Here is a 56,329-nt window from a genome sequence, read left to right as displayed (position 1 = left end):
ATAAGGGCAGCGTTTGAAGCGAAAGCGATAGTTGCATTGTTGTTCTTCACCTTGTTCGTTTTCGACTAGGCCGTGACAACGGCGCCCAAAATGCTCAAGAATATTGCCTTCAGCGTCTTTTCTTCCCCAAAAAGTATTAGCAAAATCGCAAGTTGGACAGTGAATCTGTACAGCGACAGAATCCTGTGTTGGGCGTTTTTCGCCAATTTCTGGCTGAAAGATATTGTAGCCGTTGTTGGTGTAATCCAAGACTAAGCAGTCTTTTTTGCCGGGGCTTAAACGCAAGCCACGACCGACGATTTGTTGAAATAAACTGATCGATTGGGTTGGACGTAAGATAGCGATTACGTCCACGTGGGGGGCGTCAAACCCTGTGGTTAATACGGAGACATTAACGAGGTATTTAATCTCTTTGGCTTTAAATGCTGCGATCAATGAATCCCGTTGTTTGAGTTTGGTTTTTCCAGTTATTAAGGCGGTTTTATCAACCGGCAGGTAGCTGGCAATTTCTTGTGCATGATCGATGGTTGCCGCAAAGATCATCACGCCTTGGCGATCTTGGCTAAGTTGCAATATTTGCTCGGTAACGGCTTTGGTTACCCGAGGGTGTTTATGGATTAGTTCGTTTAGTGCGATGTCGTCTGTATTTTGCTCGCCATCTAAACTTTCGGTTAGTAAGCTGAAATCATAGTGAGCAATGGCTGCATCGTAATGAATTGGCGGCGTTAAATAGCCTTTTTTGACCATGTGTTGTAGAGGTAGCTCAAAAATACATTTCTTGAATAACGAATTTGTACATGACCGCGTGTAGCCATGATAATGGTTTTGATAGATCCAACCGCTGCCTAAGCGATAGGGCGTGGCGGTTAAGCCGAGAATTTTGACTTTTGGATTTAGGGCTCGAAAATGCTCGATGGTTTTGTTGTACTGGCCGCTTTCTTCCATGCCAACGCGATGGCATTCATCGATGATGATTAAGCTTGCTGGTTCGTTAAAATCAGCAAGGCTTGCGGAAAGTGATTGAATGCTGGCAAAGGTGGTTTTCTCTGTACTGTTTTTTTGGCTTAAGCCAGCAGAAAAAATCCCTGCAGAGGATCCTGTGGCTAGAAATTTAGCATGGTTTTGCTCGACCAATTCTTTCACGTGCGCCAGACAAACAACTCTACCTTTGGCAAGTCGACTGAGCTCTGCAATCACCAAGCTCTTTCCTGCTCCAGTGGGAAGTACTATGACAGCAGGGTCATCGCTATTACGAAAGTGTCCCAAAGACGCCTCAACGGCTTGAATTTGATAGTCTCGTAATTGAAAGGTTTGGGTCATCTTATTAAATCTATCTGGTGAAATCTTGATGTGTTGTCTGTTGGGCTACAGTATCATAGCTGCTGTAGTTATTTTGCCTTTTTACAAGTGATCTTTTTTATAAGTGACGAACCTATCTATGTCTACTGAAGTCCAGCCAGCTAAACGCCTGTATGTTGAAAATTCTATTCCTGCTTTCAGCCGAGAAGAACCGTTCTCTAATCTGTTAACGGATCTACAGACAAAAGGCTGGAGTGTTCAGGATAACTTTTTTTCAACAGATTTCACTCAAGCCTTGATGGATGAAGCAGAAAGCATACAAAACGCTTTTATGTTGCAGGCTGGTATCGGTCGAAAACAAGATCATCAAATCGTGCTAGACGCTCGTCGTGATTACATTCAGTGGATAGATCCGGATAAGCCAATTCGCATAGATTTCTTAAAAATGATGGCTGATTTACGCGTTGCTTTGAATCGTCGTTTGTTCCTTGGATTATTTGATTATGAGGCGCACTTTGCTCGTTACGAAGAAGGCGCGTTTTATGAAAAGCACATTGATGCTTTTAAAGGTGAGAGCAATCGTATTTTGTCTACTGTCTTGTATTTGAACGAAGACTGGCAAGATGGTGATGGTGGCGAACTGGTTATTTACGATGAAAATGATCCTTCTGTTGAAGTCGGACGTTTTTTTCCGAAAAAAGGGCGGTTGGCCGTGTTTCTGAGTGAATGTTTTTATCATGAAGTTATGGTGGCAAAACGTACGCGGCACAGTATTGCTGGCTGGTTCCGTGTAAATAACACCACAGGCTCTACACTTGATCCAGACCAATAAACTTACTCCCTTTTGTTTGTGTGGTTTTTTTAGGGTTTGGCCTCGAAAAATGGAATATAAATCTTTATAATGCGCGCCTTATTTAATTGCTCTGGTTTTACGTTCCAGATCGCATAGGAGAATGTTATGTCTAAAGTCGTCGTGTGTGCCCTTTATAAATTTGTCGAACTGCCTCATTTTGAATCCCTTCGTGAACCGCTTCAGAAAACATTAGAAGATAACGGTATTCGTGGCACCTTGTTGCTAGCAAGCGAAGGCATTAATGGTACAGTAGCGGGTACTCGTGAAGGTATTGATGCCATGTTGGCTTGGTTAGATCAGCAACCAGGTTTGGATAAGATTGTATCCAAAGAGTCTTATGACGAAGAGATGCCTTTCTATCGCACTAAAGTGAAGCTTAAAAAAGAAATCGTAACCATGGGTGTTGAAGGTATCGATCCTAAGCGTGTGGTTGGCACTTATGTTAAACCAAGCGAATGGAATGCGCTGATCTCTGATCCTGATGTGGTTTTGGTTGATACCCGTAACGATTACGAAGTGCAAATTGGTACGTTCAAAAACGCAGTAAACCCAAAAACGGATACCTTCCGTGAGTTTCCTGCTTATGTAAAAGAAAACATGGATCCTGCGAAACACAAAAAAGTTGCCATGTTCTGCACGGGTGGTATTCGCTGTGAAAAATCTACAGCTTACATGCTAGAACAAGGTTTCGAAGAGGTTTATCACCTTGAAGGTGGCATCTTGAAATACTTGGAAGAAGTACCAAAAGAAGAAACCCTGTGGGAAGGTGAGTGTTTTGTTTTTGATAATCGTGTTTCTGTAAATCACGATCTACAAAAAGGTGAATACGACCAATGCCATGCGTGTCGTATGCCAATTACCGAAGAAGAGAAACAAAGCGAGCATTACATTCAAGGCGTGAGTTGCGTGCATTGCGTTGATAAATTCACTGATGAGCAGCGTCAACGTTTTATTGAGCGTGAGCGCCAAGTTCAGCTGGCTCGTTCTCGTGGTGAAGAGCACATAGGTGCAGAAGTATTAGATGCGGTTGAAAAGCATCGTTTGGAAAAAACGCTAGAAAAAGAGCGTCAGCGCAAGGTGCGTGAACAAGCCTGATAATGTTGTTTTGATTGAGTATTTTATAAGGCCAGCATTGATGCTGGCCTTTTTTGTTGGTGTTGAAATTAGAAGGTGATAGATCTAGTATTCTTACTCGTTCAGGCTAAATGCAGTATTTCGGGTCTGTGGTTTATTGGATTATTAATAGAAGGATTTTTTCGTGAAATACTCGAAACCTTTATTTGCCCTTTCGGGCGTTGCGCTATTTTTAAGTGGTTGTGCTAGTCAAGTTGTTGATAATACTCCTATTGTTGATACAAGTGTTTTGCAATATAACACACGCATTGGTGGCTATATGATGCCAGATGCGAATGTGAAGGAGGTTCGTTACACCGTTGCAGATAAAAGTACAACGGAAGTGCAAACTGAATATGACTCTTGGGTAGTCGATGCCATTGCCATTGAAAAACATGTCGCTGATATTGCTCGTTTTGACAAGAATTTACTCTGGAGCGTTAATTATGAGACGGAAGAGTTTGCGGAATGTGGCTTGTCTGGCTGCACTGGCTCATTGAGTCCTTTGGAGAAACTTCGAGAGGAGCAGAAGGAAGGTAAAGCGCAAGACGATGGAGGGGAAGAAGGTTACAACCCAAATGGCACCGAGAGCTGTGAGGTTAAGGTTAAAAAATACGATTTTCATGTAACGCCTGAGGCTCGTCAGCGAGAAATTAATGGCTTTGTTGCCGATCAATATGTAGCTAAATGGGAATTGGTGTCAGAAGATGATCAAGGCAATCTGGACCAGCATGTTGTGACGATGGATTTTTGGATGGCGAATGTGTCCTCAAATCAAGCTTTACAAGTGGCTCATAATTTTGATCGCAAATATTATAATGAAGTGATTGCTTCCGCTCCTTTGGATGCTTTCCTCGATCACAATGCAGCGACCGCGATGGAATTTCTGAGCGCTGGTAAGCCTGAAGAGATGAAAAAACTGACGTCAGTGGATGGCGAGCCAATTTCTGTGAAGATAGAATGGTATGTTGACGCAAATACTTGCCCAACGCCGAAGTCAGAAGAAGAAAGTACTAAATTTGATGTGAAAGATCCTGTGAATTCTTTGAAAAGCATGGCGGGAGATTTTTTATCCAATACAGCAGAAAAAGGTGCAAAAACTTGGATGGGAATGGAAGATGGCAAGCCTGCCCTTACTATTATCCGAGAAGTAAAAGCAGCCAAAATGACTGGTGAGCACACGAGTCGTTTTGAAGTGCCGAAAGGTTTCAAATTAATAGATCGTAAATAAATTCGATATCCCGTTGAGTGGATTTGCTCAGCGGGATCTTCGTGCCTTATAGAATTCCCGCCAGCTCATTTCTTTTTAAGCTGAAAAAGCTTAAAATTCAGCAAATTATATAGCCATATGCATTGATTGTAGTATGGTCACAAAATCAAACGCTGTGCTACGCAGCCTTAATAATCATTAGATTGGATTGCATGAGCTACCAAGTACTCGCACGAAAATGGCGCCCACAGACTTTCCTTGAAATGGCTGGGCAAGACCATGTACTTCAAGCGTTGGTGAATGCTTTACGCCAACAGCGTTTACATCACGCCTATTTATTTACTGGAACACGCGGTGTCGGTAAAACCACGATCGCGCGTATTTTTGCTAAATGCTTGAACTGTGAAACCAATGGCATTTCGCCTGAGCCTTGTGGAACTTGTGATAGTTGCCGAGAAATCGCTGAAGGTCGTTTTGTTGACTTGATCGAAGTGGATGCGGCATCTCGTACCAAAGTAGAAGATACCCGCGAATTACTAGAAAACGTGCAATATGCGCCAACTCGTGGACGTTTTAAAGTCTACCTCATAGACGAAGTGCACATGCTGTCGACTCATTCCTTCAATGCGTTATTAAAAACCCTTGAAGAGCCGCCAGCGCACGTCAAATTTTTGCTAGCAACGACAGATCCACAGAAACTTCCTGTGACCATTTTGTCTCGTTGTTTGCAGTTCAATCTCAAAAATATGTCGCCACAGCGCGTGGTGGACTATTTGCAAACCGTGCTTACCACCGAAGAAGTCAACTTTGATCAGCCAGCTCTGTGGCAAATAGGCCAAGCGGCTAATGGCAGTATGCGTGATGCATTGAGTTTGACGGATCAGGCTATTGCCTTTGGTAACGGTACAATTTCGGAATCCGGCGTGACCGCGATGCTGGGCTTGGTGAACCAAGCACAAGTATTGGATTTATTAGAAAGCGTTGCGTCTAAGAACGCAGCGCAAGTCTTGACTCGAATAGAGCAACTTGCTGATTATCAGCCAGATTTTTCCGCGATTTGTGGTAGCTTGTTGGATGTGTTGCACCGTGTGGCGATAGAGCAGCAAGTGCCGGGCGCATTAATGGATCAGCTGGGTGATTTGGCTCGGATTCAGGGTATTGCCACCAGTGTTAGCTCTGAAGAAATACAAATGATGTATCAGAGCTTATTAATTGGTCGCCGTGATTTGCATTTAGCACATTCTGCTCGTGCGGGTTTTGAAATGTTGATGTTAAGGTTGATTGCCTTCCGTCCAGCACCGCCAATGATGGTTAGTCATAATGCGCCGCCTGTGATGAATGCTCAAACAGAAACAGCGTCAGTAGCATTATCTGAAACACCACCTGAAGCAATGAATCAAACGGCAGAGTCTGACTATCCGTCGCCGCCGATGACAGAAAAAAAAACATCAGTCGTTGAACCAGAAGAGCCAGTAGTCATTAAGTCAGCTGAGCAAATAGTTGATCCAGAGCCTGATCAAGAGTCGGTTCAGTCAATGGTAACTGCCGAACATCCGCCTTGGGAAGATGCGCCGGAACCAGCTGCTATAGCAGATGTTCTTGTTCAAAATGATATTGTTGAAGATGTCGCTGTTGAAAGCAAAAGTGTTCAGAGTGAGGCTGCTCAGGATCATATTGAAGAAGATGTTGAATCCATCACGTTAGATGATGTTGAGATCGCAACAGTAGAAAGTAGTGAACCAGTAGAATCTGTTGATGTAGTGCAGCAAGTAAACAGCACTGAGTTAGAGCCTGCAGCTCAGCAAGAGTCAGACATACAGCAAGAGTCAGACATACAGCAAGAGTCAGACATACAGCAAGAGGCAGACATACAGCAAGAGGCAGGGGCTGCTAGCAAGCTGGATCATGAGCCTAAACCTTTTGTTGTTGCGGAAGATAGATTCACAGAAGTCTCGTTAGATGAAAGTGACGATGATGAAGACGAAGAAGAAGCGGAAGAGCGTGCCATTGCTGATATCGTCGATCCATTTAATCCTGCTGCAGATTTAGTTGATGCCTTAGCAGCGGAACCTATTGAATCGCCAATCGTCGAAGAAGAAAGTAAAGAGCCAGACACGCGTCTGTCCAAAGTGCCGAATACTATTGCTCAACCCGCATTAGGTATGCCATTGCCAGAGATGAGCCATTATAATGAGCTGACCATGAAGCTTTGGTGGCTGGTGGCGCCGCGTTTGCCTTTGACAGGCTTGGTGCAAAATATTTTAATGAATTCCAGCTTGGTGGATGCAAGTGATCAAGGTATTCGCCTCGAAGTGCCTTTAGAATACGGGCACATGCTAAACCAAGTACGTTACGAACAAATACAAGGTGCACTGAGCGATTTTTTTGCGATGGCGGTGCCTTTGATTATAGATACAGTGGAAGACACTACAGGTGTGACCGCAGAGGAATTTGCCGCAAGTAAGCGAGCAGAAGCCTTGCAAGTGGCAATCACACATTTGAATTCACACCCAGTTGTGCAAGCCTTGTCGGCAACGATGGGTGCGCAGCTGGTTTACGATACGGTTAAAGTTAAAGCCTAAATTGGAGAGCAAAAGTTATGTTTAAAGGTGGTATGGGTAACATGATGCGCCAAGCGCAGCAGATGCAAGAAAACATGCAGAAAGCGCAAGAAGAAATCGCCAACATGGAAGTAGAAGGTCAAGCGGGTGCAGGTCTTGTTAAAATCCTAATGACAGGTCGTCATGATGTGAAACGTGTTTTTATCGATGATTCTTTGTTTGGTGATGATAAAGAGATGCTAGAAGACCTGATTGCGGCTGCCGTGAATGATGCAGTGCGTAATATCGAAGTGACTCAAAAAGAAAAAATGGCCTCTGCAACAGCGGGTATGTCTTTGCCACCTGGCTTCAAGATGCCTTTCTAGGAGCGAGCTTTGTTTAGTCCCTTAATTAAAGAACTGATTGAATCATTACGTTGTTTGCCGGGTGTTGGGCCAAGATCGGCTCAAAAAATGGCCTTGTATTTATTGGAACGTGATCATCAAGGGGCAGATAGACTGGCAAATGCATTGCGTGAGGCGCTCGACAAAGTCGGGCGTTGTTCAAGTTGCCGTACTTTGACTGAAGAGTCAGAGTGCGGAATTTGTACAGACCCTGAGCGGGATGCAAAGCATTTGTGTATTGTAGAAACACCAGCGGATGTTATAGCAATCGAATCTGCAGGTAGTTTTTCTGGGCGTTATTTTGTTTTGCTGGGGCATTTGTCACCGATTGATGGCATTGGTCCTGAAGAATTAGGCTTGGATCGTTTAGAAGCTTTGGTTCAGCATAATGAAGTGGAAGAAGCGATTATTGCCACTAACTCAACAGTAGAAGGCGAGGCGACTTGTCACTATATTGCTGAAAAATTAAAAACATTGAACATCAATGTCAGTCGTATTGCCCATGGAGTGCCTATGGGTGGTGAACTGGAATACGTTGATGGAAACACTCTGGCTTTAGCGCTAGAGGGACGGAAGAAGCTCTAGTATGAATGATCAAGATGATGCTCTAAATATTGTGTGGGTTGCGGACAATGAATCTTTGGCAAGTTGGTGTGATTACTGGGCAGATTTACCGGTAATCGCGGTCGACACAGAATTCATTCGTCGCACAACTTATTTTCCAATTACGGGGCTCATTCAAATTAGTGAAGGCGAGAAAGCTGTACTGATTGATCCGTTGAGCATCGATGAATGGGAGCCTCTGCGTAACCTGATGGTAAACCCTTCAGTAATGAAAGTGTTCCATGCATGTTCTGAAGATTTGGATGTCTTTGATCGTTTGTTAGGTGTTTTACCTGCGCCTTTTTACGATACTCAAATTGGTGAAGCCTATGCTAGTGCGCAATGGTCACTTAGCTATGTGAAGTTGATTCATGAGTATTTGCAAATTGAAGTAGCGAAAGACGAAACTCGTTCAGACTGGGTTCAGCGTCCTTTAACGGATGCTCAAAAGCGTTATGCAGCACTTGATGTGGTGTATTTGGCAAAAGTCTATCCAATGCAAATTGCCCGTTTAGAAGCGAAAAATATGCTTGAATGGGTGATGGAGGATTGTGATTCCTTGAAATGGCAATACCAGATGAACTCTGATCCAGAGCAAAACTGGGATGGCATTAAAACTGCGTGGCGTTTGACGCCAGCGGGTTTAACACTATTGCGTTTGCTATTCATTTGGCGCGATGAACAAGCTCGTAAAGAAGACGTTCCAAAAGGGCAGATTCTAAAAGATCGTACTCTTTGGTCGTTGGCGAAAACCTTGCCGACACATCATAAAGCGGTTTCTGAGGCGGAAGAGTTAACCGGTCGTCAGCATCGTTTGTATGGTGAAGTTATTTTGCAAAACGTCGCCATGGTGAATGAATTGTCACCGGATGAATATCAGTTGCCATTGGAAATACCTTTACCATCTCAGGCGGGTGATTTAACGAAAGCAATCAAAGCGTTTATTCGTGAAAAAGCCGAGGCGTTAAACATTGCACCAGAAGCTATGATGAAGCGTAAGCTGCTAGATCCACTAGTGCGTCATTTGTTCGATGGTACTGAGATCGATTTGCAGAACCCTGCAATGACAGGTTGGCGTCGTGATGTGATTGTTGATCCCATATTGAATACGTTTAAAAAATAGAAAAATTTAAAAAAGTCTTAATACGGTGCAGCGCGCCAAGAGAAAATTATGAAACAGCATTTAATCGTAGAAGTATTTCGTTCCAGCAAGCATGATGGAATGTACTTGTATGTAGAAAAAAGCAAAGGGCTGAAGGAAATTCCTGAAGAGCTTATGGTTCGTTTTGGCAAAGGCATCAGTGCGATGACTATGCTACTGACTAATGAAAGTAAGCTAGCTCGAGCGACACCAGAAAACGTCACTAAAGGCATTCGTGAAAAAGGCTTTTATTTGCAATTACCGCCAGTGAAGGACGAGTATTTGTTGGATTTATACAAAACGCCGACGCAAGCGGTTTATTAATTACTTGGATTCATAGAATGATTGCAAAGCGTTACGAGCCTTTTTGGAAAACCACGCCACTGGAAAAAATGTCTCCAGTCGAATGGGAATCTATTTGTGATGGATGTGGCAAATGTTGCCTGCAAAAACTACAAGACGATGAAACCGAAGAAGTTTTTTATACCAATTTATCTTGTCATCAGCTCAATGTTGCTTCGTGCCAATGTAAAGTGTACGAAACTCGGCAAGATAAAGTATCTACTTGCATTACGCTAACACCGGATCAAATCGATGAATTTCATTGGCTGCCTGATACCTGTAGTTATCGTGTATTGTACGAAACCAAAGATTTGCCGAATTGGCATCCTTTGGTAGTTGGAAGCGATAAAGAAATGCTTCGTCAAGGGCTTACCGTTCGCCATTACGCGGTGAACGAGAATACGGTAGACGAAGACGAATGGGAAACCCATGTCATAAAATGGGTACATGGTATGCCGGAACCGTATGATGTAACTTGAGACCTCTGTTTGATTACGACAAATGGTCGCTAAATTCAGCAAAGTAAAGCAGTTCAAGGAGTTCGCAAACGTGAAGTGGTTGAAAATAAATACTGTGTTGTTAGTGGCTGTTTTATCCTTTTGGATGCCGTTGAGTAAAGCGGATACTCAGTTTCGAGTCATTGTTGATGCCTCTGGTAGTATGTTGATCAGTGATCCTGATAAGCTAACATCTGAGGCGTTGCGTCTGATTTCTAATCTCGCGCCTGAAGAGAAAGCCACATTAGGGATTTGGTTATTTGGCGAAGAGCCTAGAGTGCTCCTACCAGAAGCCATCGTTAACAAAGCCAACAAAACGAAACTTGCCAGCTATGTCGATAGCTATGTGACACAAGATGTCAAAACCGATTTAGAAGCTATTATAAAGCTGTTGCTAGAAACACCCGATTCGGGAAACCTAAAGTCGGGATTTAATCGTCACTGGATTTTAGTCACTGATGGCATGGTGGATATCAGTTTAGATGAGGCGGTAAACAAAGCTTCCCGTGATCGTATTCTCAATGAATTAACTGCTAAATTAGAAGAACGTGGTATTCATCTTCACACTATTTCTATGACGGGTTATACCGACAAAGCCTTACTTGAATCCTTGTCATTGCGCACTGACGCAACACACACCGAAGTTGCTATTCCTGAAGATTTACTTGATACCTTTGACCGTATTTTTACCCAAGCTTCGCCTTCGGACGAGTTACCATTTGATGGCAATCGTTTTTCTGTAGACGACGCCATTAAAGAGCTTACATTGGTTGTGTTCCATGAAACGGGTATACAGCCTCATATCATCAAGCCTGATGGTAAGTCGCTCTCGCTAGTGAGTAGTGCCGAGGTGTCTGTTTCTAGTTCGGATCATTACACCCTAATAACAGTTCGCGATCCTGCATCTGGTGCATGGCAGGTCAATAATGTGGATCTTGAACGAAGCAGCATTCGCGTCATCACAGATTTAAGTGCGCAAGCAACGCCTGTCGCGCCAGTGATATTTCAGAATGAGCCTATCTACTCAACCGTTGGCTTGTTTCAAAAAAATGAGCTAATTAAAGACGATAAAGTATTAGATTTATTGGACGTCAAACAAACATTAGTGCGTTTAAGTGGCGAACAAAAAGAGACGGTTTTTTCTCAGGATACGCTGAGAACGAATGAGCAATTTAAGCAACGTCTAGAAGGTATTACTGAACCAGGGAATTATGAACTTATCAGTTTAGTAGATGGTAAAACCTTCTCTCGTCAGATTAGTCAGTTTTTTGCTGTTCATCCTGCTATCGATTTTGAAGGAACTAGTCCTGGTGGTAATTTAGTCCAGTTCTCGGCTAAGCCAGTGAATTTGAGACTGAATATGTTGCGCTCTAATGTGAAGCTTGAATTTACCTACAATAGCGGTACAACTGAAACGGAAGATATGCCGCTGGCTGGGCAAGGTTATTGGGAAAAACTCATTCCAGTGTCTCCGGGCGATAATGTAAACGTCCGAGCTAAGTTGATTGGCATGACTCAAACTGGACAACGTTTCGATTATTGGACACCAATGTGGCACTTTGATCGACAAGGAAATAGTGCGCCAACCGTTACCTTGCTGGATGGCTATGTGAATAATTCGTCTAATATGTCAGAAGCTTCATCTAACAATGATGTGGCTCCTGTATTTGTTCCACCATCTGTGTCTGTTGTTGATGATGTTGCCGAAACTTCTGATCCGGTGCCAGAAGAGAATACCAAAACGGATGAATCGGTAACCGATCAGATGTTAGATAAAGCGAACAATCTATCAACATCAGAATGGATTTTATATGTCGCGTTGAACCTAGGCGGTATTATCGTAATCGCTGGCGGTGTATTTTTGTATCGTCGTATAAAGAAAAATCAATCCCTTAGAAGAGAAGATCTAGACGATGTGTGAGTTATTGGGCATGAGCGCTAATGTGCCAACCGATATATGTTTTAGTTTTTCTGGTTTACGTGCTCGTGGCGGGCGCACAGGTCCTCATAAAGATGGTTGGGGAATGGCTATGTATCGTGATGGCTATGTTTGGGCGATCCATGATCCAAGACCAAGTGCAGATTCGGACATGGCAGAAGTCATCAGCAATACATCTTTAAAGTGTGACATTGTCATCAGTCATATCCGCCAAGCCAATGTTGGCGCGGTAAGTCTATTAAACACCCATCCGTTTAACCGTCTACTTTGGGGGAAGACTTGGACTTACGCTCATAATGGTCAGTTGGAGTCATCTGAATCCTTACCAATAAAATATTACCACCCATTAGGCAGCACCGATTCTGAACGTGCTTTTTGTTGGATCGTTGAGCAACTACAAACACGTTTTGGTGATCTAGAACCCACGTTATCTGAGGTGTCTGAAGCACTATCAGCATTAGCTTTGCAGCTAAAAATGCGTGGCGTCTTCAATATGATGCTGTCCGATGGTGTGCGTTTATATTGCTTTTGCACTACTAAATTACACTGGATCACCCGCCGAGCGCCATTTAAAAAAGCTACCTTGTCGGACGAAGATGTCATTGTCGATTTCAAGGAAGTCACCACAGACAAAGACGTCGTCACCGTCATCGCCACACAACCATTAACCCACGACGAAACGTGGCAACAAATGGAAGAAGGCGAGTTATGCGTGTTTGAAGGCGGCGAAGTGGTTTGTCAAATCAAGGCGAACAATTTAGTAGAAGCTTTATAACTTATAGTGTAGGTCGGCATTTATGCCGACAAGGGTTTCTTGTATCTTCAAGGGATCAGCTTATCTCGAATGCCAAAACAACCCCCATGCTCGAACTATCGTTTGACCATCGCTGATAGAATTTGCTTTGGCTGTTGCTGGTGACGGCAATTTAAAAACGTCATTCTCAATACTTGTAGGTCACGATGAGCGAAGTGACTCTTATTTTTTAAAATATGCTTTAGGAGTGCTAGTGGCGATAACTCAAATGCAGATTATCCAATCTCTTGGCGAGGCAATGTCTTGGTTTGAGAGAGAGTTACAATGGGGGGTGCCACCTACCGAACTACGTCACCTTAGTGGCCGAATTGGCGAGCTTTACGCTGCTCTAATTACCAATGGGCAAATGGCGACTGAGGTAAATCAAGAGGGTTACGATGTTGTAAGTGCTCTAGGTGAGAGAGTTTCTGTTAAAACAACTGCTATAATGGGGTTGTCAGGACATATTTCATTTAATCCTAAAACCCTTGATAAGGTTGACCGTGTAATGATTCTGCGAATCAATACTGAAGAGATGCAAATTGAAACCCTGTTAAATGAGCCAAAAGAAAAGGCGATAGAACTAATGGGGATTCCTTCTTCAAATGGGAAAGTGTCAATTTCTTTGTCAAAACTTCTAAGTGCATCAAAAGAACGATGTGATATTCCAGTTATAAAAACAGCTTACTCTGAGCCATTTACGATCCATGAGCTAGAAAATGGAACTATCGAGATTCTGAGAGATGGGGAGGTGATTTCTCCAGCGAAACCTATTTTAAGGGAGTTGGCAGCTAAGTTCAGTATTGGTTTGCTTAATAGTAATGGCAATCCTTACAACACTAGACAGCTTGGTAGCTTGTTGATTAAAGTTATAAACGGTAATGGCGGCTCAATAGCTTAACAACAATCTTTTAATGTCTTTTTGGACGTTTTCGCTGTGGCTAAAAGTGAATGTTTTTGCAACTATATTTAGTTGCTTGCTGTCCATCTAAAAACTATACTTAAACTATCAGGACGATAGAAGAAGTAACAATGGGTAAGCAAGAGAAGCTAATGGATAAGCTTAGAATGGCCAGAAAAGTTTTTCCATGGGGCGAGTTGGTCACGTTGTTAACTCAACTTGGCTATGAAAAGAAAGAAATGGCTGGCTCGCGAGTTCGTTTTTACCATAAAGGCAAAGATGCCATGCTATTACTACATAAACCCCACCCTGAGAATGAGCTGAAAGGCGGCGCTTTAAAATCGGTGAAGCTGCATTTGATACAAGAAGGTTGGTTATGACTTATCTACGATATAAAGATTATTTAGGCACAATTGAACCTGAATTAGAAAGCAATACGCTTTTTGGCAAGCTTGCTTTTATTCGAGACACGGTTACTTATGAAGCGATGACGTTGAAACAGCTTGAAGTTGAGTTCCGTCGTTCGGTGAATGAATACCTTTTGTCTTGTGAAGAGCTTGGGCGGGAGGCTCAAAAGCCATGTAAGGGCTCATTTAATATTAGAACTGGTGAGGCGTTGCATCGAGAAGCAGTTGTTGCCGCTGAAGGTCAAAGTTTAAATGCTTTTGTCTGTGATGCTATCCGAGAAAAAATAGCAAAAATGAATCACCATGGTTTAGGTTAAGCGTTCCCCATTTTTCTCTCGCTGCGATAACTGTTATTCTAGCGCCATTATTGGTGTAACAGAGTAGAACGAATGATTAATGATAATGATGTAATTGAAACCTTGGATGAGCTTGAGACGTTTTTGCGATTGGTTGAGGTGGGTGGTTTAGGCTTAAACAATGTATCTGGCGTGGCGTTGGCGACGAACAATTCCAATGGTCGTCCATTTGTGGCAGTGCTGGATGATAATCAGCAGTTGGTGTTAGGGCGTTATGTGACCACCGAAGTATTTGAAAATGGTAAAGACATGGTTCGCTACGGTACGAAGAAAACGCATTAATTGGGTTCAGCCCTAAGAAGAGAATAACCCCACCCTAACCCTCCCCTTGAAAGATATAAGGGGAGGGAAGCGGTTTGCTCCTCCCCCTTACTAAGGGGGAGGTCGGGAGGGGGTTATCAATGTTAATGATTACTGAACCAATTCGTTGTCGGTAAATTCACCTTCAAACAAAGCTGTAGACAAGTAACGCTCGCCCGAATCTGGTAATACGACAACGATTTTCTTGTCTTTAAATTCATCTAGTTTGCTCAAGCGTTCTGCCGCAACAACAGCAGCACCACAAGAGATACCGCATAGAATACCTTCTTCACGCATTAGGCGTTTCGCCATAGCAATGGCGTCTTCGTTAGACACTTGTTCAACGCGGTCTACGATAGAGAGGTCTAGGTTTTTCGGAATGAAACCCGCACCAATGCCTTGAATTTTATGTGGTGATGGCGTTGGTTCTTCACCATTGATTGTTTGAGTGATAACTGGCGAGCTGGTTGGCTCAACCGCGACACTGATAATGGCCTTGCCTTGAGTGTTTTTAATGTAACGGCTGACGCCTGTGATGGTGCCGCCAGTACCAACGCCTGCAACGAAAACATCTATTTCACCATTGGTGTCTTGCCAGATTTCAGGGCCAGTAGTTTTTTCGTGAATTTCTGGGTTAGCTGGGTTTTCGAATTGTTGCAGCAAAACGAAATTTTCGTCTTGGGCAATTTCTTCGGCTTTGGCAATGGCGCCTTTCATGCCCTTTGCAGGTTCAGTTAGAACGATGGTCGCCCCAAGGGCTTTCATGACTTGGCGACGTTCCACACTCATGCTGGATGGCATAGTGATGGTAATCGGGTAACCACGAGACGCAGCAACGAAACACAAGGCGATACCTGTGTTACCGCTGGAAGCTTCAACAATGGATTTACCTTTACTCAGAATGCCTTTCTTTTCTGCATCCCACACCATGTTGGCGCCGATGCGGCATTTTACTGAGAAAGCAGGATTACGAGATTCGAGCTTGGCCCAAATATTTCCATTACCGATACGGTTTAAACGTACAAGAGGCGTATTGCCAATGGTAAGAGAGTTATCTTCAAAGATTTGATGAGACATACCATTTCCTTTTTGTGGTTGATCTGTAGTTAATTGATCTTTAGAGAGTAATAGCAACATCGTATTAGATGCACTGTGAATGTTGTTCACTATAACCCTTAGGTTGGGATTGATGTTAGAATTTACAACTATATAGATAGAGGTTTTCGTACAACCACTTAGCTTCACTTGAGGCTCTGTACCAAAGCATCTAATACAAACGGCGCGTTATTTATTGCCACTATTTTTCCAGCGCCAAGTAAAAAGGATACAAGTTTACCTATCATGCCGACAAATGCCGTAATGACGCGCGATCGTCATCTAATTGATCAAAAACAAGCGCAGCTTAGTAAGCGTCAAAAGGATGGTTTGCCTTTTGATCGTATGCAATCTGAAGTGAATGCGCTTATCGAAAAATCTGAGACTCTGTACCAAGCTCGTTTGTCACGTATGCCAAAGATTACCTACGATGAAAGCTTGCCGGTTGCAGCCCGTGCTGATGAAATCATCAAGGCGATCCAAGAAAACCAAGTGGTGATTATTGCGGGTGAAACAGGCTCTGGTAAAACCACGCAATTGCCTAAAATGTGCTTGCAAGCAGGTCGCGGAATCGCGGGTCTGATTGGTCATACACAACCAAGACGAATTGCTGCGCGCAGCGTGGCAGAGCGTATTAGTGATGAGTTGCAAGTTAACCTTGGCGAACAAGTGGGTTTTCAGGTTCGTTTCAGTGACGAAAGCAACGAAGAAACCCTCATTAAGTTAATGACCGACGGTATTTTATTGGCCGAAATTCAGCAAGATAAGCGCCTGCATAAATACGACACCATTATCATTGACGAAGCCCATGAGCGCAGTTTGAATATCGATTTCTTGCTTGGGTATTTAAAGCAAGTCTTGGCGGTTCGACCGGATCTAAAAGTCATTGTCACCTCGGCGACCATCGACGTTGAACGTTTTTCTGAACATTTTGAAAACGCACCGATTATCGAAGTATCTGGTCGAACGTATCCGGTTGAAATTCGTTATCAGCCTTTGCTAAGTAAATCTGACTCGGAAGAGTTGGATGAAGACCAAAGCATGGAACAAGGTGTTTTAGACGCCGTCGAACTTTTGATAGCGGAAGAGCGCCAATCTGGCTATCGCGGCGCGGGTGATATTTTGGTGTTTTTACCGGGTGAACGAGAAATTCGTGAAACTGCAGAAATCCTTCGTCGTGCCGAATTGCGTGGCACCGAAGTCTTGCCGCTTTATGCTCGGTTGAGTGCGAGCGAGCAGCAACGTATTTTTAAATCTCATTCTGGTCGTCGCATTGTGTTGTCGACCAACGTTGCAGAAACTTCGTTAACTGTACCAGGGATTCGTTATGTGATTGATCCGGGTTTAGCGAGAATCAGCCGCTACAGCGTGCGCTCCAAAGTCCAACAGTTGCCGATTGAAAAAATCAGCCAAGCCAGTGCCAACCAAAGGGCAGGGCGATGTGGTCGTGTGGCGGATGGTATTTGTATTCGTCTGTATGACGAGGAAGATTTTAACAATCGTGCAGAATTTACCGACCCAGAAATTTTCCGTACCAACTTGGCGTCGGTTATTTTGCAGATGGCCAACCTAAAATTGGGGGCGGTTGAAAAATTTCCTTTCGTTGAAATGCCTGAAAAACGCATGATCAATGATGGTTATCGTGCCTTGACGGAACTTGGCGCTTTAAATAAAGAGCGACTGACGCCGATTGGTCGTCAGTTGGCTAAGTTGCCAATTGACCCGAAATTAGGACGAATTTTAATCGCTGCCGAACAGCACAGTGTTCTTAAAGAAGTGGCGATTATTGTCAGTGCCTTGTCTATCCCTGATCCTCGTGAACGTCCGCAAGACAAGAAGACTCAATCTGACCAAGCCCATGCCGTTGATAAAGACGAAGATTCTGATTTCGCAGTGTTCTTGAATTTGTGGGAACGCTTTGAAGAGCAGCGCCAAGCCTTGTCACAAAATCAATTGCGCCAATATTGCCGCAAGCAATTTTTGAATTTCATGCGCATGCGTGAATGGCGAGATATTCATCGACAAATCATGATTGCTTGTAAGCAGCTTGGCTTTAAAGAAGTGCAACACGAAGAGCGCCATTATGAGGCGATTCACCGTTCTTTGTTAGCCGGTATGTTTACGCAAGTCGCCAATAAGATGGAAGACAGCAAGGAGATGCTAGGCTGTCGTTCGCGTAAGTTGGCGATTTTCCCAGGCTCCATGTTATTCAAAAAACCACCGCAATGGATTATGGCCGCAGAGTTGGTCGAGACCAGTAAATTGTATGCGCGAGTCACCGCTCGTATCGATCCTGCTTGGATCGAAGAGTACGCTGCTCCGTTTGTAAAACGTCAATATTTTGACCCGCATTTTGAGCGTAACCAAGGTCGCATCATGGCCCATGAGCAAGTGTCGCTTTATGGCTTGGTGATTGTGGCGAAACGTAGTATTGATTATGGCCACGTGAACCCTGAAGAAGCCCGTGAGATTTTTATTCGCTCTGGGCTGGTGGAAGGAGAACTTCGCACCAAGCAAGCGTTTTATCGTAAAAATAAAGCCCTGATGGAGTCGTTAGAAACCCAAGAAGCCAAGCTGCGCAAGCGCGACATTTTGGTCGACGATGAAACGGTATTTGCCTTCTATAATTCTCGTTTGCCTGACCATGTGCGGAACTTAAAAAGCTTAGAGCATTTCGTTAAAACCTCGCCTGATGCTTTATTGATGACTCGTGAGGATTTGATCAATCAAGATGTCAGTGTCGATGATTTTGCCTTCCCAGATTCCTTTGGATTAAATGGTGTCGCGTTACCAATTGATTATAAATTCGATCCTGGTCAAGAAGCCGATGGCGCGACTCTAAAAGTCCCCGTTGGTTTGTTGCGTCAGTTGAGCTTAGAAGACTTAGGCTGGGCTGTTCCTGGTTTTATCAAAGAGCGTTGCGAAGCCTTACTGCGTGCTTTGCCTAAAGCGTTACGTCGCCGCTTTGTACCAATTCCACAGTTTGTTGATCGCGTATACCCAAACTTGTCGAAAGACAAAGGTGATTTGCTTGAGCAGCTTAGCTTGCAGATTAAGCGCGAAACCTTGATTGATATTCCGCTCAATGAGTGGAACGCCGATAAACTAGATTCACACTTAACATTGAATTTAGAAGTCGTGGACGAGCGCGGTAAGGTGCTTGGTGTCGGTAAAAACCTAGCACAGCTTCAAGCTCAGTTTAGCGACCTAGTTGAAGAAAGTTTTGCTAAGTTTGGTACCAAGCAGCATGAGCAAGAAGGTTTAACGTCTTGGCCAGAGCAGGGCATTCCTGAACGCCAAGAAATCAAACAAGCGGGTATCAAGGTCACGGCTTTTCCTGCTTTGGTAGCGCAAGGCGATCATGTTTCATTGAAGATGTTCGATGATCAAAACACTGCGTTGGAAACCCATCGTAAAGGCGTGATCACCTTGCTTAAACTAACCTTGAGCAAAGAGATGCGTTACCTGCAAAAGAATCTACCGCATCTTAAAGAGTCTATGTTGATTTTTTCACCTTTGGGTCAGAAAGAAACCTTGCTAGATGATTTGCTCAACGCCGTTTTAGATAAAGTGTTCTTGGATGGACGTGCTTTACCTCGTACAAAAACAGACTTTGAAAGCTGTGTGGTAAATAATAAACCGCAATTAGTGAGCGTGGCGAATGATATGGCTGGACAACTTTATCGCGTATTATCGTCTTATCAAGGTGTGGCGAAAAGAATGAAAGGCAGTATTCCATTACCTTGGACACGAGTTTACGGGGATATTAAAGCTCAATTAGAACAGCTTATTTACCCCGGCTTTATTGGCAATACGCCGCTGTTCTGGTTAGGGCAATTGCCACGTTATTTCAAAGGGATTGAAGTGCGGTTGGAACGTTTTCAGAATCATTTGAACAAAGAGAACCACTATGTGTCTGAGTTGGAAGGTCTTTGGCAGACTTACAGTAGACAGAAAAAAGCGCATGACGAAAAAGCCTTGTACGATCCAGAATTGATTAAATATCGCTGGATGCTAGAGGAATACCGTATTTCTTTGTTTGCACAGTCGGTTGGCACGCTAGAGCCTATTTCAGAGAAACGCCTGTCTAAGCAGTGGCAAGAAGTTAAAAAATTGGTTTGATGTAATAGATAAAGTTTTGTTTTTAGTTAGACACTGTGTTTGTAGTCTTACAAGTTAAGGATAGTGAAAATGTTTAAAGCAATAGGCACTTTAATTTTTGGCTCTGTGTTGTTGCTTGTGCAATCTTGCGCACAGGTGCCAGTAGAAACTAAAGAAGACCCATGGGAAGGTTTTAACCGTTCTATGTTTACCTTTAATGATGCTGTTGATGGTGCTGTTTTGAAGCCTATCGCTGAAGGATACAAGGCTGTTACACCGAATCCAGTGCAGAGAGGTGTGAGTAATTTTTTCTCTAACCTTGGTGAGATAGGCAATATAACCAATAACTTATTACAGGGGAAATGGGATGCTACGGCGTCGTCTACCTTTCGTTTCCTGATAAACAGTACCGCAGGTTGGTTTGGACTTTTTGATATTGCCAGTGAATTAGGTCTAAAAAAATACGATGAGGATTTTGGTCAAACTCTTGGTTATTGGGGCGTGTCATCTGGTCCATATTTGGTATTGCCATTTTTTGGACCTTCTACTGTGCGTGATGGTACAGGTTTGGCTGTTAAATATACGTACCTTGATGAAACAAGCATCCTCGACTTAAATGATGATGAGGAGCTTGGGTTGTTGGGTCTAGATGTTGTTGAAACAAGAGCACGTTATCTCAATGCAGAAGGCATGATTGTAGGCGATAGATATAGTTTTATCCGCGATGTGTATTTACAAAATAGAGCTTATGAAGTCTACGACGGTAATCCGCCTAAAAAACAAGCTACCAAAAATATAGATTCAGATGACGATAGCTGGGGTGACGAAACTGAAAACGATAGCTGGGGTGATGAAGCATCTAGTGATAGCTGGGGTGATGAAACTGAAGTTGACAGTTGGGGAGATGACTCTGCCGCAACTACGGAGGAGAGTATGTCGTCAGAGGATGATGTCACAACGGACAGTAGTTGGTCCGAATAATCGAATTAATATGAATGAATAAACGGCTGTCTACATCTCATTGGTTTAATGAAGAGCTTTTTAATGAAGCTCTAGTAAAAGGTTTTTTGCTGGTGATAGGCAGTTCTTGCCTTTTGTTGATAGTGCTTAATGTGATGGCGGAAAAGTACCAAGTCGCTTTCACAGAAGCTATTCTGCTAATGTTAACCGTTTTTATTTGGTTTTGCCCTACACAATGGCGTTATTACAAGTGGCTTGTATTGCTTTATGTGGCATTCATTTTCGCTGGTATTCTTGTAGGAATTAGCACTTCTCCTTTGTATTCGGGTCGACAAGTTTGGGTGCTTATTTTCCCCATGACTTCCTATCTTATGCTCGGTAAGCGTACAGGATTTTGGTTAAGTGGTGTTTGCCTTTGCTTGGTTAGCATCATTCTATTTCTGCGTTTTTATGATGATTTTGGTGAGGGGTTGATTGGTATTGTAGTGAACCTGTTCTTGGCGTATACCTTTTTATGGGGGTTAACTCATGGTGCTGAACGCATTCACAAGAAAATGTTATATGCACTAAAGAAAATAGCCTCTACTGACCCATTAACAAGTTTGGCAAATCGTCGTAACGTTAGTCAAACCTACCAATACCAGCTTCAGCAAGCTTTGAATATGGGCGATGAATTAGCGCTTGTTTTGATTGATTTAGACAACTTCAAAAAAATAAATGATACTCATGGACATGATGTTGGTGATGCTGTGCTGGTGGACTTTGCCGAGCGACTAAGAGAGCATGTTGATGACAACGAGCAGTTGTTTCGTTTAGGTGGAGAAGAGTTTTGTGTGTTTATGCCAGCGGCGCAAAGTAAAGACTGGTCAGTCACGTTTTGCGAGTATGTGCATGATACTGTGTTTGATTTCGCTGACCTCGAAATTCATTATACGATCAGTATTGGTGTGTCTTATAGTCAGGAAGAGAGTGGTGATTTTAAGCATCTGTACAGAATTGCCGACCAACGGCTATATAAAGCAAAAAGCCTTGGTCGGAATTGTGTAGTCTTAACAGATAATTAATGCTCCTTAGCTGGCTTTTTTGAGGTTACTGTCTATCGCAAGTGTGATTTTCAATAGCTTTCCAGAGTCTGTACCAATATACAGCACGCCGGTTGAATCCTGAGCAATCGAACGAAGACGTTCATCTAAATGCTGGAGATAGCGCGTTTCTGTTGTTTCGCCATCCTTATCTATTTTAATTTTGTTCAAATGTCTCAACGCGAGCGCGGTAGATAGAAAATCACCGTTCCAGTTTGAAAATAACATACCTTTGTAACGAATTAAGCTGCTTGGTGCGATAGAAGGAATAAACACCTTGGCGGGGTTGTCTATGCCGTCTTTTGTATTGCCTTCTCCCACATTAACAGGGCCCCAATATTCCTTGCCATAGGACACAATCGGCCATCCGTAGTTAGCACCTGGACGAATTAAGTTAATTTCATCACCGCCTCTTGGGCCATGTTCATTTGACCAGAGAGTATGCGTATCTGTGTCGTAAAAAAGGCCTTGAGGGTTGCGATGTCCATAGCTCCATATTTCATTGCGAATATTGGCATGAGTGACAAAAGGGTTGTCCGCTGGTATACGACCATCCAAGCTTAAACGAATAACACTGCCTGCGTGGTTTGTTAAATCTTGAGCATTTTCACGAACACCACGATCACCAACCGAGAAAAATACATGTTCTTGGTCATCAAAGGCGATACGTCCGCCATAGTGTTTGGTTTCGCTGGTTGCAGAATCTGTGACTAATAAATTATTCCATTCAGTTAACTTATTGCCGACTAATTTTGCTCTGGCCAGCGTGGTTTTTGAACCTTCGTCGGTTGGTTTTGAATAGGTGAAATATAACCAACCTTGTTCTTTAAACTGTGGTGATTTTGCCACGTCCAGCAAACCGCCTTGGCCTCGGTTATCCACTTCTGGTAGGCCTGTCAGTGCTTGTTTTTTGCCTGTGGTTAAATTGATTTTGTAAGCTGCACCTTTTTTGATTGTGACGATAGCTTCTTGATCATTGATTACGGCAATACCCCAAGGTATGCCATCAAATTGAGTGATTTGATCAACGTTTAGTGAATCGTCACCGATGGCATCCGAGGCGCTAGTATTTAGCGCCATAAGGCTAGCTAAAAATATAATCCAAGTTTTCATAGGGCGACCTCTTCTCGCTAATTTCAGTGCAGTATATAGAAAATAGACGTAAGAAGAGGGCTTTGGAAGGCATTTCCTTCACAATTGTCGATTGCTTACCTAGTTGAATGAAGTATTCAGATACGCTCTAATTAAGGCCTTAAAGCGTGTTTTTTGGTGGGATCATGCAAAAAGTAGCTACTTAAACTAACTATCTAAAGTAACTGTCTAAATTGAAGACCCGAAGTAGCGTTCATTGTCGGCCACATTTCGAGTGACTACCGCGTTAGCGGCAATAATCGCGTTATGGCCGATCTCAACACCTGGGAGGATTTTTGCGCCACCGCCAATCCAAACTTTGTTGCCGATAGTAATGGACCGAGCAAAACATTCGCCAGAGGCTCTTAGTTCTGCGTCTCTAGGGTGATCAACCGTATAAAGATGAACACCAGGGCCGATTAAGACATCGTCACCAATATGAATTTTAGCGCTGTCTAAGAAAATACATTGGAAATTAATAAAGACTCGCTCGCCAAGGTGAATTTGCGAACCATAATCACACTGAAAGCCCGGCTCAATCACCACGCTGCCAAACTCGGCAAACAAGCGTGTCACATGGCGAAGGTTACCCTTGCTGGGGTGAGCATTGAATTTGGCACAGGCAAGGCGAGCGGCTTCGCGTCGTAATCTAAGATCAAGATCAATCCCATTGAATGATTCACCTCGAACCATTTTTTCAAATTCTGTTGTCTCGTTCATCTTTTGTTCTTCTTGTGAAAAGTAAAAAACGCGACCTAGGCCGCGTTTTTAGTGTTCATAATACTAGCAAATGCCGTCGTTATGATTAAAGCATAGACGCCAAAGTAACTTCTAATTTACGCTGATCTGCTGCGAAGTTGCGAATGCCTTCAGACAATTTTTCAGTTGCCATTGCGTCTTCGTTCATTGCCCAACGGAATGCCGCTTCTGTGATTGCTGCTGGAGCAGGTTTCACATCCGTAGTTGGAACCAATTTACGCTCAAGTTTACCTTCGTCTTTTTTCAGCTCTTCAAGCAGGTTAGGGCTGATCGTCAAGCGGTCACAACCAGCAAGTTGCTCGATTTCGCCGATGTTACGGAAGCTCGCTCCCATCACAACAGTCTTGTAACCGTGCTGCTTGTAGTAATTGTAGATTTCAGTAACAGAGACTACACCTGGATCTGTTTCTGCAGTGTATTCTTGGCCAGTGGATTTTTTGTACCAATCAAGAATACGGCCAACGAATGGAGAGATCAGGTAAACGCCCGCTTCAGCACAGGCTTGTGCTTGAGCGAAAGAGAACAGCAACGTCAGGTTGCAGTTGATGCCTTCTTTTTCTAGCTCTTCTGCTGCTTTAATACCTTCCCAAGTAGACGCGGCTTTGATCAGAACGCGGTCACGAGACACGCCAGCTTCTTCATAAAGGGCGATCAATTTACGAGCTTTCGCTAGTGTCGCTTCTTTGTCAAAAGACAAACGCGCATCCACTTCAGTTGAAATACGGCCTGGAACATATTTTAGAATTTCAGTACCAATGATCACAGCAAGCTTGTCACCAGCGTCTAGGATTTGCTGGTCTTTGTCGTTGCTTTGCGTTTTTGCCCAAGCAACCGCTTGATCAAGGAAAGGGGCATATTCTGGAATTTGTGCAGCTTTAAGCATCAAAGATGGGTTGGTTGTCGCATCTTGTGGTAAAAAATCTTTGATTGCCGTGATATCACCGGTGTCGGCCACAATGGTCGTGAACTCTTTTAATTGAGATAACTTATTGCTCATTGCTCTTTTATCCTTTGCGTTGATGATTTTTGACCAATTCAATGGCCTCTAATAATACATTTACCTTTGCGTCAGCTTTATGACCATTTTCAGATAGGTAGCGACGGAACTGTTTGCCGCCGGCTTCACCTTGAAAAATACCCAAAATATGTCGGGTTAGATGCATTAAGCGTTCGCCTTCTTTCAGCTTGCGTTCAACATAAGGAACGAAAGCTTCTAGTGCCTCGTAGCGATCATGAACCAAGGCTTGACCGCCAAATAATACTTCGTCGACTTGGCTTAATATCCAAGGGTTATGATAAGCCTCGCGGCCAACCATCACACCATCGACGTGCGCTAATTGTTCTTTGCACTCTTCTAGTGTTTTTATGCCACCGTTTAGAATGATTTCAAGGTCAGGGAAATCTTTCTTCAACTGATGCACATAGTGATATTTTAACGGTGGAACTTCACGGTTCTCTTTTGGACTCAAGCCTTCCAAAATCGCATTGCGGGCATGGACAATAAAAGTCGTCACGCCAGTGGTGGCGACATCGCCGACAAAATCCCGCACCACGCTATAATCTTCTTGGTCGTCTAAACCAATGCGGTGTTTGATCGTCACCGGAATATCGCAGTTATCCTGCATGGCGCGCATGGCATCTTTTACCTTATCAGGGTGAGCCATTAAACAGGCGCCAATTAAACTGTTTTGTACTCTGTCACTTGGGCAACCGACATTAAGATTAACTTCATTAAAGCCCGCTTGCTGCGCCATTTTTGCGCATTTACCCAAGGGTACTGCGTCAGATCCACCTAATTGTAAAGCAATAGGGTGCTCGCACTCATCGTGACGTAAGAATCTTTCAGGATGATTACCTTGCAACAACGCGCCCGTCGTCACCATCTCAGTATAAAGCAGCGTATTCTTGCTAAGTGTTCTAGCGAAAACTCGGTAATCGGACGTAGTCCAATCCATCATGGGTGCAATGGAAAATCGACGATCAAGCTCAGCGCTTGAATTTACTGGGTTAGACCCATTATCTAGTGACATTCTTCTACTATCGAATTAATTCAAAAAAGCGTCGCGACACAAGAGAGCAACTCCCTGCGACTGATGCACAACATTATGTCATAAAATTACAAGATATCTAAGAGACAAGAGGATCTAGTTTTAAACTAATGGGAAAAGAATAGGAAAAATTTCGTAATGCGAAATAGCAGCTGTTTAGGGGGAGATTATAAGCTGCCAAAAATATAGTGCTGAATTTAAAGTGCTCAATTTTGAGCTGATAATAATTGATGTGGAAGTAGGCAAAGGCGCAACTCGCCAAGATCGAGCGTATCGCATCACCCGCGACGGCTTCGTCTTCTTGGCCATGGGCTTCACCGGCACCAAAGCCGCCCAGTTCAAAGAAGCCTACATCAACGCCTTCAACCAAATGGAAAAACAACTCAACGAGCAAAAACACCTTCCCGCCACCACAGACAACCTAGCGCTCGCGGAAAAAGATAAGTACCAACTGCTCAACAACATCGTCAAATCCATGCAGATACAAAGCGACCCCGTCGTCGTTCCATCAAAAGAACTCATCGACCTAATCCAAGCCGTCCGCATGTACCAACAGCAAATAGCACGACTACAAACACCAGACTGGGTAAACGACAACATCACCCGCGTCAAAGACTACGCCCAACGCAACTTTGTAGACTTCTAAGCGACAAGCAACTAAAGCCTGCGAAAGTGGGCTTTAGTTGTTGTTTGGGCTGGTAGGAAACGAGAAAGTCTTTTAGTATCAATGAATGTTTAAACGCGCACATACACTGTTAAGCTATTACTTTTTAAGGATGATTATGAAATATCTTATTTTTTTATTGACCTCATTGCTCTCTTTTACTTCACAAGCAGGTGAAGGAATTGATATTAGTAGTTTTATAGAAAGATCGAAAGCCGAAATAATAAAATCATACCCTAAAATTATAAAAAACAACCTCGTTCTTGTTGACTTAGATGTAAACGTCAAAAGCAAAAAACTAAATGAAAGCTATTTTGAGATTAGCCTAGTAGATAAAGGATCTTTACATTCGGATGAAATATCTAAATATGCTTACGATAGATATATCGTATCTTTTAACATCTTGTCAGGTGACTTAGACGAAGTTATTCAAGGTGGCTGGGGCTCATATCAAGAAATTGGAAATAGTATAATTAAATAGAGATTCAAAGAGTTAAAGTCGTCGTTCCATCAAAAGAACTCATCGACCTAATCCAAGCCGTCCGCATGTACCAACAGCAAATAGCACGACTCCAAACACCAGACTGGATAAACGACAACATCACCCGCGTCAAAGACTACGCCCAACGCAACTTTGTAGACTTCTAAGCGACAAGCAACTAAAGCCTGCGAAAGTGGGCTTTAGTTGTTTTTGAGAAGAGTAAAAGATAATTTAGTTGGATGGGAGTTGTCTTCCGCCTTTTAATTGATTTTCGAGTTGGAATTTATGGAACCTTCAACAATAGGACAAGTAGTTAAAGTAGCAGGTAAGTCATATAATATCATGGTTGAGGCATATCAAAGCCGACATAGAAAACGGGTTGATAATTTTTTTAGATTTGTCGATTTAAGTTATGGACACCTCAAAACGTCGGATGTAGATGAATTGACTCGATATGTAAGCAGCGAAGAAGGACAAGATGTTTTAGCTTCGTTTGCTGACACCATTACTCAAACATCTTGTGAACGTGCCCAGATGGCCTTAGCTATTTTGTATTGTAAAGATAGAGATTTCAGTTTTGATAAAAATGAAACTTATACATTTACCACTGCCATGATTGGAATGAATGATGACCTTTTAAACTTTTTTCTAGAAGTGTGTAAATTGAATAGAGAAAGTGATCAATATGTATATCCGAGAAGTGGTGTAAATAGCAGTAATGCTGATATTTTTATGAATAAAGGTTGGTCAGAAGAAGCAATATTCGTTTATCTAAATGACTTGATTCGACTTAGATTGATTTTACCTGATCCGTTATCACATTCTTCTTCTATGAGTAATGGCAGTGGCTGGGGCGTATGGTTTGGCCTAACTGATCGTAGCTTGAAGATAAATGCTTTGATTCTTAAAGCGACACACTTATTGGAATATCATAGTAGTGATCAAGTCAGGTGAAATCGATAAAGAATTTGGGGTCAGATGAAAAATAGTTTTTCATAAGTGGGCTTTAGTTGTTGTTTTTATTTGGGTAAAGGGATAGGTTTGGGATTGGCTAGAGCTTTTGAAAAATAAAAAAAGCACTTTCAGGAATACTGATTGCAATACACCTTGGGAATAATGCAAGGGAGATTATGGCTGAAAACTACTTTTTTAGTTTTGATTTTATTTGCAGAAATTGGGATGCCCATAGATGTTATATAGTAAGGAGACTTTAGTCTTGTCTTTGTCATATGATGAAATTTTAAGTAAGTGTCAATATCCAATAGTTGGTCAAAATAAAAATAGTAAGAAGTGGGAGGTTATAGGAACTTGTGTTCTTTTGAAAATTGGGGGAAGACATTTCTTTATTACTGCTGCACATGTAATGAATGCGAGACATCATTTATTAGATAAAACCTTATGGCTATGGAACCATGCTGACGAACGAAAAACTACAATTAATGAAGATATAGTCTGTATCCCAGGTGATGATGTTGAACACGGAGCTGACTTTGCAATTATAGAAATTGATATATCTGAATATCAAAACTTGAATTCAAATCAATCACTAGATTTGGATTATGTCTCACTAGATTTAAATGTAGTGGATGATGCCATGGGGTTTTTGATAACAGGATATCCTAGTTCAAAAAATAAGATGCTTGGTAGCGTTAATAATCCCGCTAAGATGTTTTACGTTGTGACTAGAGCTAGCGATTCAGAAGTATTTCCTACAGCCATAACTTTGGAATATGCGAATAAAATGCTTGAAAGCCAAGATGTAACGCTGCCAAAGCCTCAAGGAATGAGTGGTGGGGGGGTATGGAAAATTACTGAGAGTGAAAAGGAGCTAAAGTTAGTTGCTTTATCCGTGGCCTACTTGAAAAATGAAAATAGAGTTATAGCTGTAAAAATAAATTTGGTTTTATCTATGATTAAACATTATTTTCCTAACACTGATTTGGATAAATTAGATCTACCAATTAAAGTAGTAAGTCATGGTTTAGATGCAAAGGTAATGGTGCCGATTTTGCCAAAGAATCTTGGTGCAGATGAAAATTAACCCTTGCCCAAAGGAAAGCCCACAATCGTGGGTTTTGTCTTAGTAGATGCTGGTATAATTTTGGGCTCAGATAAAAAATAACCCTTTAACCTCTTAAAATAACCTAACCAAACACCTCCAAGCCCATCCATGATGGGCTTTTTCGTTTCTGTCCTTCCATTTTTATCTAAGGAGTATTCATGCGTCAGATGATGTCGCTCGGTGGTTTTGTGTTTTCGCTGAGCGAAGGCACGCCATACGAGGGTTTGCAGCGCACTAGCGACGGTGGTTGGGTCGCGGTGGCGCGATATGGCCAAAAGCCCATGAGCCAAAACACGGGCCAACAGTTGGAAAACATCACGGTCACAGGCACGTGGTTTCAAGGCGATGGCATGGCGAATCTCAACGCCTTACGCGCCTTACAAAACCAGCGAGCGCCCTTGGTGCTGGCCGATGGCTACGGCAATAACTTAGGCCAATGGACGATAAAACACTTGCAAGAGAAGCAAGACAAGATCATCGACGACGGCACCGCCTTCGTCCTCGCTTTCACCCTAGAGCTAGAAGAGTACGCCAATGACAACCATCCGTAGCCGCGACGGCGACACCATTTCCAACATTCTGTGGATCGCCCTAAAACGCAACGACGACCAAGCGGAAGAAGCCTTGTTTGAACTCAACCCCGGCTTAGAAGCCTACGGGCCAGTGCTTCCCGCTGGCGTTGTTATTGAAATCCCCACCTTGCCAAACAAAGCAGCCGAGACGGTAACCAACATATGGGACTAGACAATCCATCCAACTACTTGCCAAGAGGGCGCGTGAGCGGAGCAGGCGAGCGCATCATTAATAACCGCCTGACCTCGTGGGAGCGCATCGACGCCGCTGGCACCCAAAGCGACCAACTCACCTTGCACATCGACACCACAGGGCAAACAGGCTTGCCGAAAGAGGGCGCCGTGCTCACGTGGCAAGAAGGCTACGGCGACAACCTGATCGACAAAGGCCAGTTCAAAATCACCCGCATCGTCCCGAAATTGTTTCCGCCCAGCGTCACCATCGTGGCCACCGCCGCGCCGTTTCAGGTAGAAGACAAGACCGGCTTTAAAGAGCGCCGCACACGCACCTTTGAAAACGTCAGCCTTGCCGATCTGTTCCGCCAAGTCGTCACGCCCCACGGATTCAGCCCACGGGTGGCCAAAGAATTTGAAAGCGTCGTCCTCGAACACATGGACCAAACCGACGAAACCGACAGCGCCTTCTTAACCCGTATCGCACGGGAACGGGACGCCATCGCCAAACCCGTCAACGAGCTTTACGTCCTCGCCAAACGGGGCCAAGTGAAAACCATCACAGGGCAAGCCATCCCGCCCGTCGTCGTCGGCGTACCGAGCCAGAACAAACCAAGCGAAGGCCAATTCATCAACTGCCAACTCGACCGACCCAGCCGAAGCGCCATCACCGGCGTCAAAGCCAACTGGACAAACAACAACACAGGGGAAGAACACACCGTACAAGTCGGCACCGCACCCTACAAGAAACTCCGCCAAAGCTACGACAACCCAATCACCGCCCAACAAGCCTGCCAAGACGACCTCATCAAAAGCCAACGTCAAGGCTCCAGCGTCACCCTCGACTTACCAGGCAACCCCAAACTCGTCGCAGAAGGCATCCTCACCCTAAACGACACCTTCCCACCCGAAATGAAAGGCAACTGGTCCATCGACAAAGTCACCGCACGAGGCGACAGCAAAGCAGGGTATAGGTGTTCGGTTGTGGCTAGTGAGGTGGTGCAACGGTAAGTCTTAGTGGTTTCTTTTTCTTTCTCCCTCACATGTGTATATTTCTTGTAAAGACACTAAGGAGGGGTTCAATGGATACGGTTAGTTATTACTGTTTAGATCGAAATAGAAAAAAGGCTGTAATCTCACTAAAAGGAATACTTCAAGGAATAGCGGCTGATCAGCAGTTAAACGAAGTCGAAGTATTGTTTTTGGATGTGTGGCTAAAATCACAAGAGCATCTAAGAGACGATCCTGACGCGATTGACCTTATTGATGCGGTGGATGATATTCTTGCCGATGGCATTGTCACTGAAGAAGAAATCGAAGACCTAAAATGCCTAGTGAACGACATTGTAGAGTTTAAAGACTTTCCTAGGCAAAAAGACATTGATCGTGTAAATGAGTTTTTAGGCATTCTATCTGGCGTTGTTGCTGATGATGTTCTGAACTACGAAGAAATGTCATTACTAATCGAATGGCTAAATGCCAATGATGATTTATTCGATTCTTTTCCAATCAACTTAGTTGTGAAGCAACTCGATCAACTTAATAATTCTGTCACAGAGCAGTCGTCTCCAGATGACTTGTTAAATTTCCTTAAACAAGTATCAGGCGCTAAATTCAGCGAAACAGGCAGCGCCGACGTTCACCCGTTATCTTTTATTGAAGACACGTTAGACGCTATGACACATCATAATTCAACAATTTGTGTCTCTGGAGAGTTTGATTTTGGCAGTCGTGATGATGTTAAAGAAGTCGCGGAGGCAAGAGGTTATAGAGTTTGCGGATCAATCAGCAAGAAAACAGACTATTTGATTTTTGGTTCTAAGGTTTCTCCTAATTGGGGATCGTCTAACTTTGGTGGCAAGATTGAAAAGGCGGTAAAACTACGCCTTGAAGGTCACCCTATTAAAATTGTTTCAGAAAACCAATGGTTGGTTTTTTTATGAGAGCTATAAGCTTAAGGTTAGATGGAATATTATGCTATTTTTCATCTAACCCATAAATTTCAATGTTTTATTCAATAGCAAAATGGATTGATCATGAATGAAGATAATAAAGAAAAAAGGATAAAATCAATTTTGAGTGATTATGAGGCTCAGAAAAAAAAATTTGATAGATTTGAGGAATGCTTAGTTCAACTTGTTCGACGTATTGTTGAGTCTTCAAATGTTATTCCTCATGATATAACTTCTCGTAGAAAGGGGCGTGAAAGCTTTTTAAAGAAGTTGAAAAAGCCAGGAAAGGTTTACACTGAATTGAGTGATATTACTGATATTGTTGGGGTTCGAATAACAACATATTTTGAAAGTGATGTTGATGAAATAAAAAATCTCATTGAAAAAGAGTTTGAGGTTGATGAAGAAAGATCAATTGATAAAAAAAGGCTTTATGATCCCGATAGATTTGGCTATATGTCACTACATTATATAATTGGACTTAAAAAAGATCGACTCCAACATGTTGAATATAGTTCATTTGATGGAATGAAAGCCGAAATTCAGATTAGATCTATACTCCAACATACTTGGGCTGAAATTGAACACGACCTTGGTTATAAAAGTAAATATGTAATACCTATTTATCTTAAGAGACGCTTTTCACAACTATCTAGTCTATTGGAGCTAGCGGACAGAGAATTCTTACAAATAAAAAAAGGTATTGAAAAATATGAAGAAGATGTTTTGGCGTTATTGACTGAGGATAAAAGTAAAATAAATGTAGATAAAAATTCTATTTCAATAATTACTGAACATGATGAGAATATTATTTCGATTGATAAGAGAATTTGTGCTTTAACAAATGCTAACCTAGCTATTAACCATGATTACTCTGAAACAGTTGCGAATATGTTACTTTGGTTAGGGATTAATAGAGTTTCTGAGCTCTACATGCACATTGATGTATATAAAAATAATATTACTCTTTTTGCTGAAAATTGGATTAGTCAAAAAAACTATAAAGAATTTAATTATGGTATATCATTGATGTATATTTGTTATATGATTTTGGCTGAGCAGGGGGATGAAGATAAAATAAATGAGTTTGCTAAGTGTTTCTCTCTTGGAAAGCACGTTGGTAATTTTGGGGAATACTTGATTGAACATTATAGTGTAGTATGTTCAAGAATTGAAAGTGATGAAGTTTTTCGTTAAGAACTTACTATGTTTATTTTTTAGTTTTTCTGAAATAAAAAGTAGAGTCCACTTAAGATAAGAATAATGATGTTTTTACAAAATATAAAATTGACCTTGCTAGCATCTTGATCTAACATTCTTCTTGTACTGGCAAAATCCAGTGCCGGGATTGATACCCCGTTCTAACCGTAGCGGCCTAAAACACGCACCGCGTGTTTTTTTGTGGCCGGAATCCGCCTGTTATGGTGGGTCTTTGTTTGGGCTAGCTTCGGCTAGGCCGTTCCTACGGGCGGTAGTATCAACCTGAATTTAGACTCACCACCTTAATAAGATTGATACCTTGTTTTGGTGGACTTAATTTGACCGTAGGAGGCCATAGATGGCTATGCAACTTATTACACTTCACACTCGCTTTATCAACGAGCAAACCATCGATACCGTAAACGCTCGTGATCTTCACACCTTTCTTGAACTAGGCCGCGATTTTTCAAATTGGATAAAAGCTCGCATTAATCGATATGGCTTTATTGAAGGTGAAGACTTTATGTGCGTTGAAAATTTGAGCTCGCCAAAACGGGCGAGCGCAAAATCTAGGACGCAAAAAGTAAAAGAGTATTTCATCACCCTAGACATGGCAAAAGAACTGGCCATGGTCGAACGCAACGACAAGGGCAAACAAGCCCGCCGCTACTTCATCGACTGCGAAAAGCAACTTCACGAGCAAAAACACCTTCCCGCCACCACAACCGACAAAACCAGCTTCCAAGAAACAGAAAAGTACCAACTCCTCAACGACATGATCAAATCCCTGAAACTGGAAAGCAACCCCGTCGTCATCCCCTCTAAAGAACTCGTCGACCTAATCCAAGCCGTCCGCATGTACCAAACCCAAATCGCCCAACTCCGCACACCAGACTGGGTAAACGACAACATCACCCGCGTCAAAGACCTCGCCCAACGTAACTTCACAGACTTTTAAACGACAGGCACAAAAAAGCCCACCGATGTGGGCTTTAGTTGTTGTTTTTCATAGGTTAAAAAGATAACTTTAGTTTGGGGGGGATGGAATTGGCCATCTTTTTAAGTGCAGATGTACTTATTCAAATTATTTGCTGAGGGTGTTTTTTGATTCCTATTATTTCCATTGTAATCGGTGCTTTTCTAGGTTCGATCATAAGCTTTGTTTCATTTAGATATAAAGAAAGAAAAGCTGTCCATAGCAAGCTTAACCAATCCCTGTTTGGTCTTCTTTCAGTTTGGAATGAAATTTCCGCATCTAGTTTTCTACTCTCTGAAGAATATGTTGATGCATATATTTCTGGTATAAAAAGGAAATTGCCAAATGAAGTGATACCAGAAGGCTTTAAGTCCGACATGTCTATATACCTTCTTAAACTAATGCCAATTAATAATAGGAATGAGCTATATGGAAAATACAATATGTCTGTTGATGACCTATCAATGATAGACCCATTGTTAGCATTCGAGCTTTCAAATAATACTTTTTTAGTTGGATTTTTAAAAAAAATCAACGAACACTCTTTTGGTGATCCGAATTCTGATGATCCAAATTTTGTTGCATTTAAAAGCAGTTTTACTAACCTTGCTTATAAAGAGTCATTAGAGGTGTTTGAAAAAGACTTAGTGACTCTTTCTAAGCGAGTCAATAAAAAGACGATGAATGGTGTTAAGCGAAAAATTGCTGAGAGGCACCAGCGAATGGGAAAGATTTCTGACAAAGATATGGATGATATGGTTGCTCAGATTTTTGATCCTGTTCTAAAGAAGATAAGCTCTTAGAGAAATATCTGTGAGTTTTGCGTTAGATGAAAATTAGCAATGTTTCATCTGACGCAATTCTTAAAGTCTTATGAGCACTTATTAGCCCATATCGCATCCACAAACTCTGGATGATCGATAAAGGGGCTACGGTTCCCCTTCAGTTCTTTCACTCGGTGGTAACAGTATCATTATACTGATGATGCTAAAGCCTCTTTAAGCTCATCTTGTAACTGCTCTAATCGCTCTGCTACGACGTGCTGATTGGCTTCTGGTATCGCTGAGATATCAGCAAGGGAAATGCATTCTAGATCGGTGAGAAGTTGCTGTAATTGTTCCATAGTGTCTCCTTGATGTTGGATTCGTCCATTCCTTGAACGTATTTAATCATTACATATCACAAGGGTATTTTGTATCGAAATGGTATAAAAAAGAGAGGGATTTTTTTGTGAATGCTAAAAAAATGCTAAAAAGAAAATTAATGATATTTAATTTATTGAAAGTAATAGAGTTTTTTTAAAGTAGTTCCAGTCCATCATGGGCGCGATGGAAAATCGACGATCAAGCTCAGCGCTTGAATTTACTGGGTTAGACCCATTATCTAGTGACATTCTTCTACTATCGAATTAATTCAAAAAAGCGTCGCAACATAAGAGAGCAACTCCCTGCGACTGATGCACAACATTATGTCATAAAATTACAAGATATCTAAGAGACAAGAGGATCTAGTTTTAAACTAATGGAAAAAGAATAGGAAAAATTTCGTAATGCGAAATAGCAGCTGTTTAGGGGGAGATTATAAGCTGCCAAAAATATAGTGCTGAATTTAAAGTGCTCAATTTTGAGCTGATAATAATTGATGTGGAAGTAGGCAAAGGCGCAACTCGCCAAGATCGAGCGTATCGCTTCACCGGCACCAAAGCCGCCCAGTTCAAAGAAGCCTACATCAACGCCTTCAATCAAATGGAAAAACAACTCAACGAGCAAAAACGCCTTCCTGCCGATACAGTCGCGCTGGAAGCCGAGAGCTATTCCCTCCAAGGTAAGTGTAACTCATCAATAACATCGTTACCTCCATGAAACTGGAAAGCAACCCCGTCGTCACCCCCTCTAAAGAACTCGTCGACCTAATCCAAGCCGTCCGCATGTGCCAAACCCAAATCGCCCAGCTCCGCACACCCGACTGGGTAAACGACAACATCGACCACATCAAAGAATACGTCAACCGCACCTTCCTAGACGACTGGCCAATGTCCAATTACAAGCAACAAGCACAAAAAAGCCCACTGATGGGCTTTCGTCTTTTTTTACACTTTTTGTACTGGTTAGGGCGTTAAAAACGTTTTAGTATCAATGAGCAATATGGCTTTTATCACAAATGATATTCATGTGATGAATGTATGAGCTCGATTACTGACTATTATTTTGTAATGTTTGGGGTTTATGCGCTATAGGAATAATTATCAAGGAGGTGAAAGTGTTAGCTACACATTTAGATGCAGAAAGAAGATATTCGATAATCCGAAAAGAAGCATTAGCGGCTGCTACAGAAATAGTCCAAGGTAGCGGTAAAGAATCAATGATGTTATCTGAAATAGATGACCAGGCGTTAGATGCTTTCAGGTTTTGGACAAAGTCGAGAACCAGAGTAAAAGATTGGGATTGGATTGAAGGGTATAATAGTTTTCGTTTCCGTTATCCAAAGCGATTTGAAATTGCACTTTGGGATAAAAGTAATCTCATTGGCTTATCTATGGGAAGGCCAACTTACCAAGGGACTGCACTAAGGCTGGATGTAGTCGAAGCAGCTCCGTCAGATCTTGGTGATCGCCCAAGTATTTTTGATTCCGTTTTGGTTGCTTATGGTATCTATGCACGTTTGCTCAATGCAAAACAAATAAGAATCATGCATCCTGTTAATAACGAGGTTATATCCTACTACGAGAAGTTTGGTTATAGATATGTATCAGGTGGTGATTATTTATGTAGGGAGATCCTGTAATGGCTTATGAATGTAATGATATAGACAAGGCGAGAAGGGAAAAACGAGACCGTTCAGGATGGACGCTCGAAGAGATTAAAGAAAATGCAAAAAAGGAATTTAAAAAATATCAGGAGATATCAAAGGATGAACCATCTGATTTAGTATCCGGTGATATGGATAAGATAATTCGTGGAGAAGATGATGAAAACGATAAATAATAGTAAGCCATTATCCGAAGATGAAAAACAGAAAAAGCCATTGTCTGGAGAGGTCTCGCCACAAGATGCCTTTACAAAAGCTAGACAATTTGCTGCACAAGAAAAAGCCAAGCTTAAAAAATAAGTATGGTTTTCAGGGTTTGAAGTAGATGAAATTGGCAACTAACCTTCATCTACTTCAAACAACTACACGAGCAAAAACACCTTCCCGCCACCACGCCCAACACGGCAACCCTCGAAACCAGATTCCAAGAAACAGAAAAGTACCAAGTCCTCAACGATGTAGTGAAAGCCATGAAACTGGAAAGTGACCCTGTGGTTATCCCTTCAAAAGAGATCGTAGACATGGTTCATGCCATCCGCATGTACCAAACCCAAATCGCCCAACTACGCACACCAGACTGGGTAAACGACAACATCACCCGCATGAAAGACTACGCCCAACGCAACTTCACAGACTTTTAATTGATAAATCGTTTTTAAGTGCTTGAATGACCGCCTCCTCATTTTTGAGGGGGCGGTCATTGTCATTCTTTATTTGATTATTTAACGCGCTCAATTTTGAGCTGGTTGAATATGAGGACGGAAAAGGGGAGTTACGCCCTTTTGATCGCATTATCGGCGGTATGTATAGGATTAGATTTCTCTTCTAAAGGCTTCGGCTTCGCGGCCAATCTGTTCCATCAAAGGCATGTCTTCTTGTTTTTCGTGGGCTGGCGGATCAAGAATAGCAATCAGTAGATAGTGATTTTCATTGAAATAGCCAGGGCAATAGATAAGACACTTGTCGCTTGTACGCGCTTGCTGATTACGGATTTTTGGCCATTTAGTGAAGTGAATCGGTAGGTGGGCTAGATGTATATGCCAGACATTCTCTTCTTTGCAAATCGTGGGGCGGTTATTGTCACCGTCTCTACCAAAATGCAGGGGAGGAATACCTGTTTCTTTATACAGGGCAAAGTCTTTGGCTAAGTCGCTTATATCTGGGTGATCAGTAAGGAAAGAGCTAACACTGACTTGTATTTGAGAGGACATTTATTAGATAACACGAACCCAGCCAGACGTTGTTTTGTCTTTCATGGCAGCTTCAAGACCTTCGCGTGAGACTTTTTCAAGCCCAGCAATATCATAATGCTTCATTTCTTTAGCATCTTTGCTAGCTTGTTTAGCCTTGTTATGACGAGATAAAGACATCGGAGTGGATGGCTTATACTCTGCTACGGTATTCATGGTTTCACCTAAAAATGTAAAATAATATTACAGCCGTATTTATAGCTAAGTTTGACAAGATCGTCAAACTTATAACGTGATCAAATGTTAACCAAATAATGATTTTCTGAGTGAATGCGTGATCACTGATTTGTTTGTAAGGCTCTTCTTAACTCATCTTGTAGCGCTTCTAAACGCTCTGCTACGTCGTGCTGATTGGCTTCAGGTGTCGCTGAAATATCAGCAAGGGAAAAAATACATTCTAGATCGGTGAGAAGTGGCTGTCAGTGTTCTCAGGTGGTTTTGGAATGTAATATCTTGTTGCAAGCCAATTTTCAGTTTAAGAAATGAGTATGCATTTGTGTCAGTGTTTCTCTTCCCAATTTCATTTTTCCTCAAACAAACACCTAATATCCAGTAAATATGCAAGCTTGTCGTTTGGGGTTTTATCTTGGCGTCATACCCTTATAGTAGTAAGTAAGACTTTAAAAGGCCGTGGCGTTTTAATATTCGCGTCTCGTTCCTTGAAACGTAGAAGGAGGCAGGTTATGAGTAAAACTCTCGTTATAGGTGCAAGTGGTCAAATTGGTCAGTTGATAACGAAGACACTTGTTGAGTCAAAAGAAGTTGCTCGTGCTCTGGTGCGAGATAAAAGTAAGCTGGATGAATTTAAAGACAGTGAGCTGGAGATAGTCGAGGCTGATCTTGAAGAAGATTTTAGTCATGCATTTGATGGTATTGATAATGTGATTTTTGTGGCTGGTTCTGGTGGTTCAACAGGTGCGGATAAAACCTTGCTGATTGATTTGTGGGCTGCTAAAAAAGCCGTCGACTATGTACAAAAAACCAATATTAAGCAGTTTATTATGCTGAGCAGCATTGGCGCGGATGATCCTGAGGCAATAGAGTCAGATATCAAGCCTTATTTGGTTGCTAAACATATGGCAGATCAATATTTGATGGCGTCAGGTGTGCCTTTTACTATTGTCCGTCCTGGCCCATTAACGAATGATAAAGGCCAAGGAAAAATCACCATTAAACGGCCGAATAGTCGAGAAGAGATGGCGATTCCGCGAGCGGATGTTGCTAAATCGGTTTTATTTATCCTAAGCAAGGATAATTTGAATGGTAAAATATTCGAGTTGTTTGGTGGTACGTATGATGTCGATAATGTTCTCGTTTAAATAATTGTTAGCGTGTCAGTAATGAAAGGAGCCCTAATATTTTCTCAAGCATTAGGGTTCTTTTACATCTGCCGCTTTTATCTATTAAATCGCTATTCAAATTTCGCCGTCAAGAAGGGCTACGCAGGTGCCGTTTCTTTGGTCTGCTCGCTTTGAGTTTCCTGTAATTTTTCAGCTTGAATACGTTTGTAAATTTCTTCTCGATGAACGCTTATTTTTTGCGGGGCTTTAATGCCGATGCGAACTTGAGTGCCTTGCACTCCTAATACCGTGACTTCCGTATCATCGCCGATATTAATTGTTTCACCGGGGTGTCGAGTAATGACTAGCATAATTCCTATCCTTTGGTTGTTGTCGACACTTTTAAAATACAACTTATATTGTTAGCCTGTCAACAGCTTAGGGTGTTTTTTATTGTCTAATAGGTCAAGTGTTACGGTAGTATGAAGAAGAGAAGTTGTAAATAGTTCAAAATAAAATTCGGGCTTGAGTGACAACGCCTATGATTGCTAAATCGCTGGGAACTTCAATGGGTCTATAGTTTGGGTTGAGTGGAGTTAGGTAAGTTCGCCCAGCGTCGATGACCAATTTTTTAAATGTTACATCTTTACTGTCTACTACTTTTGCGATGATCAAATCACCGCTCTTGGCCGTTAAGCTAGGTTCAACAAGAATTAGGTAACCTTCGGGAACGCTTAAGCCAGAAGGCGACATCATGCTATCTCCCACGACATTTAGCCAAAATGCTGATTTCGACGTAGATGCTGGTGTTTCTATCCAGTCAAATTTTTCTTTGTCTAATTCAGTATTCGGCCATTGAGCAGCTTGTGGTGTTGTAATGACAGGTCTTAGATGGGTTTCTAAGGGTTGTGAAGTGCTGCTGCTATTGGTGTAGCTGGAAGTATTTTCTCTAACTTCGCTTGCCGCTCCTAAAAGTAACCATTCTGCATCGCATTGCAACGCTTTGGCTAAATTGAGTAGCTTGCGCGGATTTTGTGTCCGGCCGTCTTCAATCTTTTGCAACGATTGTTGGGAGATGCCAATACGTTTGGCTAACTCTGCTTGAGTCAGTCTTAGGTCGGTTCTTTTTTGTTTAACGCGTTCTGCAATAGTCATAAGTGAATAATTACAACTTTATCTGTATTTGACAAACAATAAAAACTGTAATCAAATACAGCAAAGGTTGTTAAGGAGGTTATATGTCAGCCATTGCAAAAGCAGTCGAAATTGTAGGAAGCCAAACTGCACTCGCGCAAATATTAGGGGTTAAGCAAGCTCACGTTTGGAACTGGTTACATATCCATAAACGTTCGCCAGCAAAATACATACGGCGTATCTCTTTGGCGACGGAGGGGGAGGTCAGTGAAAGCGATTTGCTTAAAGATCATGAGCTCTAGCTTTATGTTTGGCAGAGGTGGTTAATCTCTCGTCTTTACAAAAATTCGCTAGTTTATTTGCGTGCTTTAAAACATACTGTACGAATATACAGTTTGGATGTTTATTTATGCGCGTTTCTTATCTTGGTACCTCTGAGTCTGCGGCTTTTATTGCAGCAAACAGTGTTCGAATTCCACTTTATTCTGAGTCAGTACAGCTTTCTGATCTTAGTCAGCAGCCTAAAGACAATTCTTTGGATCTGAATGCCTTGTGCATTCCTAATCCTGCGGCGACTTTTTTTGTTCGTGCTCAAGGTGAGCCGATGGAAAGAGAAGATATTCACTCGGGCGATGTGCTGGTAGTTGATCGATCGTTAACGGCGCGTCATGGGGACATTGTTATTGCATTTGAACATGGAAAGATGGCGGTAATGACATTGGAATTAAAGCCTGATGTTTTGCTTCGTCCCAAGAATAAAGCCTACGCAGCGACAGTAACGCCTGTTATTAAAAAAGATGCATCTAGTTTAGAAGTATTTGGTGTGGTTACCAGCGTAGTTCGTCAGTTAGAGCGTGGCTAATCGTCTCCATTTTACTTTTTTATCTGAGCCAATAAAAAACGCCTTCCATTACCTAATAATGAAAGGCGTCGTGGCCATCCGGCCTAGTGTTTTACCGTCACCTCAGAGTCTTCTGAGGTGACAATCTGGTCATCCGTCGCTCGGTTGTTCTCCTGGTGGTATTTGAGCTTTTCCTTTCAGATCACTTTCTAAATCGTTGTTGCCAGCCAAAGGACGAATTTGTCCATTGTCGCGGTAGAAGCCAATATCTTTTAAGTAATGGTCATCAAGCTGACGAAAAGCTTGATTGGTGCGACGAGCTTCGAAGTATTCTTTAGCGGCGTTGAATAGGGCAATGATACTCATAAGTTTTCTCCAAAATATAACATTTAATAGTGTGTTTTGGCGGAACTTACGGGGTGATTTCTTACAGAGGTGACCGCGTAAATTCCGCGGTCAATGGTGTATTACACAGGCATTGAACGCGTAGACAAAGTTTTGCGTACTCGATTATTGCAGCGAGTAGCCATGGAGGAAGTAGAATGATTTAGCGTATAGGTAGTCATTTTGCTTCTCCTTAACTTTGGGTTTTATTGATTGCGTAATGCATAGTGTAAAAATTGCTCGTTTGAGCTTCTTAATTGGGCCTTATTTCGTGACTTATGTCAATCACTTATATTGAAATTACTTTTCTTTTTTTAAGTTGCATAAATACTTTCTTAATGTCAAAAAAACAGTCTGCATGTAGCGATATTGTGGGTGTGTTTTGCTGTACAATTCGTCGCGATTTTCCTGTCCTCTTTTATAGTTAACAAATGTAGTAAGTGACCTCATGGCGACGAAAGCAACAATTTATAAAGCATCGGTTCAAGTATCTGATATGGATCGAAACCATTACCAAAGTTATGAATTGACCTTGGCATTACACCCTTCTGAAACCGAAGAGCGCATGATGGTGCGTTTAGCGGCGTTTGCTTTATTGGCTGATGAGAAAGAAGGCGGCGAGCAATTAAGTTTCAGCAAAGGCATTAGTACTGAAGACGAGCCCGATCTTTGGCAGAAGAATTACTCAGACGAAATTTTGCTTTGGGTAGAGCTAGGACAGCCAGACGAGAAACGGTTACGTAAAGCCTGCGGTCGCGCTCAAAACGTCGTTGTAGTGAATTACAACGATAAGTCCGATATTTGGTGGGAGCAAAACAAAGGCAAGAACAGCCGCTTTGATAACATGCGAGTATTGCGCTTTCCAGAAGCTCAAGTTGAAGCGTTAGCGAAGATCTGTACTCGTTCTATGCAATTGAATGTAACTATTCAGGATAGCGAAATGTGGATTTCTGGTGAGCTAGGCGAATGTGCCATGACACCAATGTGGCGAGGTGAGCAATAAGCTCACCTTCATCCACTATGCGCGTATTGATGTGGTGTTATGCTTTATGCAAAGTGCGTTGGAACAGCGCAACGGCTTTGTTGTAACACTCTAAGGCGAGGGCAGGATCGTAACGATCGCCTTCGTCGCGCATAAATGCATGCTGGCCGTTGAATTCATGCCAAGTGAACAGGCGGTCAGTATCGATCAATTGCTGGTAAATCTTCTGGCGTCCTTCCGTAGAAACATGCGGGTCTTGTTTACCCCACACCATAGTGATTTCGCCTTGAATTTCTTTTGTGCGAGTGAAAGAGTCGTTACCTTCATCGCAAGGAATGGTATTTGAATGAATGTCCGTTGCGTACAAGCAAAAAGCCGCTTGGATACGAGGATTTAGCGCCGCGCGATACGCCAAATGACCACCCAAACAAACGCCCATACTGCCAAATTGCCCCGTACAGTAATCTTGCTGCTCGAAGTATTCCAGCATGGCCACCGTGTCGCTGTCGTGAGCTTCTAATGTTTTAGTGAATTTGTCAGCGTTGCCTTTGTCCTTGCCTTCATCGTCATAGCCCAAGACCGTGCCGATTGGGTTAAGCTCATGAAACACTTCTGGCACAATTACCACAAAACCATGACCAGCCATAATGGCGGCAGAGCGAGCAATCGGTGCCGTTTGTTGGAAAATTTCAGAATAAAAAAAGATACACGGAAAGCGACCTTCGGTTTGAGGGCGATAAACAGTGCAGCGCATGGTGCCGGTTGGCGTGTTAATATCTTGATCGTGACGTTGAATGATCATGGTAATCCTTAAAGCGATTTGTCATTTTCCTACATGATATTCGACCCAACTGGGATGAGCCAGCTGCAAAGCTTTCAAATAGACATAAAAGCTCTTAAATAGATAAAAAACCAAATTTAACCAACGAGTAGAAAGAAATCGTGCGAATTTTATTGATCAGCGCCTACGAAGCCAGCAGCCATAAAGCCTGGGCAAATACTTTGATGAATGGTTTAGATCAGCATGAATGGCACTATTTGTCTTTACCTGCTCGACATTTTGCTTGGCGGATTCGTGGTAACGCCATGAGCTTTGCGTTTGACCCACAATTTAAACCTCAGATAGAGCAAGAGTACGATTTGGTTATCGCCACCTCGATGACGGACTGTGTTGGTTTAAAAGCCTTTTGCCCAAACTTACAGAGCATTCCTTGGCTGCTGTATTTTCATGAAAATCAATTTGCTTATCCTGCCAGTGATAAACAGCAAGGCTTGGTGGAAATGCAGATGGTCACCTTGTACAGCGCCTTGGCTGCTGACCAGTGCGTGTTTAATAGCGCATTCAATAAAGACTCTTTCTTTGGTGGGGCGCGAGCCTTGTTAAAGAAACTGCCTGATTACGTCTCGCCAGATTGGTTAAATGACACAGAAACCAACGCCCAAGTGCTTGCTGTTCCTCTGGATATGCCTACTTCAATCGAGTCTTTAGTGGAGACGAGTTTAGCGCCAGAAGAGAAGGGAGATGAAAAACTCCCTGAACGAATTAAATTGGTGTGGTCGGCGCGTTGGGAATTTGACAAAGGGCCTGATCGATTACTGGCTATGCTAGAAGAACTAGAGCGCCGCAAGCTAGACTATGAAATTGCCATTCTTGGCGAACAGTTTCGTTCTATTCCAAAAGAATTTGATCAGATTCAAGCCAAGTTTGCTCATCGAATCACACAGTTTGGCTTTGCACCAAGTCGGGCGGATTATCTAGGTTTTCTTGCGTCATCAGACATTGTGCTTTCTACCGCATTGCATGAATTCCAAGGCCTTGCTGTGCTAGAAGCGGTCGCGCTGGGTTGTGTGCCAGTGCTGCCAGACCGACAGGTTTATCCAGAGCTGTTTGGCAATCACCTAAACGAAAAGCTGTATCTTTATCATAGCGATTTGAAGGATATTCAAAGCGAAGCCGAGCGAGCAGTGGACTTGATTCTGCGTGTTGTTAGGGATGATGTGAAAGCACCAGGCGTTAGTCATTACCAAGCCGAAAACTTACTAAAAAAATATGATGAGCTTATTGATCAGCACGGATGTCAAAATGATTATGTATAGACAACTTGGCTAATCTGTATGTTATAAAGCACTTATTGTTTCTGTTTTTCTCTACATTATTTATGAATCAAAATGGCGCGTAATGCTTTATATCGCGCCTATTTTGTGCGATATTCCTATGGTTGATGCCTTAAAAATAAAAACAAATTCACTTTAATCGTAAGAAAGAAGAGCAAATTCACGTCATTTTAATATGTATATACATGTTGGTATGTATGTTGCTTTTTAGCTTATGATTAATAACCTTCTCATAGGAAGTCTTCATATGAATGCTACAGATCCAAAGTCAGGAGTGGTGTCTCCACTGTCTCTTCTTAAACTCATTGCCTATAGCTGCATTGGTCTTTTTGTCTTTTTCATTCCGATCAATATCGGTGGGAAAGAAACCATCCCGCTTGATCATATTGTGTCTTGGCTCCGTAATGATTACGGTCAAATGGCTGAGGTTTACGCTATTTTAGTGGTGTTGGCTGGTGGTGCTTATCCTTTTATCTCGGGTAACTGGCGTGCCAGTAAAACTCAAACTGTCTTGTCTATTTTCAAAGTCTTGGGCGTAGTGACGGCTGTAATGGCGTTTTTCTCCGTTGGACCTGCCTTCTTGTTCGAAAAAGACATGTTGCCGTTCTTATTTAGCAAGTTGGTCGTGCCGGTTGGTTTGATCGTACCTATCGGTGCAGTATTTCTTGCGTTTCTGATTGGCTACGGCTTGCTTGAGTTCGCTGGTGTGCTTTTACAACCCATTATGAAGCCTTTGTTTAAAACACCGGGGAAATCAGCGATTGATGCGGTTGCGTCCTTTGTAGGTAGTTATTCTATTGGCTTGTTGATTACCAATCGTGTTTATAAGTCTGGTCAATATTCCGCGAAAGAAGCGGCAATTATTGCGACTGGTTTTTCTACCGTCTCGGCAACCTTTATGGTGATTGTGGCGAAAACACTGGGCTTGATGGATGTTTGGAACGTCTTTTTCTGGGCCACTTTATTGATCACTTTTGTGGTGACAGCAATCACAGTACGCATTTTTCCGCTTAGCAAAATGGACGACACGGCAGAAAGTCGTGAAGTCGAAAAGTTCGAGCATTCGCGCTTCAAACAAGCGGCATTGGAAGGGTTGGATGTGGCGAAAAATGCCGCGCCCATTGGTCGTAATATCCTGCAAAACATCAAAGAAGGCATGTTAATGGCAATGAGCATTTTGCCTTCTATTATGTCGGTTGGTTTGTGTGGCTTGTTATTGGCGAAGTACACGCCAGTATTTGAATGGATTGGTTACTTGTTTTACCCATTCGCATGGATCGCCCAATTGCCAGATCCAATGATGGTAGCGACGGCGTCTGCAACGGGCTTGGCTGAAATGTTCTTGCCAGCGCTAATCGCAGCGAAAAGCGTATTTGTTGTGAAGTTCGTGGTGGGTGTGGTGTCTATTTCATCCATACTTTTCTTCTCTGCATCGATTCCTTGTATCTTGTCGACCGAGATCCCATTGAATATTAAACAAATGTTGATGGTTTGGTATCAGCGTGTGGCTTTAACGATTCTCATTGCTTCACCTGTAGCATTTTGGGCTGAGCAGTTTGTTCAGTAGTCAGTAAACTGTCGCTCTACTATCGTTAAATTATTGGTAATAGAGAGCTATAGAAAAATAAAGCAAAACACACTGAATTGACATTTCTACATTAATTTGGTGTGTTTTATATTTCCCTTCAAAATGTCGAATTTCTTCAATTAATGCTGATCACCTATCGCTAGGATTGGGCTTCAAATTTATTCTTTGGAGAACTCACTATGTTAAAACGCATCAATTATTTTGCCGCAGCACCACAAGCGTTAGAGCTTTTGTTCAAGCAAGAAGAAATCATAGGTAAACAATTCGCAGAGATACCAAACTTAAGTAAAACTATTTGGGAGCTAGTGAAGCTTCGTGTCTCACAAGTAAACCAATGTGCTTTTTGTTTGGATATGCACAGTACGCAAGCATTTGAAATGGGTGAGACGTACGAACGAATGATTGCATTGAATGCTTGGAAAGACTCACCTTTATTTTCTGAGCAAGAGCGTCTAGCTTTGGGTTTTGCGGAACATCTTGTCTCTGGATATTCTGTTGATGATGCTTATTATGAAGAAATGTTGGCTAATTTCGGTGAATCTGGACTAACTTATTTAACCATTGCAATAAATGCTATTTCGAGTTGGAATCGAATTGTAAAAGTCTTTAAGCCTGAGGTTGGTAGTTTACGCTGAATAAAGCACTTTCGCTCACCAGTAAGTAAGAGGGTTAATCTGTTGTCGTCCTTGTTGTTTGATATTCACTTTCCGCAAGGGCCACTTTCTCTGTGGGTGCAGGCTATTTGGTCGGCGCAAATCCCAATGGATCAAAAGGGCGTTACCCGTCGATTGGTTGCTGATGCAGGTAGTGGCATATTGTTCAATCTTGGAGAGCCGATACGGGTTGATCAAGAAGTTTGGAATGAACCAGTGATATTTCAATCAACTAATCGGCAGGCGCATATTATTCATTTGCCTACTGGTGCCAATTTAGTTGGTGTACGTTTTCAGCCCGGAATGGGGGGCTTGTTGCAGGCGGAGTTAGCTGCGCTGGAAGGCAATATTGGCTCATGGCAATCGTCTGAATTTATCCAATGTTTATTGGTTCAGTTAAAAAGTATTTTAAGTGTAGAAGAACGTATTAATTTATTGGATAAGGCTTTCGATCACGTTACTTCAGGATCGGCATATGATCATGACCCAGTAGTGAAAGCCGTAGAATTATTACAACAATCTTCCCGAGTTGATTTGTTAGACGTGCTTCCTCTTAGTCAGCGGCAAATAGAGCGTCAGTTTCAAGCTCGTTTAAGTATGTCCCCAAAATACTTCCAACGCTTGAGAAGAGTTCGATCGGTTTTGTTGGCTTTAAAAATGGAAGAAAATCATGTCAAACTGGCTGAAATCGCTGTCGAATACGGTTTTTCTGATCAAGCCCACATGACACGTGAATGTCAGTTAATCGCCGGTATTACGCCAAAGCGTTTTATGAAAAGCAGGTTATTACGCTAGGGCGTGTATTTTTGATGGTGCCCATCATCAAGTTTGCTATGATTCCAGCATGAAATCAAAACTGCAATTTATCGCTATTTATCTGCCTGTTTTCCTTGTGTTGTGGCTGGGGCTTTTCCTCGATAGCAAAGCATTGGCGGAGCACATTCCGTTTAATCAATGGATCACTAATTTCTTGGTCTTGATCTGTTTTGTCTGGGTTTATTCTCGTGTCACGGCAAGAATCAAAAAGCTGATGTTGTATGGCATTGCGTTGGCGTTGCTTGGTGAGGTGGTGTTTTCCCTTCTTTTGGGAATGTACGAATATCGCCTAGAAAATGTTCCGTTGTATGTACCTCTTGGGCACAGTCTTATTTATGCCGCTGTGTTTTATATCCAAAAAGAAAAAATTATCCAGCGTAATAAGGCGCGTATTATTTCGATTTTGTATTGGGCAATGATCGCCTATTCGAGCCTTTGGCTGCTGTTCGACCAGGATGTGTTTGGCTTCCTTTGTATGTTGGTGATTGTGCTGTTGCTAAGAAAGAAAACGGGCAATGAGCTGTTTTTTCTTATCATGTTTTTCATGGTGGTGTATTTGGAATTGCTGGGGACCTATTACCAGTGCTGGGTTTGGCCAGATACATGGTTCGGTAAAGTGCCTTTCATTGCGAGTAGTAATCCGCCGAGTGGTATTAGTGTGTTTTATTTTGGTTTCGATATTGGGTGTTTGTGGATCTACAAAAAACTGAATAGCCAAAAGTGGAGTCGTATGAAATCGCTTAGACTGCTTAGAAACTCTTAGATAAAAGCTTATAAAAAAAACAAAACGAGCTACTATTTTCATAGTAGCTCGTTTTGTTTATAGATCTGTTTAGTCTGAAAGACTTATAGATCGGCTTCAATTGATGCAACAAGTGCGTCGTCTTTTGGTGTCACATCTGGCGAGAAGCGCTCAACCTTGCCATCTTTGGTGATCAAAAACTTCTCAAAGTTCCAAACCACTTCTGGTGCTTTTGTCGCTTCGATTTTATGGCCTGCCAACATAGTTACCATGGCGTCGCGATTTGGCGTAACTGGTGCTGCTTCGATCAAACCTTTGTATAAAGGATGTTTGTCTTCGCCAGTGACCGCAATTTTGCTGAACATTGGGAAAGTAACGTCGTAGGTAAGGCTGCAAAACTGTTGAATTTCTTCATCGCTGCCTGGCTCTTGACCTGCAAAATCGTTTGCAGGGAAGCCTAGGATCTCTAAACCTTGTTCGTGGTATTTTTTGTACAAGGCTTCAAGGCCTTCGTATTGTGGTGTTAGCCCACATTTAGACGCAACGTTAACCACCAAAACGGTTTTGCCTTGGTAGGTCGATAGATCAACGCTTTCGCCTTGGATATTTTTAACGGTTAGGTTCAATGGATGACTCATAAAAATTCCTTATCAATTTATGTTCGATGCAAGGATCTTAGCGGTTTGTCGCCTAAACAATGCGGAAAAATTGCATAACATTGTGATTGTCTTAGTTTGAGCTTTTTAACGGGCCGCCTTGATCTAACAGCAATTCACGCAACTTGCTGAACACTTCTGGCGACTGACGAACGCCGTCGTGTTCGTAGCTATTGGTGACCCAAACTTGCGTGTTGGAAACTTGGCTCGCTGTTTTTAGAGACAGCTCACGGGGTACGTACATGTCGTTGTGATACACCGCCGCGACAACGGGTACTTTGTTTTTGGCAAGTTTTTCAAGGTCATAAAGTGGTGCGTAGTCCTTGTAAGTTGCTAGGGCATTCGCAGCCTCAGCAAAAGGGCGCAGCGAAGAAATTTGATCAAACATCCACGGGTAAATCATTTCTCCTGTTAGCATCAAAGGCGAGTGTGGCGCGTCAAATTCACTAAACTGATCTCGCAGCTGTTGTGCTGTCCAGCTAGTGCTTTCATTAGGTCGGCCATAAATGCTTTCATGAATCGCTGCAAAAAGTGGTCCTTCGTGATAACTGGTTATGTTCATGACTTGCTCTAAGAACACACCGCTAAGCCGAGTTTTGTCACTGCCAGCAAAGGCTTCATCCACTAACCAATGTACCTGATCAATACCTGGCCCCATCCCCAAAAGAATGCCGATGCTTTGGAATCGTTCTAAAGTGAGCTGGTCGCCATCAGGTAAAATCACTTTCTCGTTTGTTAGGCATTGTGCGATCTTCGCTATGACGTTCGCGTCTTCTGGATAACGAGCGTAATAGTCTTGGTTCTTCTCGATCACGCGCTGATAAGTTAGCTGATATACCTCTTTTGCTGATTCTTCAAGCCCAGCCAATCCGCCCGTTACATAACATGCCGCCAGACCTTCTGGCGCTTGGGATAAATAAGTTAAAGTGATAAAGCCGCCATAGCTTTGTCCTAATGTCTCAAATAAACGACCGCCATATATCGTCTTACGTAAGTGTTCGCAGTCGGCGACAATACTGTCGGCACGGAATTTAAGTAGATAATCACGACCTTCCTCAGCAGACAGCTTACTAATCAAATTGGTATCAATTCGGCTGCTGCGGCCAGTGCCACGTTGATCTATCAGAATAACCCGATGGGTTTTCAACGCCTCCGCCATCCATGGTGGGGAACCTGGCATTGGGCGAGGGGATTTGCCACCGGGGCCACCTTGTAAAAATAACAATAAAGGTAGCTCTTCATCGGCGCGGTTTATATCCACCACCTCGCGAGCAAATAGGGAAATGGTTGGGCTGTTGTTAAAGGTACGCCAATCCAACGGAACTTCTAATTCGTGATTGGTAACAAGCATTCCTTTCATTTTGTACTGTTGGCTGACTGCGTTCATATTTCCCCGTCATCTTTGGCATAGCGATTTAAATTGTTAGCCACTTTAGCACTGGCAGACATTAGAGTTCGAATATTTTTATCTATCAGTTTTGATTATTAAGGTGTTTTGGCATCTGTGAAAAACAACACAGAACCGCTTGTGGCCTTGTTCCCTAGACTTGAAATTGTTATTTTTAGTAGCAATCTATTACGCTATACAAAATGATTAGTTATGATTATGGATAGACACCTTCCATATTAGATTTACGACAAGACAGCGCTACGGAGTGCCTTTATGAAAACACTTGATTTTTACCCTACGACAGAAATAGATGAATTGGCTTGGCCTGAAGAAAACTACGACCTTACAATAGACTCTCCTGCATTACTTTTTTTTACTGATTTTCAAAACAACAAACCTCTGGTCGTTGAATCCACATCATCAGTCTTAAACGTCAAAGAGCTTATGCAAAAAGAGCATGTGCGCTTAAAATTTGTCATTGACGAAAATAAGCATTTTATTGGTGTTGTTAGCTCTGACGATATTATCGAGCGCAAAATCGTTCAAAAAGTATCGGAAGGTTTAGAGCGAGCTGAAATCGTTGTCGCTGAACTTATGACAGCTAAAAAGAACCTAAAAGCATTGGATTGGCAGGACATTTCTAAAGCCACCATTTCGGATGTGATCACCGCGCTTAAAAATAACGGCGAACGTCACTGTCTTGTTCTTGATCGTGAAAATCACAAAATCCGCGGTATTTTCTCAGCCAGTGATATTTCTCGTAGATTGCGCCTAAATATCGATATCCAAGAAAAAACCAGCTTCTCTAAAGTATTTACCGCAACACTGTAACATTCCAAAAAGACTTTTTTGTCTGGCACTTCCATAGCCTCTTATTGCTCGTTGTTCATAGGCAATAAGGGGCTATTTGGTTTAATACAGTTCACTTAATCAACTTTTCGATAACATGGTCAAATACATTTACATGCAAAGTCATGCTGTCTCCTTCCTATGAAAACAGTTCTTTCAACATTGGCTCAGGGTTGTTCAAGAAGGCTCTGGTAACTCCGTAATGTTCGGTGTCTTCGTATTTTACTGGGTAAATGCCTGTTTTATCGATCTGGTAAATTTTTGCTCCTGGATACGCCATCAGAATGGGTGAATGTGTTGCGATGATGAATTGAGATTGTTGGTTTATCAGTTGGTGCATTCGACTTAATACGGCAAGTTGCCTTGTTGGTGAAAGCGCGGCTTCTGGCTCGTCAAGGAGATAAAGCCCATTTCCACCAAAACGCTTCAACATAAGAGCTAGAAAAGATTCACCATGGGATTGATGGTGCAGCGACTTTCCGCCATAGCTATCTATAATAAATGGTCCAGACGAGGGGGCTTCATCTAATTCATCAATATTGGTAGCAACGTTATAGAAACTTTCTGCTCGAAGAAAAAAACCGTCTCGGTAGCGTTTAAAGGATTTCGAAAGGCGAAGGTAGCTATGTAGATCCGAATGAGTACTGCGCGTACCGAAGTTGAAGTTTTTGGTGCCGCCTTCTGCGTTGAAGCCCAGTCTGACCGCAATGGCTTCGAGCAAGGTGGATTTACCACTGCCGTTTTCCCCAACAAAAATAGTCACAGCTTTATCGAATTCAATAAAATCCAGTTCCTTTACTGCAGGGATAGAGAAAGGGTAAACCTCAAAAGAGTCGATTAAATCTCTTTTAAGTTCGATGGTTTTCAAATATGGCAGCGGTTCCATGCTCATTACTCTTGCTACTTTTTAGGGTTTATTCACAGACAAAAAAAGCCTCAAGGGAGGCTCTTTTGATGAGTTTTAACATAATAGCAATATAGTTCTAAGCAATCCAAATTTGTTGTACGTTAACAAACTCCCGTATGCCTTGTGGGCCAAGCTCACGTCCATAACCGGATTTACCAATCCCGCCTGATGGCAACCTTGGGTCACTTTTGACGATGCCATTGACGGCAATTTGTCCTGATTCCAGTGTCTCAATGGCTCGGTCTATGGCCACTTGGTTACTGGTCCAAATGCTGGCGCCTAAGCCGTATTCGGTGTCGTTTGCCAACTCCAGCGCTTGATCAATCGTATCAATTGGCGTCACGCTTAACACTGGTCCAAAAGTCTCTTCTTCAAACACTGTCATGCCAGGCTTTACATCAACCAATAACGTCGGCGGATAGAAGAACCCCGAACGAGAGGGTAAGTCTCCGCCTGTTAAACATCGAGCACCAGCTGCGATGCTTTCTGATACTTGGCGATGCAGTTGATCTCGTAAGTCTTCTCTCGCCAATGGCCCTAAATTATTGCTTTCGTCTCTTGGGTCGCCACACTTCAGTTTGCTAAAGCGTTCTCGCAGTGCTTCACAGACTTCGTTGTAAATTGATTTTTCGACAAACAAACGCTTCACTGAGATGCATGATTGCCCCGCATTGACCATGCGCGATAGGGTAATAATATCGAGGGCTTTTTCCAAATCCGCATCGGCCATCAGAATACAAGGATCAGAACCGCCAAGTTCTAACACGGCTGGTTTTAATCCCGCTGCGGCTTGCGAGGCAATGAATTGTCCCGCTTTACTTGAACCGGTAAAAGAGACGGCTTTTACTTGCGGATGGTCGATCATTTTACTCGCTACCGCGTTTGTTACCGTTAAGTTAGCAACCGCATTTTTTGGTACGCCAGCTTGATAAAAACATTCGACCAATTTGTTTGCCGTGGCCGGCACATTCGGATCGGCTTTTAGCACGCAAGTATTGCCCGCCATTAAGGCTGGCGCCAGAAAACGCAATGCCAACCAAACCGGCGCGTTCCAAGGCAAGATACCCAAAACCGTACCAAGAGGAGGGTATTGCACATAGCTGTGGCTTGCGTCCGATTCTAAGGTTTCAGGTGTCAGAAACGCTTCGCCATTGTCAGCGTAATATTCTGCGCACCAGGCGCTTTTCTCAACCTCGGCAACGCCTTCTTTAACTGGTTTGCCCATCTCCAGAGCCATTAAATCGGCCAGCTCGTGTTTGTTTTCTCGCATCGAAGCGGCAACGGCTTTTAATATAGCCGCTCGTTTTGGATAGCTTGTGGCTTTCCATCCGGAAAAGCCTGCTGCCACCTTATCGATGGCGGAGCGAGCTTCGTCTAGCGTTAAAGCTTCATAAGAAGGTAAAGCTTGCCCAGTCGTCGGGTTAATGCTTTCAAGCGTTGCTGTTTCTAATTTGGCTGCTGTTAACATGGTCACCTCCAATTAGCTGGCCGCTTTTTCGGCTTGCTTGGTGTTCGATTTGGTTTTCTTCGCTTCCTCTTTAGCAGGCAAGGTGCTGGGCTCTTTAACAGATACGCTGCTGGGCAGCTCGATTGCTCTTCTTTCCTGAGGCACTGCTACGCCGGATTTCACTGTGAAGTCGCGATCCATGCTAAAGAAAGAGCGACAACCGTCTTCGGTGATCTCGATAGTGTCTGAAATACCACAGGTTTTATCGCCTTCAATACCCCACATCCATGGAATCATGTGGAAGGTCATACCCGGTTTTAACACCGCAGAATTACCTTGTTTCAAGCTGATGATGTAGCCTTCATCCCAGCTTGGTGGGAAGGCGATGCCGATAGAGTAGCCAGAGCGCGTAATCAAGCTTGCACCGACTTGGTTGTCCATAATGATGTTTCGTACCATGTTATCCACGTCCGACACTGTCATTCCAGGCTGTACCACTCGATGAATTTCATTGAGCGCGCGCTTCATGATTTCTTGAGATTGATACATGGCATCCGATAATTCGCTAAGAATCACAGTGCGCATCATGGCTGTGTGATAACGACGATAACAACCGCCCACTTCTAAAAAGACATGCTCGTTTGGCTGCACCGTGCGGCCTTCAAAAGTGGCGTGACCAATCATGGTTCGTGGGCCAGAGGTGACGTAAGGCATGACGGCAGGCGTTTCACCACCAGCTCGGAACATCGCCGCGGCGATTTCTGCACCAATTTCATTTTCTGTAATACCGGGACGACAAATCTCGATGCCTGCTTTCATGCCAGCTTCCGTCGCCAATGCAGCACGGCGCATTATCATGATTTCTTCTTGAGATTTGCAGATACGGCCTTCTTCGACGATGCCGAAGCAATCCATCAATTTGGCATTTTTCAATGTCGTGTGAATACAATCCTGCTGATAAGCTGGGAAGAAGTAGCTATTGCGTTCGTAACCAATACGCTTGTCAGCTAAACCAAATTCCCGCAGCGCATCAACGAGCATTTGAATCGCATCGCCTGTATCAGGGTAAGGTCGAGTTAGTTCAACCCATGTGCGAGCAAATATATTAGATTCTTCCAACGCTCGGGTGATCATAAAAGGCTCTTTTTCGAGCGGGATCACCAGTGCTTGAAAGAAAGAATAACCCGTGGTTTGGTAATCGGTTAAATAAGTAATGTTTTCTGGGTCTGTGATTACAATCGCATCCAAGCGGCGCTCGGCAATGCGAGCGCGCAATTCACCCAAGCGACGCTGATACTCAGCGAAAGTAAATGTCATATCATCGCGTTCAATCATGCGGCTTCCTCCATTACAAAACGTACGGCATCTTTTAAAATATCCAAACCTTCGATTAGATCTGCGTCAGGAATGGTTAATGGTGGAATGATCTTCAACACTCGACCACCACTGCCGCAAGCGCCCAGCATCAGGCCGTTATGGAAACAACGTTGTACGACTTTCGCTGCCACTTCGCCACTGCCCATGTCTAAACCAAGGATTAGACCTTTACCACGCAATTCTTTTGCGCTGTTTTCGCTAACCAGTGGCTCTAACGCATTGCGTACCGTTTTGACTTTTTCTTTAACTTCGTTCATCAGCTTGTCATCGTCAAAGTAGCTCAAGGCGACTTCACCAGCGACAAACGACAAGTTTTGCCCACGGAAGGTGCCAGTGTGTTCGCCTGGCGACCAATGTTTGTCTAAATCAGGGTGTACCAAATTCATTGCCATTGGCGTACCCGCGCCACCAATGCCTTTGGCTAAAGTGATGATGTCTGGATTGATACCCATGTCATCAAAGCTGAAATACGAGCCAGTGCGCCCGCAGCCCACTTGAATGTCATCGACAATTAGCACTGAGCCAAACTCTTTGGCGAGCTTTTCCAATTTTTGCATCCATTCTTTGCTTGCGACATTCACGCCACCTTCCGCTTGGATGGTTTCCACCATGAATGCGGCTGGTGGTTTTATGCCACTGGATGGATCTCGGTATTGGCTTGCTAATGCATCTAATGCTGCAAGTGAAGCCTCTTGGTCGTGCTCTTGGTCGAATAATTCATGGCTGACATGCAGCAAAGGCACACCGGAAGCTTGACGGAAATACTCGTTGGCGGTTGCTGCCAATGCGCCCAACGTCATGCCGTGAAAGCCTTGGCTAAAGGCGACAATGTTGTGTCGTCCTGTGGCGTTACGCGCCAGCTTCATGGCCGCTTCTACCGCGTTGGTGCCTGTCGGTCCCATGAATTGCATGCGATGAGGCATGTTTCTAGGGGTAAGAATGACATCGGTAAATTTTTGCATAAATTGGGCTTTGGCTTGGGTTTGCATATCCAAACTGTGAAGCACACCATCTTTTTGCATGTAATCGATCATTGCTTCTTTCATGTGTGGGTTGTTATGACCAAAGTTAAGCACCCCAGCGCCAGCAAAGAAATCAATGTATTCCTTACCGTTTTCATCGATCTGACGTGAGTTTTTTGCCGTAACAAAAACC

Annotated in this window: 64 protein-coding genes (2 of these 64 running past the window's edge); 45 read left to right on the top strand and 19 right to left on the bottom strand. The window is 42.8% G+C overall.

Annotated elements, in window-relative coordinates; all coding sequences use genetic code 11:
• Positions 1–1,320, bottom strand: partial view of a DNA repair helicase RadD gene (gene radD, locus CYL31_RS12050; RefSeq protein WP_212915484.1) — the 5' portion only. It extends 441 nt beyond the left edge of the window; the window shows 1,320 of its 1,761 coding nt (coding positions 1–1,320); it begins with the start codon at positions 1,318–1,320; the stop codon falls past the left edge of the window.
• 118 nt (positions 1,321–1,438) lie between these two features.
• On the opposite strand from radD, the gene CYL31_RS12045 reads away from it, so the two are divergent.
• From CYL31_RS12045 to CYL31_RS11975, 15 genes are all read left to right on the top strand, one after another.
• The gene (locus CYL31_RS12045) at positions 1,439–2,131 is read left to right on the top strand and encodes a 2OG-Fe(II) oxygenase (RefSeq protein ID WP_212915483.1); all 693 of its coding nucleotides are present in this window, start codon (positions 1,439–1,441) and stop codon (positions 2,129–2,131) included.
• A gap of 126 nt (positions 2,132–2,257) precedes the next feature.
• Positions 2,258–3,247, top strand: coding sequence for an oxygen-dependent tRNA uridine(34) hydroxylase TrhO (trhO, locus tag CYL31_RS12040; RefSeq protein ID WP_212915482.1), 990 nt, complete (start codon positions 2,258–2,260; stop codon positions 3,245–3,247).
• Between the two features lie 163 nt (positions 3,248–3,410).
• The gene (locus CYL31_RS12035) at positions 3,411–4,496 is read left to right on the top strand and encodes a hypothetical protein (protein WP_212915481.1); all 1,086 of its coding nucleotides are present in this window, start codon (positions 3,411–3,413) and stop codon (positions 4,494–4,496) included.
• A 191-nt stretch (positions 4,497–4,687) separates the two neighbouring features.
• Positions 4,688–7,057, top strand: a complete 2,370-nt coding sequence (gene dnaX / locus CYL31_RS12030; RefSeq protein WP_212915480.1) for a DNA polymerase III subunit gamma/tau — start codon at positions 4,688–4,690, stop codon at positions 7,055–7,057.
• A 17-nt stretch (positions 7,058–7,074) separates the two neighbouring features.
• Positions 7,075–7,401 (top strand): YbaB/EbfC family nucleoid-associated protein, encoded by a 327-nt coding sequence (locus tag CYL31_RS12025; RefSeq protein WP_212915479.1) that lies wholly within the window; start codon positions 7,075–7,077, stop codon positions 7,399–7,401.
• A 9-nt stretch (positions 7,402–7,410) separates the two neighbouring features.
• Positions 7,411–8,004 carry a recombination mediator RecR gene (recR, locus tag CYL31_RS12020; protein WP_212915478.1) on the top strand — a complete coding sequence of 198 codons (594 nt, stop codon included), beginning with the start codon at positions 7,411–7,413 and terminating at the stop codon, positions 8,002–8,004.
• Between the two features lies 1 nt (position 8,005).
• Complete coding sequence (rnd, locus tag CYL31_RS12015) at positions 8,006–9,145, top strand: ribonuclease D (RefSeq protein WP_212915477.1); 1,140 nt, start codon at positions 8,006–8,008, stop codon at positions 9,143–9,145.
• Positions 9,146–9,193: 48 nt separating this feature from the next.
• Positions 9,194–9,487, top strand: a complete 294-nt coding sequence (locus tag CYL31_RS12010) for a YcgL domain-containing protein (RefSeq protein ID WP_212915476.1) — start codon at positions 9,194–9,196, stop codon at positions 9,485–9,487.
• Between the two features lie 17 nt (positions 9,488–9,504).
• On the top strand, positions 9,505–9,984 hold the full coding sequence (locus tag CYL31_RS12005) for a YcgN family cysteine cluster protein (protein ID WP_212915475.1): 480 nt from the start codon (positions 9,505–9,507) through the stop codon (positions 9,982–9,984).
• Between the two features lie 70 nt (positions 9,985–10,054).
• Complete coding sequence (locus tag CYL31_RS12000; protein ID WP_212915474.1) at positions 10,055–11,923, top strand: VWA domain-containing protein; 1,869 nt, start codon at positions 10,055–10,057, stop codon at positions 11,921–11,923.
• Positions 11,916–12,716 carry a class II glutamine amidotransferase gene (locus CYL31_RS11995; RefSeq protein ID WP_212915473.1) on the top strand — a complete coding sequence of 267 codons (801 nt, stop codon included), beginning with the start codon at positions 11,916–11,918 and terminating at the stop codon, positions 12,714–12,716. Before CYL31_RS12000 ends, CYL31_RS11995 begins: the two co-directional genes overlap by 8 nt.
• 127 nt (positions 12,717–12,843) lie before the next feature.
• Positions 12,844–13,635 (top strand): DUF6998 domain-containing protein, encoded by a 792-nt coding sequence (locus CYL31_RS11990; RefSeq protein WP_212915472.1) that lies wholly within the window; start codon positions 12,844–12,846, stop codon positions 13,633–13,635.
• 152 nt (positions 13,636–13,787) lie between these two features.
• On the top strand, positions 13,788–14,015 hold the full coding sequence (locus CYL31_RS11985; RefSeq protein ID WP_249411570.1) for a type II toxin-antitoxin system HicA family toxin: 228 nt from the start codon (positions 13,788–13,790) through the stop codon (positions 14,013–14,015).
• A complete protein-coding gene (locus CYL31_RS11980) occupies positions 14,012–14,359 on the top strand; it encodes a type II toxin-antitoxin system HicB family antitoxin (protein ID WP_212915470.1) in 348 nt (115 codons plus the stop codon). The genes CYL31_RS11985 and CYL31_RS11980 overlap by 4 nt, the downstream gene beginning before the upstream one ends.
• Positions 14,360–14,431: 72 nt before the next feature.
• Positions 14,432–14,680: a hypothetical protein gene (locus CYL31_RS11975; RefSeq protein ID WP_212915469.1), complete on the top strand. Its 249-nt coding sequence runs from the start codon at positions 14,432–14,434 to the stop codon at positions 14,678–14,680.
• Between the two features lie 129 nt (positions 14,681–14,809).
• Here the strand turns inward: CYL31_RS11975 and cysK are convergent, their stop codons facing one another.
• Complete coding sequence (cysK, locus tag CYL31_RS11970) at positions 14,810–15,775, bottom strand: cysteine synthase A (RefSeq protein WP_212915468.1); 966 nt, start codon at positions 15,773–15,775, stop codon at positions 14,810–14,812.
• A 264-nt stretch (positions 15,776–16,039) separates the two neighbouring features.
• On the opposite strand from cysK, the gene hrpA reads away from it, so the two are divergent.
• The 3 genes from hrpA to CYL31_RS11955 all read left to right on the top strand — a co-directional run bounded on the left by hrpA (position 16,040) and on the right by CYL31_RS11955 (position 21,918).
• The gene (gene hrpA, locus CYL31_RS11965) at positions 16,040–19,915 is read left to right on the top strand and encodes an ATP-dependent RNA helicase HrpA (RefSeq protein WP_212915467.1); all 3,876 of its coding nucleotides are present in this window, start codon (positions 16,040–16,042) and stop codon (positions 19,913–19,915) included.
• 69 nt (positions 19,916–19,984) lie between these two features.
• On the top strand, positions 19,985–20,875 hold the full coding sequence (locus CYL31_RS11960; RefSeq protein ID WP_212915466.1) for an MlaA family lipoprotein: 891 nt from the start codon (positions 19,985–19,987) through the stop codon (positions 20,873–20,875).
• A 14-nt stretch (positions 20,876–20,889) separates the two neighbouring features.
• Complete coding sequence (locus CYL31_RS11955) at positions 20,890–21,918, top strand: GGDEF domain-containing protein (RefSeq protein WP_249411569.1); 1,029 nt, start codon at positions 20,890–20,892, stop codon at positions 21,916–21,918.
• 6 nt (positions 21,919–21,924) lie between these two features.
• On the opposite strand, the gene CYL31_RS11950 is transcribed toward CYL31_RS11955, so the two are convergent.
• From CYL31_RS11950 to dusA, 4 genes are all read right to left on the bottom strand, one after another.
• Complete coding sequence (locus CYL31_RS11950; protein WP_212915465.1) at positions 21,925–23,049, bottom strand: PQQ-dependent sugar dehydrogenase; 1,125 nt, start codon at positions 23,047–23,049, stop codon at positions 21,925–21,927.
• 207 nt (positions 23,050–23,256) lie between these two features.
• A complete protein-coding gene (locus tag CYL31_RS11945) occupies positions 23,257–23,787 on the bottom strand; it encodes a sugar O-acetyltransferase (protein ID WP_212915464.1) in 531 nt (176 codons plus the stop codon).
• An 85-nt stretch (positions 23,788–23,872) separates the two neighbouring features.
• Entirely contained in the window at positions 23,873–24,823 is a 951-nt protein-coding gene (tal, locus tag CYL31_RS11940) for a transaldolase (RefSeq protein ID WP_212915463.1), read from the bottom strand.
• Between the two features lie 7 nt (positions 24,824–24,830).
• Positions 24,831–25,856: a tRNA dihydrouridine(20/20a) synthase DusA gene (dusA, locus tag CYL31_RS11935; protein ID WP_212915462.1), complete on the bottom strand. Its 1,026-nt coding sequence runs from the start codon at positions 25,854–25,856 to the stop codon at positions 24,831–24,833.
• 184 nt (positions 25,857–26,040) lie between these two features.
• Between dusA and CYL31_RS11930 the strand changes: the two genes are divergently transcribed.
• The 11 genes from CYL31_RS11930 (at position 26,041) to CYL31_RS11880 (ending at position 34,758) form a co-directional block, all read left to right on the top strand.
• Entirely contained in the window at positions 26,041–26,520 is a 480-nt protein-coding gene (locus tag CYL31_RS11930) for a Rha family transcriptional regulator (RefSeq protein WP_349304770.1), read from the top strand.
• Between the two features lie 136 nt (positions 26,521–26,656).
• Positions 26,657–27,019 (top strand): hypothetical protein, encoded by a 363-nt coding sequence (locus CYL31_RS11925; RefSeq protein ID WP_212915461.1) that lies wholly within the window; start codon positions 26,657–26,659, stop codon positions 27,017–27,019.
• Positions 27,020–27,304: 285 nt separating this feature from the next.
• Positions 27,305–27,973, top strand: a complete 669-nt coding sequence (locus tag CYL31_RS11920; protein ID WP_212915460.1) for a hypothetical protein — start codon at positions 27,305–27,307, stop codon at positions 27,971–27,973.
• 235 nt (positions 27,974–28,208) lie between these two features.
• Entirely contained in the window at positions 28,209–29,060 is an 852-nt protein-coding gene (locus tag CYL31_RS11915) for a hypothetical protein (protein ID WP_212915459.1), read from the top strand.
• Positions 29,061–29,239: 179 nt separating this feature from the next.
• Positions 29,240–29,632, top strand: a complete 393-nt coding sequence (locus CYL31_RS11910) for a phage tail protein (RefSeq protein WP_212915458.1) — start codon at positions 29,240–29,242, stop codon at positions 29,630–29,632.
• A complete protein-coding gene (locus tag CYL31_RS11905) occupies positions 29,616–29,825 on the top strand; it encodes a tail protein X (RefSeq protein ID WP_137169409.1) in 210 nt (69 codons plus the stop codon). The genes CYL31_RS11910 and CYL31_RS11905 overlap by 17 nt, the downstream gene beginning before the upstream one ends.
• A 32-nt stretch (positions 29,826–29,857) precedes the next feature.
• Entirely contained in the window at positions 29,858–30,838 is a 981-nt protein-coding gene (locus tag CYL31_RS11900) for a contractile injection system protein, VgrG/Pvc8 family (protein WP_249411566.1), read from the top strand.
• Between the two features lie 71 nt (positions 30,839–30,909).
• Entirely contained in the window at positions 30,910–31,770 is an 861-nt protein-coding gene (locus CYL31_RS11895) for a BRCT domain-containing protein (protein WP_212915456.1), read from the top strand.
• Between the two features lie 93 nt (positions 31,771–31,863).
• Complete coding sequence (locus tag CYL31_RS11890) at positions 31,864–32,976, top strand: GTP pyrophosphokinase (protein WP_212915455.1); 1,113 nt, start codon at positions 31,864–31,866, stop codon at positions 32,974–32,976.
• 361 nt (positions 32,977–33,337) lie between these two features.
• Complete coding sequence (locus CYL31_RS11885; protein ID WP_212915454.1) at positions 33,338–33,937, top strand: antA/AntB antirepressor family protein; 600 nt, start codon at positions 33,338–33,340, stop codon at positions 33,935–33,937.
• A gap of 146 nt (positions 33,938–34,083) precedes the next feature.
• On the top strand, positions 34,084–34,758 hold the full coding sequence (locus CYL31_RS11880) for a hypothetical protein (RefSeq protein WP_212915453.1): 675 nt from the start codon (positions 34,084–34,086) through the stop codon (positions 34,756–34,758).
• A 170-nt stretch (positions 34,759–34,928) separates the two neighbouring features.
• On the opposite strand, the gene CYL31_RS11875 is transcribed toward CYL31_RS11880, so the two are convergent.
• Positions 34,929–35,078, bottom strand: coding sequence for a hypothetical protein (locus CYL31_RS11875; RefSeq protein ID WP_212915452.1), 150 nt, complete (start codon positions 35,076–35,078; stop codon positions 34,929–34,931).
• A 490-nt stretch (positions 35,079–35,568) separates the two neighbouring features.
• Here CYL31_RS11875 and CYL31_RS11870 point away from each other — a divergent pair, with 490 nt between their 5' ends.
• The 6 genes from CYL31_RS11870 to CYL31_RS11845 all read left to right on the top strand — a co-directional run bounded on the left by CYL31_RS11870 (position 35,569) and on the right by CYL31_RS11845 (position 37,404).
• Positions 35,569–35,817, top strand: a complete 249-nt coding sequence (locus tag CYL31_RS11870) for a hypothetical protein (protein ID WP_212915451.1) — start codon at positions 35,569–35,571, stop codon at positions 35,815–35,817.
• A 65-nt stretch (positions 35,818–35,882) separates the two neighbouring features.
• Positions 35,883–36,074: a hypothetical protein gene (locus tag CYL31_RS11865; RefSeq protein ID WP_212915450.1), complete on the top strand. Its 192-nt coding sequence runs from the start codon at positions 35,883–35,885 to the stop codon at positions 36,072–36,074.
• A gap of 140 nt (positions 36,075–36,214) precedes the next feature.
• A complete protein-coding gene (locus CYL31_RS11860) occupies positions 36,215–36,739 on the top strand; it encodes a hypothetical protein (protein ID WP_212915449.1) in 525 nt (174 codons plus the stop codon).
• Complete coding sequence (locus CYL31_RS11855) at positions 36,739–36,939, top strand: hypothetical protein (protein WP_212915448.1); 201 nt, start codon at positions 36,739–36,741, stop codon at positions 36,937–36,939. Before CYL31_RS11860 ends, CYL31_RS11855 begins: the two co-directional genes overlap by 1 nt.
• The gene (locus CYL31_RS11850; RefSeq protein ID WP_212915447.1) at positions 36,923–37,063 is read left to right on the top strand and encodes a hypothetical protein; all 141 of its coding nucleotides are present in this window, start codon (positions 36,923–36,925) and stop codon (positions 37,061–37,063) included. Before CYL31_RS11855 ends, CYL31_RS11850 begins: the two co-directional genes overlap by 17 nt.
• A 170-nt stretch (positions 37,064–37,233) precedes the next feature.
• Positions 37,234–37,404, top strand: coding sequence for a hypothetical protein (locus CYL31_RS11845; protein WP_212915446.1), 171 nt, complete (start codon positions 37,234–37,236; stop codon positions 37,402–37,404).
• A 171-nt stretch (positions 37,405–37,575) separates the two neighbouring features.
• Here CYL31_RS11845 and CYL31_RS11840 read toward each other — a convergent pair whose 3' ends face one another.
• Both CYL31_RS11840 and CYL31_RS11835 read right to left on the bottom strand, forming a co-directional pair.
• Positions 37,576–37,974, bottom strand: a complete 399-nt coding sequence (locus CYL31_RS11840; RefSeq protein ID WP_212915445.1) for a type II toxin-antitoxin system YafO family toxin — start codon at positions 37,972–37,974, stop codon at positions 37,576–37,578.
• Between the two features lie 3 nt (positions 37,975–37,977).
• The gene (locus CYL31_RS11835; protein WP_212915444.1) at positions 37,978–38,169 is read right to left on the bottom strand and encodes a hypothetical protein; all 192 of its coding nucleotides are present in this window, start codon (positions 38,167–38,169) and stop codon (positions 37,978–37,980) included.
• Between the two features lie 527 nt (positions 38,170–38,696).
• Here CYL31_RS11835 and CYL31_RS11830 point away from each other — a divergent pair.
• The gene (locus CYL31_RS11830) at positions 38,697–39,332 is read left to right on the top strand and encodes an SDR family oxidoreductase (protein ID WP_212915443.1); all 636 of its coding nucleotides are present in this window, start codon (positions 38,697–38,699) and stop codon (positions 39,330–39,332) included.
• A gap of 119 nt (positions 39,333–39,451) precedes the next feature.
• Here CYL31_RS11830 and csrA read toward each other — a convergent pair whose 3' ends face one another.
• Together csrA and CYL31_RS11820 are read right to left on the bottom strand one after the other, a co-directional pair.
• Positions 39,452–39,664, bottom strand: a complete 213-nt coding sequence (gene csrA, locus CYL31_RS11825; RefSeq protein ID WP_212915442.1) for a carbon storage regulator CsrA — start codon at positions 39,662–39,664, stop codon at positions 39,452–39,454.
• A 136-nt stretch (positions 39,665–39,800) separates the two neighbouring features.
• Positions 39,801–40,448, bottom strand: a complete 648-nt coding sequence (locus CYL31_RS11820) for a LexA family protein (RefSeq protein WP_212915441.1) — start codon at positions 40,446–40,448, stop codon at positions 39,801–39,803.
• An 83-nt stretch (positions 40,449–40,531) separates the two neighbouring features.
• Here CYL31_RS11820 and CYL31_RS11815 point away from each other — a divergent pair, with 83 nt between their 5' ends.
• Entirely contained in the window at positions 40,532–40,729 is a 198-nt protein-coding gene (locus CYL31_RS11815) for a helix-turn-helix domain-containing protein (RefSeq protein ID WP_212915440.1), read from the top strand.
• Between the two features lie 107 nt (positions 40,730–40,836).
• Positions 40,837–41,289: a S24 family peptidase gene (locus tag CYL31_RS11810; protein WP_212915439.1), complete on the top strand. Its 453-nt coding sequence runs from the start codon at positions 40,837–40,839 to the stop codon at positions 41,287–41,289.
• A 129-nt stretch (positions 41,290–41,418) separates the two neighbouring features.
• On the opposite strand, the gene CYL31_RS11805 is transcribed toward CYL31_RS11810, so the two are convergent.
• The gene (locus CYL31_RS11805; RefSeq protein WP_212915438.1) at positions 41,419–41,634 is read right to left on the bottom strand and encodes a DUF1127 domain-containing protein; all 216 of its coding nucleotides are present in this window, start codon (positions 41,632–41,634) and stop codon (positions 41,419–41,421) included.
• A gap of 466 nt (positions 41,635–42,100) precedes the next feature.
• On the opposite strand from CYL31_RS11805, the gene CYL31_RS11800 reads away from it, so the two are divergent.
• Positions 42,101–42,655: a YaeQ family protein gene (locus CYL31_RS11800; RefSeq protein ID WP_212915437.1), complete on the top strand. Its 555-nt coding sequence runs from the start codon at positions 42,101–42,103 to the stop codon at positions 42,653–42,655.
• Between the two features lie 37 nt (positions 42,656–42,692).
• Here CYL31_RS11800 and CYL31_RS11795 read toward each other — a convergent pair whose 3' ends face one another.
• Positions 42,693–43,436 (bottom strand): dienelactone hydrolase family protein, encoded by a 744-nt coding sequence (locus CYL31_RS11795; RefSeq protein WP_212915436.1) that lies wholly within the window; start codon positions 43,434–43,436, stop codon positions 42,693–42,695.
• A 140-nt stretch (positions 43,437–43,576) separates the two neighbouring features.
• Between CYL31_RS11795 and CYL31_RS11790 the strand changes: the two genes are divergently transcribed.
• The 5 genes from CYL31_RS11790 (at position 43,577) to CYL31_RS11770 (ending at position 48,569) form a co-directional block, all read left to right on the top strand.
• Positions 43,577–44,731: a tRNA-queuosine alpha-mannosyltransferase domain-containing protein gene (locus CYL31_RS11790; protein ID WP_212915435.1), complete on the top strand. Its 1,155-nt coding sequence runs from the start codon at positions 43,577–43,579 to the stop codon at positions 44,729–44,731.
• 265 nt (positions 44,732–44,996) lie between these two features.
• Positions 44,997–46,316, top strand: a complete 1,320-nt coding sequence (locus CYL31_RS11785; protein WP_212915434.1) for a YjiH family protein — start codon at positions 44,997–44,999, stop codon at positions 46,314–46,316.
• Positions 46,317–46,516: 200 nt separating this feature from the next.
• Positions 46,517–46,972, top strand: a complete 456-nt coding sequence (locus CYL31_RS11780; protein ID WP_114413368.1) for a carboxymuconolactone decarboxylase family protein — start codon at positions 46,517–46,519, stop codon at positions 46,970–46,972.
• Positions 46,973–47,014: 42 nt separating this feature from the next.
• On the top strand, positions 47,015–47,785 hold the full coding sequence (locus tag CYL31_RS11775; RefSeq protein WP_212915433.1) for a helix-turn-helix domain-containing protein: 771 nt from the start codon (positions 47,015–47,017) through the stop codon (positions 47,783–47,785).
• A gap of 49 nt (positions 47,786–47,834) precedes the next feature.
• Entirely contained in the window at positions 47,835–48,569 is a 735-nt protein-coding gene (locus CYL31_RS11770; RefSeq protein WP_212915432.1) for a hypothetical protein, read from the top strand.
• A gap of 83 nt (positions 48,570–48,652) precedes the next feature.
• Here the strand turns inward: CYL31_RS11770 and CYL31_RS11765 are convergent, their stop codons facing one another.
• Positions 48,653–49,186: a glutathione peroxidase gene (locus CYL31_RS11765; protein WP_249411565.1), complete on the bottom strand. Its 534-nt coding sequence runs from the start codon at positions 49,184–49,186 to the stop codon at positions 48,653–48,655.
• A gap of 91 nt (positions 49,187–49,277) precedes the next feature.
• Positions 49,278–50,591: an alpha/beta fold hydrolase gene (locus tag CYL31_RS11760; RefSeq protein WP_212915431.1), complete on the bottom strand. Its 1,314-nt coding sequence runs from the start codon at positions 50,589–50,591 to the stop codon at positions 49,278–49,280.
• A 276-nt stretch (positions 50,592–50,867) separates the two neighbouring features.
• Here CYL31_RS11760 and CYL31_RS11755 point away from each other — a divergent pair, with 276 nt between their 5' ends.
• Positions 50,868–51,425, top strand: a complete 558-nt coding sequence (locus tag CYL31_RS11755; protein WP_212915430.1) for a CBS domain-containing protein — start codon at positions 50,868–50,870, stop codon at positions 51,423–51,425.
• 157 nt (positions 51,426–51,582) lie between these two features.
• On the opposite strand, the gene CYL31_RS11750 is transcribed toward CYL31_RS11755, so the two are convergent.
• From CYL31_RS11750 to CYL31_RS11735, 4 genes are all read right to left on the bottom strand, one after another.
• Positions 51,583–52,329 carry an AAA family ATPase gene (locus tag CYL31_RS11750; RefSeq protein WP_249411564.1) on the bottom strand — a complete coding sequence of 249 codons (747 nt, stop codon included), beginning with the start codon at positions 52,327–52,329 and terminating at the stop codon, positions 51,583–51,585.
• Between the two features lie 97 nt (positions 52,330–52,426).
• Positions 52,427–53,818 (bottom strand): NAD-dependent succinate-semialdehyde dehydrogenase, encoded by a 1,392-nt coding sequence (locus tag CYL31_RS11745; protein ID WP_212915428.1) that lies wholly within the window; start codon positions 53,816–53,818, stop codon positions 52,427–52,429.
• Positions 53,819–53,830: 12 nt separating this feature from the next.
• On the bottom strand, positions 53,831–55,132 hold the full coding sequence (gene doeA / locus CYL31_RS11740; protein WP_212915427.1) for an ectoine hydrolase: 1,302 nt from the start codon (positions 55,130–55,132) through the stop codon (positions 53,831–53,833).
• A protein-coding gene (locus tag CYL31_RS11735) for an aspartate aminotransferase family protein (protein ID WP_212915426.1) crosses the window boundary here: on the bottom strand, positions 55,129–56,329 show its 3' portion. 59 nt of this gene lie beyond the right edge of the window; the window shows 1,201 of its 1,260 coding nt (coding positions 60–1,260); the start codon falls outside the window, past its right edge; the stop codon is at positions 55,129–55,131. The genes doeA and CYL31_RS11735 overlap by 4 nt, the downstream gene beginning before the upstream one ends.

This window comes from Marinomonas sp. A3A (assembly GCF_018336955.1).
Taxonomy (GTDB): Bacteria; Pseudomonadota; Gammaproteobacteria; order Pseudomonadales; family Marinomonadaceae; genus Marinomonas; species Marinomonas lutimaris.
Note: the sequence above shows the minus strand (reverse complement) of the source record. Positions and strands in the feature narration are given on the sequence as shown.

Excerpts from the sequence above, each read along its gene's own strand:
- CYL31_RS12045 (WP_212915483.1), top strand. The coding sequence starts at position 1,439 with ATGTCTACTGAAGTCCAGCCAGCTAAACGCCTGTATGTTGAAAATTCT.
- trhO (WP_212915482.1), top strand. The coding sequence starts at position 2,258 with ATGTCTAAAGTCGTCGTGTGTGCCCTTTATAAATTTGTCGAACTGCCT.
- dnaX (WP_212915480.1), top strand. The coding sequence starts at position 4,688 with ATGAGCTACCAAGTACTCGCACGAAAATGGCGCCCACAGACTTTCCTT.
- CYL31_RS12025 (WP_212915479.1), top strand. The coding sequence starts at position 7,075 with ATGTTTAAAGGTGGTATGGGTAACATGATGCGCCAAGCGCAGCAGATG.
- rnd (WP_212915477.1), top strand. The coding sequence starts at position 8,006 with ATGAATGATCAAGATGATGCTCTAAATATTGTGTGGGTTGCGGACAAT.
- CYL31_RS12010 (WP_212915476.1), top strand. The coding sequence starts at position 9,194 with ATGAAACAGCATTTAATCGTAGAAGTATTTCGTTCCAGCAAGCATGAT.
- CYL31_RS12005 (WP_212915475.1), top strand. The coding sequence starts at position 9,505 with ATGATTGCAAAGCGTTACGAGCCTTTTTGGAAAACCACGCCACTGGAA.
- CYL31_RS11995 (WP_212915473.1), top strand. The coding sequence starts at position 11,916 with ATGTGTGAGTTATTGGGCATGAGCGCTAATGTGCCAACCGATATATGT.
- CYL31_RS11985 (WP_249411570.1), top strand. The coding sequence starts at position 13,788 with ATGGATAAGCTTAGAATGGCCAGAAAAGTTTTTCCATGGGGCGAGTTG.
- CYL31_RS11980 (WP_212915470.1), top strand. The coding sequence starts at position 14,012 with ATGACTTATCTACGATATAAAGATTATTTAGGCACAATTGAACCTGAA.
- CYL31_RS11975 (WP_212915469.1), top strand. The coding sequence starts at position 14,432 with ATGATTAATGATAATGATGTAATTGAAACCTTGGATGAGCTTGAGACG.
- cysK (WP_212915468.1), bottom strand. The coding sequence starts at position 15,775 with ATGTCTCATCAAATCTTTGAAGATAACTCTCTTACCATTGGCAATACG.
- hrpA (WP_212915467.1), top strand. The coding sequence starts at position 16,040 with ATGCCGACAAATGCCGTAATGACGCGCGATCGTCATCTAATTGATCAA.
- CYL31_RS11960 (WP_212915466.1), top strand. The coding sequence starts at position 19,985 with ATGTTTAAAGCAATAGGCACTTTAATTTTTGGCTCTGTGTTGTTGCTT.
- CYL31_RS11955 (WP_249411569.1), top strand. The coding sequence starts at position 20,890 with ATGAATAAACGGCTGTCTACATCTCATTGGTTTAATGAAGAGCTTTTT.
- CYL31_RS11950 (WP_212915465.1), bottom strand. The coding sequence starts at position 23,049 with ATGAAAACTTGGATTATATTTTTAGCTAGCCTTATGGCGCTAAATACT.
- CYL31_RS11945 (WP_212915464.1), bottom strand. The coding sequence starts at position 23,787 with ATGAACGAGACAACAGAATTTGAAAAAATGGTTCGAGGTGAATCATTC.
- tal (WP_212915463.1), bottom strand. The coding sequence starts at position 24,823 with ATGAGCAATAAGTTATCTCAATTAAAAGAGTTCACGACCATTGTGGCC.
- dusA (WP_212915462.1), bottom strand. The coding sequence starts at position 25,856 with ATGTCACTAGATAATGGGTCTAACCCAGTAAATTCAAGCGCTGAGCTT.
- CYL31_RS11925 (WP_212915461.1), top strand. The coding sequence starts at position 26,657 with ATGAAATATCTTATTTTTTTATTGACCTCATTGCTCTCTTTTACTTCA.
- CYL31_RS11920 (WP_212915460.1), top strand. The coding sequence starts at position 27,305 with ATGGAACCTTCAACAATAGGACAAGTAGTTAAAGTAGCAGGTAAGTCA.
- CYL31_RS11915 (WP_212915459.1), top strand. The coding sequence starts at position 28,209 with ATGTTATATAGTAAGGAGACTTTAGTCTTGTCTTTGTCATATGATGAA.
- CYL31_RS11910 (WP_212915458.1), top strand. The coding sequence starts at position 29,240 with ATGCGTCAGATGATGTCGCTCGGTGGTTTTGTGTTTTCGCTGAGCGAA.
- CYL31_RS11905 (WP_137169409.1), top strand. The coding sequence starts at position 29,616 with ATGACAACCATCCGTAGCCGCGACGGCGACACCATTTCCAACATTCTG.
- CYL31_RS11895 (WP_212915456.1), top strand. The coding sequence starts at position 30,910 with ATGGATACGGTTAGTTATTACTGTTTAGATCGAAATAGAAAAAAGGCT.
- CYL31_RS11890 (WP_212915455.1), top strand. The coding sequence starts at position 31,864 with ATGAATGAAGATAATAAAGAAAAAAGGATAAAATCAATTTTGAGTGAT.
- CYL31_RS11885 (WP_212915454.1), top strand. The coding sequence starts at position 33,338 with ATGGCTATGCAACTTATTACACTTCACACTCGCTTTATCAACGAGCAA.
- CYL31_RS11875 (WP_212915452.1), bottom strand. The coding sequence starts at position 35,078 with ATGGAACAATTACAGCAACTTCTCACCGATCTAGAATGCATTTCCCTT.
- CYL31_RS11865 (WP_212915450.1), top strand. The coding sequence starts at position 35,883 with ATGTGCCAAACCCAAATCGCCCAGCTCCGCACACCCGACTGGGTAAAC.
- CYL31_RS11855 (WP_212915448.1), top strand. The coding sequence starts at position 36,739 with ATGGCTTATGAATGTAATGATATAGACAAGGCGAGAAGGGAAAAACGA.
- CYL31_RS11850 (WP_212915447.1), top strand. The coding sequence starts at position 36,923 with ATGAAAACGATAAATAATAGTAAGCCATTATCCGAAGATGAAAAACAG.
- CYL31_RS11845 (WP_212915446.1), top strand. The coding sequence starts at position 37,234 with ATGAAACTGGAAAGTGACCCTGTGGTTATCCCTTCAAAAGAGATCGTA.
- CYL31_RS11840 (WP_212915445.1), bottom strand. The coding sequence starts at position 37,974 with ATGTCCTCTCAAATACAAGTCAGTGTTAGCTCTTTCCTTACTGATCAC.
- CYL31_RS11835 (WP_212915444.1), bottom strand. The coding sequence starts at position 38,169 with ATGAATACCGTAGCAGAGTATAAGCCATCCACTCCGATGTCTTTATCT.
- CYL31_RS11830 (WP_212915443.1), top strand. The coding sequence starts at position 38,697 with ATGAGTAAAACTCTCGTTATAGGTGCAAGTGGTCAAATTGGTCAGTTG.
- csrA (WP_212915442.1), bottom strand. The coding sequence starts at position 39,664 with ATGCTAGTCATTACTCGACACCCCGGTGAAACAATTAATATCGGCGAT.
- CYL31_RS11820 (WP_212915441.1), bottom strand. The coding sequence starts at position 40,448 with ATGACTATTGCAGAACGCGTTAAACAAAAAAGAACCGACCTAAGACTG.
- CYL31_RS11815 (WP_212915440.1), top strand. The coding sequence starts at position 40,532 with ATGTCAGCCATTGCAAAAGCAGTCGAAATTGTAGGAAGCCAAACTGCA.
- CYL31_RS11810 (WP_212915439.1), top strand. The coding sequence starts at position 40,837 with ATGCGCGTTTCTTATCTTGGTACCTCTGAGTCTGCGGCTTTTATTGCA.
- CYL31_RS11805 (WP_212915438.1), bottom strand. The coding sequence starts at position 41,634 with ATGAGTATCATTGCCCTATTCAACGCCGCTAAAGAATACTTCGAAGCT.
- CYL31_RS11800 (WP_212915437.1), top strand. The coding sequence starts at position 42,101 with ATGGCGACGAAAGCAACAATTTATAAAGCATCGGTTCAAGTATCTGAT.
- CYL31_RS11795 (WP_212915436.1), bottom strand. The coding sequence starts at position 43,436 with ATGATCATTCAACGTCACGATCAAGATATTAACACGCCAACCGGCACC.
- CYL31_RS11785 (WP_212915434.1), top strand. The coding sequence starts at position 44,997 with ATGAATGCTACAGATCCAAAGTCAGGAGTGGTGTCTCCACTGTCTCTT.
- CYL31_RS11780 (WP_114413368.1), top strand. The coding sequence starts at position 46,517 with ATGTTAAAACGCATCAATTATTTTGCCGCAGCACCACAAGCGTTAGAG.
- CYL31_RS11770 (WP_212915432.1), top strand. The coding sequence starts at position 47,835 with ATGAAATCAAAACTGCAATTTATCGCTATTTATCTGCCTGTTTTCCTT.
- CYL31_RS11765 (WP_249411565.1), bottom strand. The coding sequence starts at position 49,186 with ATGAGTCATCCATTGAACCTAACCGTTAAAAATATCCAAGGCGAAAGC.
- CYL31_RS11760 (WP_212915431.1), bottom strand. The coding sequence starts at position 50,591 with ATGAACGCAGTCAGCCAACAGTACAAAATGAAAGGAATGCTTGTTACC.
- CYL31_RS11755 (WP_212915430.1), top strand. The coding sequence starts at position 50,868 with ATGAAAACACTTGATTTTTACCCTACGACAGAAATAGATGAATTGGCT.
- CYL31_RS11750 (WP_249411564.1), bottom strand. The coding sequence starts at position 52,329 with ATGGAACCGCTGCCATATTTGAAAACCATCGAACTTAAAAGAGATTTA.
- CYL31_RS11745 (WP_212915428.1), bottom strand. The coding sequence starts at position 53,818 with ATGTTAACAGCAGCCAAATTAGAAACAGCAACGCTTGAAAGCATTAAC.
- doeA (WP_212915427.1), bottom strand. The coding sequence starts at position 55,132 with ATGATTGAACGCGATGATATGACATTTACTTTCGCTGAGTATCAGCGT.